51 protein-coding genes (2 of these 51 cut by a window edge) are annotated in these 55,798 nt (G+C 67.4%); 24 read left to right on the forward strand and 27 right to left on the reverse strand.

Annotation, left to right across the window (positions count from 1 at the left end):
- From mltB to lipA, 6 genes are all read left to right on the forward strand, one after another.
- On the forward strand, positions 1-271 hold the 3' end of the coding sequence (gene mltB / locus FEZ61_RS09565) for a lytic murein transglycosylase B (RefSeq protein WP_242455131.1). It extends 695 nt beyond the left edge of the window; the window shows 271 of its 966 coding nt (coding positions 696-966); its start codon lies off the left edge, out of view; it ends in the stop codon at positions 269-271.
- Entirely contained in the window at positions 271-1,260 is a 990-nt protein-coding gene (locus tag FEZ61_RS09570; protein WP_037007194.1) for a septal ring lytic transglycosylase RlpA family protein, read from the forward strand. Before mltB ends, FEZ61_RS09570 begins: the two co-directional genes overlap by 1 nt.
- Positions 1,261-1,386: 126 nt before the next feature.
- The gene (locus tag FEZ61_RS09575; RefSeq protein WP_026084012.1) at positions 1,387-2,547 is read left to right on the forward strand and encodes a D-alanyl-D-alanine carboxypeptidase family protein; all 1,161 of its coding nucleotides are present in this window, start codon (positions 1,387-1,389) and stop codon (positions 2,545-2,547) included.
- A gap of 73 nt (positions 2,548-2,620) precedes the next feature.
- Positions 2,621-2,896, forward strand: coding sequence for a DUF493 domain-containing protein (locus FEZ61_RS09580; RefSeq protein ID WP_017642511.1), 276 nt, complete (start codon positions 2,621-2,623; stop codon positions 2,894-2,896).
- On the forward strand, positions 2,896-3,552 hold the full coding sequence (gene lipB, locus FEZ61_RS09585; protein WP_173148409.1) for a lipoyl(octanoyl) transferase LipB: 657 nt from the start codon (positions 2,896-2,898) through the stop codon (positions 3,550-3,552). The genes FEZ61_RS09580 and lipB overlap by 1 nt, the downstream gene beginning before the upstream one ends.
- Before the next feature lies 1 nt (position 3,553).
- The gene (lipA, locus tag FEZ61_RS09590; RefSeq protein ID WP_017642509.1) at positions 3,554-4,552 is read left to right on the forward strand and encodes a lipoyl synthase; all 999 of its coding nucleotides are present in this window, start codon (positions 3,554-3,556) and stop codon (positions 4,550-4,552) included.
- Between the two features lie 122 nt (positions 4,553-4,674).
- Here the strand turns inward: lipA and pgm are convergent, their stop codons facing one another.
- Together pgm and FEZ61_RS09600 are read right to left on the reverse strand one after the other, a co-directional pair.
- Positions 4,675-6,339 (reverse strand): phosphoglucomutase (alpha-D-glucose-1,6-bisphosphate-dependent), encoded by a 1,665-nt coding sequence (pgm, locus tag FEZ61_RS09595; RefSeq protein WP_173148411.1) that lies wholly within the window; start codon positions 6,337-6,339, stop codon positions 4,675-4,677.
- Positions 6,340-6,501: 162 nt separating this feature from the next.
- Complete coding sequence (locus FEZ61_RS09600) at positions 6,502-7,251, reverse strand: sulfite exporter TauE/SafE family protein (RefSeq protein WP_017642507.1); 750 nt, start codon at positions 7,249-7,251, stop codon at positions 6,502-6,504.
- Between the two features lie 103 nt (positions 7,252-7,354).
- Here FEZ61_RS09600 and FEZ61_RS09605 point away from each other — a divergent pair, with 103 nt between their 5' ends.
- Positions 7,355-8,254 (forward strand): LysR family transcriptional regulator, encoded by a 900-nt coding sequence (locus FEZ61_RS09605; protein WP_173148413.1) that lies wholly within the window; start codon positions 7,355-7,357, stop codon positions 8,252-8,254.
- A 45-nt stretch (positions 8,255-8,299) separates the two neighbouring features.
- On the opposite strand, the gene FEZ61_RS09610 is transcribed toward FEZ61_RS09605, so the two are convergent.
- From FEZ61_RS09610 to leuS, 5 genes are all read right to left on the reverse strand, one after another.
- On the reverse strand, positions 8,300-9,622 hold the full coding sequence (locus FEZ61_RS09610) for a lytic murein transglycosylase (protein ID WP_173148415.1): 1,323 nt from the start codon (positions 9,620-9,622) through the stop codon (positions 8,300-8,302).
- Between the two features lie 84 nt (positions 9,623-9,706).
- A complete protein-coding gene (gene arfA / locus FEZ61_RS09615) occupies positions 9,707-9,868 on the reverse strand; it encodes an alternative ribosome rescue factor ArfA (RefSeq protein ID WP_007159657.1) in 162 nt (53 codons plus the stop codon).
- A gap of 89 nt (positions 9,869-9,957) precedes the next feature.
- Positions 9,958-10,995 (reverse strand): DNA polymerase III subunit delta, encoded by a 1,038-nt coding sequence (gene holA, locus FEZ61_RS09620; RefSeq protein ID WP_173148417.1) that lies wholly within the window; start codon positions 10,993-10,995, stop codon positions 9,958-9,960.
- Positions 10,996-11,043: 48 nt separating this feature from the next.
- Positions 11,044-11,658, reverse strand: coding sequence for an LPS assembly lipoprotein LptE (gene lptE, locus FEZ61_RS09625; RefSeq protein ID WP_017642503.1), 615 nt, complete (start codon positions 11,656-11,658; stop codon positions 11,044-11,046).
- A gap of 25 nt (positions 11,659-11,683) precedes the next feature.
- Positions 11,684-14,347, reverse strand: coding sequence for a leucine--tRNA ligase (gene leuS / locus FEZ61_RS09630; RefSeq protein WP_017642502.1), 2,664 nt, complete (start codon positions 14,345-14,347; stop codon positions 11,684-11,686).
- Positions 14,348-14,524: 177 nt separating this feature from the next.
- Between leuS and FEZ61_RS09635 the strand changes: the two genes are divergently transcribed.
- Both FEZ61_RS09635 and FEZ61_RS09640 read left to right on the forward strand, forming a co-directional pair.
- A complete protein-coding gene (locus tag FEZ61_RS09635; RefSeq protein WP_231356686.1) occupies positions 14,525-14,848 on the forward strand; it encodes a hypothetical protein in 324 nt (107 codons plus the stop codon).
- A 40-nt stretch (positions 14,849-14,888) separates the two neighbouring features.
- On the forward strand, positions 14,889-15,650 hold the full coding sequence (locus FEZ61_RS09640; protein WP_173148419.1) for a YdcF family protein: 762 nt from the start codon (positions 14,889-14,891) through the stop codon (positions 15,648-15,650).
- Here FEZ61_RS09640 and lnt read toward each other — a convergent pair.
- The 6 genes from lnt to FEZ61_RS09670 all read right to left on the reverse strand — a co-directional run bounded on the left by lnt (position 15,641) and on the right by FEZ61_RS09670 (position 21,732).
- A complete protein-coding gene (gene lnt, locus FEZ61_RS09645; RefSeq protein ID WP_173148421.1) occupies positions 15,641-17,188 on the reverse strand; it encodes an apolipoprotein N-acyltransferase in 1,548 nt (515 codons plus the stop codon). The genes FEZ61_RS09640 and lnt overlap by 10 nt on opposite strands.
- A gap of 273 nt (positions 17,189-17,461) precedes the next feature.
- A complete protein-coding gene (locus tag FEZ61_RS09650; RefSeq protein WP_017642498.1) occupies positions 17,462-18,298 on the reverse strand; it encodes a transporter associated domain-containing protein in 837 nt (278 codons plus the stop codon).
- A 7-nt stretch (positions 18,299-18,305) separates the two neighbouring features.
- The gene (gene ybeY, locus FEZ61_RS09655; RefSeq protein ID WP_017642497.1) at positions 18,306-18,761 is read right to left on the reverse strand and encodes an rRNA maturation RNase YbeY; all 456 of its coding nucleotides are present in this window, start codon (positions 18,759-18,761) and stop codon (positions 18,306-18,308) included.
- Positions 18,751-19,767, reverse strand: coding sequence for a PhoH family protein (locus FEZ61_RS09660; RefSeq protein WP_064308511.1), 1,017 nt, complete (start codon positions 19,765-19,767; stop codon positions 18,751-18,753). The genes ybeY and FEZ61_RS09660 overlap by 11 nt, the downstream gene beginning before the upstream one ends.
- A 100-nt stretch (positions 19,768-19,867) precedes the next feature.
- Positions 19,868-21,241 carry a tRNA (N6-isopentenyl adenosine(37)-C2)-methylthiotransferase MiaB gene (gene miaB, locus FEZ61_RS09665; protein WP_085984318.1) on the reverse strand — a complete coding sequence of 458 codons (1,374 nt, stop codon included), beginning with the start codon at positions 21,239-21,241 and terminating at the stop codon, positions 19,868-19,870.
- 86 nt (positions 21,242-21,327) lie between these two features.
- Positions 21,328-21,732, reverse strand: a complete 405-nt coding sequence (locus tag FEZ61_RS09670) for a RidA family protein (protein WP_173148423.1) — start codon at positions 21,730-21,732, stop codon at positions 21,328-21,330.
- A 119-nt stretch (positions 21,733-21,851) separates the two neighbouring features.
- On the opposite strand from FEZ61_RS09670, the gene FEZ61_RS09675 reads away from it, so the two are divergent.
- Together FEZ61_RS09675 and FEZ61_RS09680 are read left to right on the forward strand one after the other, a co-directional pair.
- Positions 21,852-22,775 carry a LysR family transcriptional regulator gene (locus FEZ61_RS09675; protein ID WP_173148425.1) on the forward strand — a complete coding sequence of 308 codons (924 nt, stop codon included), beginning with the start codon at positions 21,852-21,854 and terminating at the stop codon, positions 22,773-22,775.
- 65 nt (positions 22,776-22,840) lie between these two features.
- On the forward strand, positions 22,841-23,176 hold the full coding sequence (locus FEZ61_RS09680) for a DUF1820 family protein (protein ID WP_007159644.1): 336 nt from the start codon (positions 22,841-22,843) through the stop codon (positions 23,174-23,176).
- A 154-nt stretch (positions 23,177-23,330) separates the two neighbouring features.
- Here the strand turns inward: FEZ61_RS09680 and FEZ61_RS09685 are convergent, their stop codons facing one another.
- The 4 genes from FEZ61_RS09685 to FEZ61_RS09700 form a co-directional block, all read right to left on the reverse strand.
- A complete protein-coding gene (locus FEZ61_RS09685; protein ID WP_093250526.1) occupies positions 23,331-23,876 on the reverse strand; it encodes a tetratricopeptide repeat protein in 546 nt (181 codons plus the stop codon).
- A 212-nt stretch (positions 23,877-24,088) separates the two neighbouring features.
- Positions 24,089-25,375 carry a glutamate-1-semialdehyde 2,1-aminomutase gene (gene hemL / locus FEZ61_RS09690; RefSeq protein WP_064308514.1) on the reverse strand — a complete coding sequence of 429 codons (1,287 nt, stop codon included), beginning with the start codon at positions 25,373-25,375 and terminating at the stop codon, positions 24,089-24,091.
- A 20-nt stretch (positions 25,376-25,395) separates the two neighbouring features.
- Positions 25,396-26,025 (reverse strand): thiamine phosphate synthase, encoded by a 630-nt coding sequence (gene thiE / locus FEZ61_RS09695; protein ID WP_173148427.1) that lies wholly within the window; start codon positions 26,023-26,025, stop codon positions 25,396-25,398.
- On the reverse strand, positions 26,022-26,819 hold the full coding sequence (locus FEZ61_RS09700) for a hydroxymethylpyrimidine/phosphomethylpyrimidine kinase (protein WP_173148429.1): 798 nt from the start codon (positions 26,817-26,819) through the stop codon (positions 26,022-26,024). Before FEZ61_RS09700 ends, thiE begins: the two co-directional genes overlap by 4 nt.
- Positions 26,820-26,998: 179 nt before the next feature.
- Here FEZ61_RS09700 and FEZ61_RS09705 point away from each other — a divergent pair, with 179 nt between their 5' ends.
- From FEZ61_RS09705 to FEZ61_RS09735, 7 genes are all read left to right on the forward strand, one after another.
- Entirely contained in the window at positions 26,999-28,732 is a 1,734-nt protein-coding gene (locus tag FEZ61_RS09705; protein WP_173148431.1) for an ABC transporter transmembrane domain-containing protein, read from the forward strand.
- Entirely contained in the window at positions 28,729-30,474 is a 1,746-nt protein-coding gene (locus FEZ61_RS09710; RefSeq protein ID WP_173148433.1) for an ABC transporter transmembrane domain-containing protein, read from the forward strand. The genes FEZ61_RS09705 and FEZ61_RS09710 overlap by 4 nt, the downstream gene beginning before the upstream one ends.
- Positions 30,475-30,546: 72 nt before the next feature.
- Positions 30,547-32,019 (forward strand): AMP nucleosidase, encoded by a 1,473-nt coding sequence (amn, locus tag FEZ61_RS09715; protein WP_093250511.1) that lies wholly within the window; start codon positions 30,547-30,549, stop codon positions 32,017-32,019.
- A 477-nt stretch (positions 32,020-32,496) separates the two neighbouring features.
- Positions 32,497-33,660: a type III PLP-dependent enzyme gene (locus tag FEZ61_RS09720; RefSeq protein WP_007159636.1), complete on the forward strand. Its 1,164-nt coding sequence runs from the start codon at positions 32,497-32,499 to the stop codon at positions 33,658-33,660.
- 181 nt (positions 33,661-33,841) lie between these two features.
- A complete protein-coding gene (locus FEZ61_RS09725; RefSeq protein ID WP_173148435.1) occupies positions 33,842-36,058 on the forward strand; it encodes a TonB-dependent siderophore receptor in 2,217 nt (738 codons plus the stop codon).
- Between the two features lie 64 nt (positions 36,059-36,122).
- The gene (locus FEZ61_RS09730; RefSeq protein ID WP_173148438.1) at positions 36,123-36,806 is read left to right on the forward strand and encodes a Fe2+-dependent dioxygenase; all 684 of its coding nucleotides are present in this window, start codon (positions 36,123-36,125) and stop codon (positions 36,804-36,806) included.
- Positions 36,791-39,295 carry a sulfite reductase flavoprotein subunit alpha gene (locus tag FEZ61_RS09735; protein ID WP_173148440.1) on the forward strand — a complete coding sequence of 835 codons (2,505 nt, stop codon included), beginning with the start codon at positions 36,791-36,793 and terminating at the stop codon, positions 39,293-39,295. Before FEZ61_RS09730 ends, FEZ61_RS09735 begins: the two co-directional genes overlap by 16 nt.
- A gap of 2 nt (positions 39,296-39,297) precedes the next feature.
- On the opposite strand, the gene FEZ61_RS09740 is transcribed toward FEZ61_RS09735, so the two are convergent.
- Positions 39,298-39,747: a DMT family transporter gene (locus tag FEZ61_RS09740; protein ID WP_242455133.1), complete on the reverse strand. Its 450-nt coding sequence runs from the start codon at positions 39,745-39,747 to the stop codon at positions 39,298-39,300.
- A 109-nt stretch (positions 39,748-39,856) separates the two neighbouring features.
- Here FEZ61_RS09740 and FEZ61_RS09745 point away from each other — a divergent pair, with 109 nt between their 5' ends.
- Positions 39,857-40,348 carry a hypothetical protein gene (locus FEZ61_RS09745; protein ID WP_017642481.1) on the forward strand — a complete coding sequence of 164 codons (492 nt, stop codon included), beginning with the start codon at positions 39,857-39,859 and terminating at the stop codon, positions 40,346-40,348.
- Between the two features lie 8 nt (positions 40,349-40,356).
- Positions 40,357-40,809, forward strand: a complete 453-nt coding sequence (locus tag FEZ61_RS09750; protein ID WP_017642480.1) for a YetF domain-containing protein — start codon at positions 40,357-40,359, stop codon at positions 40,807-40,809.
- A gap of 74 nt (positions 40,810-40,883) precedes the next feature.
- On the opposite strand, the gene FEZ61_RS09755 is transcribed toward FEZ61_RS09750, so the two are convergent.
- From FEZ61_RS09755 to zapE, 3 genes are all read right to left on the reverse strand, one after another.
- Positions 40,884-41,060, reverse strand: coding sequence for a general stress protein (locus FEZ61_RS09755; RefSeq protein ID WP_017642479.1), 177 nt, complete (start codon positions 41,058-41,060; stop codon positions 40,884-40,886).
- Positions 41,061-41,335: 275 nt separating this feature from the next.
- Positions 41,336-42,199, reverse strand: coding sequence for an MBL fold metallo-hydrolase (locus FEZ61_RS09760; protein WP_173148444.1), 864 nt, complete (start codon positions 42,197-42,199; stop codon positions 41,336-41,338).
- Positions 42,200-42,297: 98 nt separating this feature from the next.
- Complete coding sequence (zapE, locus tag FEZ61_RS09765) at positions 42,298-43,398, reverse strand: cell division protein ZapE (protein WP_173148446.1); 1,101 nt, start codon at positions 43,396-43,398, stop codon at positions 42,298-42,300.
- 160 nt (positions 43,399-43,558) lie between these two features.
- Here zapE and FEZ61_RS09770 point away from each other — a divergent pair, with 160 nt between their 5' ends.
- Positions 43,559-44,779 carry a pyridoxal phosphate-dependent aminotransferase gene (locus FEZ61_RS09770; protein WP_064308524.1) on the forward strand — a complete coding sequence of 407 codons (1,221 nt, stop codon included), beginning with the start codon at positions 43,559-43,561 and terminating at the stop codon, positions 44,777-44,779.
- Here the strand turns inward: FEZ61_RS09770 and FEZ61_RS09775 are convergent, their stop codons facing one another.
- The 6 genes from FEZ61_RS09775 to FEZ61_RS09800 all read right to left on the reverse strand — a co-directional run bounded on the left by FEZ61_RS09775 (position 44,780) and on the right by FEZ61_RS09800 (position 52,206).
- On the reverse strand, positions 44,780-45,559 hold the full coding sequence (locus tag FEZ61_RS09775) for a hypothetical protein (RefSeq protein WP_173148448.1): 780 nt from the start codon (positions 45,557-45,559) through the stop codon (positions 44,780-44,782).
- A 153-nt stretch (positions 45,560-45,712) separates the two neighbouring features.
- Entirely contained in the window at positions 45,713-47,050 is a 1,338-nt protein-coding gene (locus FEZ61_RS09780; RefSeq protein ID WP_173148450.1) for a sigma-54 dependent transcriptional regulator, read from the reverse strand.
- On the reverse strand, positions 47,035-48,480 hold the full coding sequence (locus tag FEZ61_RS09785; RefSeq protein ID WP_173148452.1) for an ATP-binding protein: 1,446 nt from the start codon (positions 48,478-48,480) through the stop codon (positions 47,035-47,037). The genes FEZ61_RS09780 and FEZ61_RS09785 overlap by 16 nt, the downstream gene beginning before the upstream one ends.
- Positions 48,481-48,553: 73 nt before the next feature.
- Positions 48,554-49,705 carry a mandelate racemase/muconate lactonizing enzyme family protein gene (locus FEZ61_RS09790; protein ID WP_064307326.1) on the reverse strand — a complete coding sequence of 384 codons (1,152 nt, stop codon included), beginning with the start codon at positions 49,703-49,705 and terminating at the stop codon, positions 48,554-48,556.
- A gap of 23 nt (positions 49,706-49,728) precedes the next feature.
- On the reverse strand, positions 49,729-51,084 hold the full coding sequence (locus tag FEZ61_RS09795; RefSeq protein WP_173148454.1) for an MFS transporter: 1,356 nt from the start codon (positions 51,082-51,084) through the stop codon (positions 49,729-49,731).
- An 87-nt stretch (positions 51,085-51,171) separates the two neighbouring features.
- A complete protein-coding gene (locus FEZ61_RS09800) occupies positions 51,172-52,206 on the reverse strand; it encodes a LacI family DNA-binding transcriptional regulator (protein WP_173148456.1) in 1,035 nt (344 codons plus the stop codon).
- Positions 52,207-52,351: 145 nt separating this feature from the next.
- Between FEZ61_RS09800 and FEZ61_RS09805 the strand changes: the two genes are divergently transcribed.
- From FEZ61_RS09805 to betT, 3 genes are all read left to right on the forward strand, one after another.
- Positions 52,352-52,957 (forward strand): LysE family transporter, encoded by a 606-nt coding sequence (locus tag FEZ61_RS09805; protein ID WP_017642468.1) that lies wholly within the window; start codon positions 52,352-52,354, stop codon positions 52,955-52,957.
- A gap of 21 nt (positions 52,958-52,978) precedes the next feature.
- Positions 52,979-53,836, forward strand: coding sequence for an AraC family transcriptional regulator (locus tag FEZ61_RS09810; protein ID WP_173148458.1), 858 nt, complete (start codon positions 52,979-52,981; stop codon positions 53,834-53,836).
- A gap of 119 nt (positions 53,837-53,955) precedes the next feature.
- Positions 53,956-55,798, forward strand: partial view of a choline BCCT transporter BetT gene (gene betT, locus FEZ61_RS09815; RefSeq protein ID WP_064307322.1) — the 5' portion only. It continues 131 nt past the right edge of the window; 1,843 of the gene's 1,974 nt are visible here — the first part of the coding sequence; it begins with the start codon at positions 53,956-53,958; the stop codon falls past the right edge of the window.

Consider the following 55,798-nt stretch of genomic DNA (forward strand, 5'->3'; position numbering starts at 1 on the left):
GGAGGAGGGCGTGGTGGCCGGGATCGAGCCGGTCAAGAGCGTCGCCGAGCTGCGTGCCCTGGGCTGGAACGCTCAAGACCCTGCCCTGCGTGACGATTTGCGTGTAACCTCGTTCCGCCTCGACGGAGACAAGGGACCGGAGTACTGGATGGGCCTGCCCAATTTCTACGCCATTACCCGATACAACCGCAGCGTCATGTACGCCATGGCGGTGACCGATCTGGCGAACGCCATCGCCGAGCGCCATGCCGCCGAGGGTGCCAAGCCGTGATGCGTCTGACTGCCCTGGCGCGCCTGGCCGGCTGCCTGGGTCTCGGCCTGTTGCTGGTGAGTTGTTCCAGCCAGGCGCCCAAGCCGACCAGCAAGGGTGTGGCCGGGCCGGGTGGCTACCTGCGTCCGCACCGTGACGGTGCGCCCTGGTGGGACGTGGACGTCAGCCGCATTCCCGACGCCGTGCCCATGCCCTACAACGGGCCGCTGAAGAACAATCCCTACACCGTTCTGGGCAAGACCTATTTCCCGCTGACCGACTCGCGCAACTACCGCGTGACCGGCACCGCGTCCTGGTACGGCACCAAGTTCCATGGTCAGGCCACCGCCAACGGCGAGACCTACGACCTCTATGGCATGACCGCGGCGCACAAGACCCTGCCGCTGCCCAGCTACGTGCGGGTCACCAACCTGGACAACGGCCGCAGCGTGATCCTGCGCGTCAACGACCGCGGGCCCTTCTATTCCGACCGGGTCATCGACCTGTCCTTTGCCGCGGCCAAGAAGCTCGGCTACGCCGAGATCGGCACCGCCCGGGTCAGTGTCGAAGGCATAGATCCGCAGCAGTACTGGGCCCAACGCGGCCAGGCGGTGCCCATGGTGCTGGCCCAGCCGCGCCAGGCGCCGGTGGCCCAGAAGACCACCGAGACCCAGACCTTCGGCGCCATCGAGACCTATACGCCACCGGTCAACCAGCACGCCGAGCCGGTGACGCCCGCGGCCGTCGACGCAAAAAAAAACGTTTCTGTCCCAGCCGCTGGGCTCTATCTGCAGGTGGCGGCCTTCGCCAATCCGGACGCTGCGGAATTGCTCAAGGACAAGCTCAGCGACCTGACCGGTGCCCCGGTGTTCATCAGTTCGACGGTGCGCAACCAGCAGACCTTGCATCGGGTCCGCCTCGGACCGGTCCAGCCGGCTGAGGTCTCCCAGCTCCAGAACAGCGTACGCGTGGCCCGCCTGGGTCAGGCGTCTCTCGTGCAACCGGATTGAAGCAGGGATGCTTCATGACGCCCAGTCGCCGGCCCCAGCCGTCGTGATCCGCCTCGCGCGGATCGCCGTGGACCGTGCGGTCTGGGTCCGCTGCTCCTGCCATACCCCAACCTTTCAGAGATTCGGATGACAATCGCAAAACTCGCTCGACGCCTGCTCCTCCTAGTAACGATCGCCTGTGTCCCGGCCGTCTGGGCGGCCGAGACAATGGTTCCGGCGGCGCCCCAGCTGGCCGCCAAGGCCTGGATTCTCATGGATGCCAACAGCGGCGCCGTGCTCACCGAATCCAACTCCGACCAGCGCCTGCCGCCGGCCAGCCTGACCAAGCTGATGACCGCCTACATCGCCACCCTGGAAATCAACCGGGGTCGCATCAAGGAATCGGACATGGTCACCGTCAGCGAGCACGCCTGGCGTACCGGCGGTTCGCGGATGTTCATCAAGGTCGGCACCCAGGTGTCGGTCGGTGACCTGCTGCACGGCATCATCATCCAGTCCGGCAACGACGCCAGCGTCGCCCTGGCCGAGCACATCGCCGGCAGCGAAGACGCCTTCGCCGACATGATGAACACCACCGCGCAGAAGCTGGGCATGCAGAACACCCACTTCATGGACGCCACCGGCCTGCCGGATCCGAACCACTATTCCTCGGCCCATGACATGGCCATCCTGGCGCGCGCCATCATCAACGCCGATGCCCAGCACTACGCCATCTACTCCCAGAAGGAATTCTTCTGGAACAACATCAAGCAGCCCAACCGCAACCTGCTGCTGTGGCGCGACAAGACCGTCGACGGCCTGAAGACCGGCCACACCGATGAAGCCGGCTACTGCCTGGTGGCCTCGGCCGTTCGCGATGGCATGCGCCTGGTCGCCGTGGTGTTCGGCACCAACAGCGAACAGGCCCGTGCCGCCGAGACCCAGAAGCTGCTGACCTACGGCTTCCGCTTCTTCGAGACCCAGTCCTTCTACAAGAAGGGCACCGAACTGGCCAAGGCGCCGGTGTGGAAGGGCGACGCCCGTGAGGTCCAGGCCGGTCTGGCCAACGACCTGACCATGACCCTGCCGCGTGGCCAGGCCAAGAAGCTGCATGCCGAGATGGTGCTCAATCCGCAGCTGACCGCTCCCATCGCCCAGGGCCAGGTGATCGGCAAGGTCGAGGTGAAGCTGGATGACAAGGTGGTGCACACCGCCGACCTGGTCGCCTTGCAGCCGGTCGAGGAGGGTGGCCTCTTCCGTCGCCTGTGGGATAGCATTCGCCTGTTCTTCTACGGATTGTTCAACTGATCCGTTGTCCTGGAAAGGCCCGCGCTCGCGGGCCTTTCACCCCCTGCCGACCGCGATCGGCCTGGAAGTCCGCATGACCGAAGACGTACAACCCCCCAAGATCGAATTTCCCTGCCCGCGCTATCCCATCAAGGTGATCGGCGATGCCGGTGCCGATTTCGCCGAGCTGGTGCTCGACATCGTCCAGCGCCACGCGCCGGACCTGGATCGCGGCACCCTGGTGAGCCGTGACAGCCGCAACGGCCGCTTCCTCTCGGTGCAGGTGCTCATCACCGCCACCGGCGTGGACCAGCTGCAGGCCATCCACCAGGACCTGCGCGCCACCGGCCGCGTGCACATGGTGATCTGATGAACGCTCCCGCCCCGGCCAGCCTGGGCGTGCGCCGCTGGGGCCTGCGGCCCTACGCGGCGACCCTGGACGCCATGCGTCGCTTCACCGACGAGCGCGGCCCGGCCACCCCCGACGAACTCTGGCTGCTGCAGCACCCTGCGGTCTTCACCCAGGGGCAGGCCGGCAAGCCCGAGCACCTGCTCGCCGTGGGCGACATTCCGGTGGTGCAGGTCGATCGCGGCGGCCAGGTCACGTACCATGGACCCGGTCAGCTCATCGCCTATGTGCTGCTGGATGTTCGCCGCAAGGGCCTGGGCGTGCGAGAATTGGTCAGCGCCATGGAAGACAGCCTGATCGCGCTGCTCGCCGATTGGGGTGTGCAGGCCGCGGCCCGGGCCGATGCGCCGGGTGTCTATGTGGATGGCGCCAAGATCGCCTCCCTGGGGCTGCGCATCCGCAATGGGCGTTCCTTCCATGGACTGGCGCTCAACGTTGACATGGATCTGGCGCCCTTCCGCCGGATCAACCCCTGCGGTTATGCCGGCCTGGCCATGACCCAGCTCCGCGATCTGGTGACCGGGCCACTAGCTTTCGACGAGGTCCGCGAGTCTCTGGTGCGTCACCTGAGTCTGCGCCTGGGCTACCCCGAACCGATCACCCTGGAATCGGATTGACATGACCACTACAGTACAAGACAGCGTCCAGACCCTTACCCCGCCCGCCCGCCCCAACAAGGTGGAAGCCGGCGTCAAGCTGCGCGGTGCCGAAAAGGTCGCACGCATCCCGGTAAAGATCATTCCCACCGAGGAGCTGCCGCGCAAGCCGGACTGGATCCGCGTACGCATCCCGGTCACCCCCGAGGTCGAGCGCATCAAGCAGCTGCTGCGCAAGCACAAGCTGCACAGCGTCTGCGAAGAGGCCTCCTGCCCCAACCTGGGCGAGTGCTTCTCCGGCGGCACCGCCACCTTCATGATCATGGGTGACATCTGCACCCGGCGCTGCCCCTTCTGCGACGTCGGCCACGGCCGGCCGAAGCCGCTGGACGTGGACGAGCCGAAGAACCTGGCGGTGGCCATCGCTGACCTGGGCCTCAAGTACGTGGTGATCACCTCGGTGGACCGCGACGACCTGCGCGACGGCGGTGCCCAGCACTTCGTCGACTGCCTGCGCGAGATCCGCAAGCTGACCCCCGGCATTCAGCTGGAGACCCTGGTGCCCGACTACCGCGGCCGCATGGACGTTGCCCTGGCGATCACCGAGCAGGAGCCGCCGGATGTCTTCAACCACAACCTGGAGACCGTCCCGCGCCTGTACAAGGCCGCGCGTCCGGGTTCGGACTTCGAGTGGTCGCTGGACCTGCTGCAGAACTTCAAGAAGCGCGTGCCCCACGTGCCGACCAAGTCCGGCCTGATGCTGGGTCTGGGCGAGACCGACGAGGAAGTCATCGAGGTCATGCAGCGCATGCGCGAGCACGAGATCGACATGCTGACCCTCGGCCAGTACCTGCAGCCCTCGCGCAACCACCTGCCGGTGCAGCGCTTCGTCCACCCGGATACCTTCGCCTGGTATGCCGAGGAGGGCGCCAAGATGGGCTTCAAGAATGTCGCGTCCGGTCCGCTGGTGCGCTCGTCCTACCACGCCGACCAGCAGGCCCACGGCACCAAGATCAACTGATCCTGGCGTCGTCATGGAAAAGGGCAGCCCAGTGGCTGCCCTTTTCCATTGCGGAGATGAACACCTCACCGCTTCTAGCCCCCTCTCCCTTTGGGAGAGGGTCGGGGTGAGGGCGCGCGTTATCAGCCGCGCAGCACACCATCCACCAGTGCCTTGGCTTCTTCCTGGATACGGCCCAGGTGGGCTTCGCCCTCGAAGCTCTCGGCGTAGATCTTGTAGACGTCCTCGGTACCCGAAGGACGGGCGGCGAACCAGCCGTTCTCGGTGACTACCTTGAGGCCACCGATGGCGGCGCCGTTGCCGGGCGCCTCGGTAAGGATGGCGGTGATCGGCTGGCCGGCCAGCTCCTTGGCGGTGACCTGGGCAGCGGACAGCTTGCCAAGGCGAGCCTTCTGCTCCCGGTCGGCGGCGGCGTCGATGCGCTGGTAGACCGGCGCGCCGAAGCGCTCGGTCAGGGCCTGGTAGCGCTCGCCCGGGTCCTTGCCAGTCACGGCGGTGATTTCCGCCGCCAGCAGACCGAGGATGAGGCCGTCCTTGTCGGTGGACCAGGCGCCGCCAGCCTTGCGCAGGAAGGACGCACCGGCAGATTCCTCGCCACCGAAGCCCAGGCTGCCGTCCAGCAGGCCGTCGACGAACCACTTGAAGCCTACCGGCACTTCCACCACTTGGCGGCCGATGCCCTGGGCCACCCGGTCGATCATCGAGGAAGACACCAGGGTCTTGCCGATGCCGGCCTGCTGGCTCCACTGGGGTCTATGGGTGAACAGGTACTCGATGGCCACCGCCAGGTAATGGTTGGGGTTGAGCAGGCCCACCGAGCGGGCGACGATGCCGTGGCGGTCATGGTCGGTGTCGCAGGCGAAGGAGACGTCGAATCTGTCCTTGTTCTCGATCAGGCCGGCCATGGCATGGGGCGAGCTGCAGTCCATGCGGATCTTGCCGTCCCAGTCCAGGCGCATGAAGCGGAAGGTCTGATCGACACGGGTCGACAGCACTTCCAGCGGCAGGCCATAGCGCTCGGCGATGCGCGGCCAGTAGTGCACCCCGGCGCCGCCGAGGGGGTCGACGCCAAAGGTCAGGCCGGAGCCACGGATGGCGTCCAGGTCGATGACCTGGCCCAGCCCGCTGACATAGCGGTCGAGGAAGTCGAATCTCTGGGTAGTGGCAGCCTTGAGCGCCTGGCGGTAATCCATGCGCTGGACACCTTCCAGACCGTTCGCCAGCAGGGCATTGGCACGGTCCTGAATCCATTTGGTGACGTTGGTATCGGCCGGGCCGCCATTGGTGGGGTTGTACTTGAAACCGCCATCGGCCGGCGGGTTGTGCGACGGGGTGATGACGATGCCATCGGCCAGGCCCGAGCTGCGGCCGGCGTTGTATTCGAGGATGGCGTTGGATAGCGCCGGGGTGGGGGTGTAACCCGGTTCGCCGTTGGTCTCGGCGCAGCCGGCGTCGATACGGACGTCCACGCCGTTGGCGGCCAGGACTTCCAGGGCGGAGATAAAGGCCGGCTCGGACAGCGCATGGGTATCCATGCCCATGAACAGCGGACCGTCGACGCCCTGAGCCTTGCGGTATTCGCAAATGGCTTGGGTGATGGCGAGGATGTGCCACTCGTTGAAGCTGCCCTTGAGCGAGGAACCACGGTGCCCGGAGGTGCCGAAGGCCACCTGCTGACCCGGATCGCTGGGGTCGGGGCGATCGCTGTAGTAGCGTGCCACCAGGCGCGGCAGATGGGTCAGGGTGTTCTCGTCGGGGAGGCGTCCTGCATTGGGAGCGAGCGTCATGAAAGCGTCCTGTATACGTCGGAAAAGGGCAACGGTCGGGCACGGGGCCGGGTCTGAAGGCTAACCGCTGTGCGGCGACCGTTCAGCTACGCCCATAGACCGTGACGCCCGCCGAAGGTGCAGCCTACACCGGCTGGGCCAGGCTGCACTGTGATGACGGGCTCAGCCAAGATAGCCCAGGCGCAGCAGATAATGCAGGACGGCGTAGGCACCCAACAGCAGCAACCCCCCAAAGAACAGCCGGCGGAACAACTGCTCGTCGAGTCCCTGACGCACGCGCTGGCCCACCCACATGCCCAGGAGGGCCGGCAGCAGCAGCAGGCTGGAGGCGCCCAGGCGTTCTATGGCCAGCGCGTCCTGCCACCAGAGGCCGATCAGCAGCGCCAGGGAGGCCACGGTGAAGGTCAGGCCCAAGGCCTCGATCAGCCGTTCCTTGTCCAGAGCCAGGCTTTGCAGGTAGGGCACCGCCGGCAGCACGAAGACCCCGGTCATGCCGGTGATCAGACCGGTGACGAAGCCCACCAGGGGCGCGACCTTGCCCTCATGGCGGCCCGGTACGGGCGGCCGCCAGCCGGTCCAGCCGATCAGGCCATAGGCGACCAGCACCGCACCGAGCGCGGCGGCGAGTCCGGCGCTATCGCTCCCGGTCAGCAGCGGGATGCTGAGCAGGGTACCCGGCACCAGTGCCAGTTGCAGCGGCAACAGGCGTTTGACGCTCTGCCAGGGCGCGGGGCCGGCGCAGAATTGCCAGACATTGGTGAGCAGGGACGGGATCAACAGCAGGGCAGCGGCTTCGGCCGGGGTCATCAGCAGCGCCAGTAGACTCATGGCGACGGTGGGTAGGCCCAGGCCGAGCACACCCTTGGTCAGTCCCGCCAGCACGAAGATCAGGATACAGAGCAGCAGGGTCATGGTCGTCTCCTCGGGTGGAGGCGTTACCATGGGCTCCAGGACCCTGGGTGAGAAGCCGGGATTGGCGAAGGCTGCCTAAGGTCCATACAGAGGCTTTGAGGCGATGCGCTACGACCTGCTCGACCTGCGGCTGTTCCTCCATGTCGTGGAAGCGCGCAGCATCACCCTGGGCGCCGAGCGGAGCCACCTGGCGTTGCCCTCGGCCAGTACCCGCATCAAGGCCCTGGAAGACAGCCTGGGTACGCCGCTCCTGGTTCGTCATGCGCGTGGCGTGCGTCCCACACCGGCCGGCCTGACCCTGGAGCGCCATGCCCGGGCGATCCTGCTGCGGTTGGACGAGATGGCCCAGGATCTTGCCGGCGCGGTGGCCAACAGCCGCACGCGGGTGCGTTTGTTGGCGAATGGCGCCGCGCTGATGGAGCACCTCGATGAGCCCCTGGCGGTTTTCCTCCAGGCGCAGCCCAGGGTGGATGTGGAAGTCGAGGAATTGCCGAGTTCGCGCATCGTACCGGCGCTCCGCGAAGGCCGTGCCGACCTGGGCATCTTCGTCGCGGCGCCGGAGGTGGAAGGGCTGCACGTCCGGCCCTTCCGGGTGGACCCCCTGGTGCTGGTCGCAGCACCGGGACGCATACCGCTGGCCGCGGGTGAGGCGATCGAGTTCGCGCGGTTGCTCGAACAGCCCTTCGTCGGTCTGTCGCGTGGCAATGCCTTGCAGCTGCATGTGGAAGCCCAGGCGGCGCAGTGGGCGCGGGAGCTGGCGATCCGTATCCGGGTGCCGAGTCCGGCCCAGGCCTGTGCCCTGGTCGCCCGGGGCCTGGGCGTGGCCATCCTGCCCGCGGCGAGTCTGGTCCAGGCGGAAAAGCGATGGGTATTGGCCAGCCATCCGCTGAGCGATGCCTGGGCGCGTCGGGAGCTGGTGGTGGGCTGTCGGGATTTCGCCGAACTGTCGCCAGCGGCAACAGCCCTGCTGGCGGTGCTGGTGGGAGAGGCGCGCTACGCCTGACGCTCGACGACCCGCCCCTGGTTGAGGTACGGGTCGTCGAAGGCCTCAGCCGCGCAGTTTTTCCAGCAGCTGGTGATTGGGATAGCCGTCGGCGGGCCAGCCCTGGGATTGCTGGTAGGCGCGGATGGCCTTGCGGGTGTTGGCGCCGATGATGCCGTCGGCACTGCCCGGGTCCAGCCCCAGGGCAGCCAGGCGCTGCTGCAGTTCGACCCGCTCGCTACGGCTCAACGGCAGGTCATCGGTGGGCCAACTGCCGGCGATCTGGCCGGCGTCGCGATAGCGCTCCGAGAGCAGCGCCACGCCCAGGGCATAGGAGCTGGAGTTGTTGTACCTGAGGATGGTGCGGAAGTTGTTGAACACCAGGAAGGCCGGACCGCGATGGCCGGCGGGCAGCAGCAGCGAGGCGCTGTCGCTGGGCTGGGCGGCCGGTTGCGGCAGGCCGAGGCCCTGGATGCCCAGGGCGTTCCACTCGGCCAGGCTCTTGCGCACGCCCATGTCGGCCAGGCTGTAGTCGAAGTTGGCCGGGACCCGGACCTCGTAGCCCCAGGGCTTGCCGTCCTGCCAGCCGGAGGCCTTGAGGTAGTTGGCGGTGGAGGCCAGGGCGTCGGCGGTTGAGCCCCAGATGTCGCGGCGACCGTCGCCGTCGAAGTCCACCGCGTACTGGTCGTAGGTGGTGGGAATGAACTGGGTCTGGCCCATGGCGCCGGCCCAGGAGCCGATCATGCGGTCGGCGGTGACGTCGCCGTGCTGCAGGATGCCGAGGGCGGCGATGAGCTGGTCCTGGGCGAAGTCCGGGCGGCGACCTTCATAGGCGAGGGTGGCCAGGGAACGGATGACGCCCTTGTTGCCCATGTTGTTGCCGTAGTTGCTTTCCATGCCCCAGAAGGCCACCAGGCGCGCGGGCTCGATGCCGTAGCGGGCTTCCAGGGAGGCCAGCAGCCCGGCCTGCTGGATCAGCAGGCTCTTGCCGTTGCGCACCCGCAGGGGCGAGACGGCGGATTCCAGGTACTCCCAGACCGGTTTGGTGAATTCCGGCTGGCTGCGATCGGCGGCGATGACCGCCGGATCGGGTTGCACGCCGGCAAAGGCCTGGTCGAAGGTAGCGGCCGAGATGCCCCGGCCCAGGGCCAGGGTGCGAAAGCGACTGCGCCATTGCTCGAAGCTCTCATCCGGCTGCGGCAGGGCCTCGGCCGCCGAGGCGGGGGCATTGGCCGCGGGTGCGGGTTTGGACGAGGCGGGTGAAGAGGACGCCGCGGTGGGCGTCGTCTGGGTCTGGGCGCAGGCGGCCAGGGCCGCGGTCAGCAGGGTGACCAGGGTTCCGGCGAGGAGGCCGCCGGTCTTGAATCCGCGGGTTTTCCCGAATTGCATCTGTCTCCACCGGACGTCTAGGCAGGAAGGCTCACCTTAGCACGGCCCGGGTCCTGACGTCTGTCAGGCGTCTGAGCGCGGCTTTCAGGCGGCCAGAAAGACCGAAGCCTTCTCGTCTTGCAACGAGAAGGCTTCGCGGCGGTAGCTGCCTTTGCCCTTGGCGGGTTTTTCCTGGCGGGCGCGATAACGGGGATCGCTGACGAGGACCTTGGCCTTGTTGGGGCCGCGGCTGTATTTCTTGGCCATGAGTGCGTGCTCCGAGGGGTGGGGACTCCCCCTTGATGGGGGCACGCCAGTCTATTGCAAGGGCCGGCCATTACAAGCGCCGGCCAGCGCTAGGACCTGGGCAGGGCCAGTCGCTTGCCGGCGAGCGTCAGGGCGAGGCTGGCCAGCGTCAGCCAGACCTCGCCGGGCGCCTGGCCCTTGATCTGTTCGTCGGCGACCTGGGCCTCGCGCAGCAGGGCTTCCAGGCGGCGGGCGCCCTGGCGCTGCAGGGCCCGACTGACCAGGGGGCGTCGCTTGTCCCACACCGGCGGCTTGACCTGGGTGAAGGCGCGATCCAGGGGCGTACCGCTTTCTTGAAGATGGGCCAGGTTGGCCAGCAGTCGCAATTCCCGGGCCAGGGCCCAGAGCACCACGGCCGCCTCCACGCCTTCGCCACGCAGGCCTTCGAGGATGCGCAGGGCGTGCTCCGCATCGCCGGCCAGGGCGGCATCCAGCAGGCCGAAGACGTCGTAGCGGGCACTGTCAGCCACCGAGGCACGTACGGTCTCGGCGTCCACCTGTGAGCCTTCGATGAGCAGGCGGAGCTTTTCGATCTCCTGGGCGGCGGCCAGCAGGTTGCCTTCCACCCGTTCGGCGATCAGTTCGACCGCTTCGGGCGTGGCGGCCAACCCCAGGCGCGACAGGCGCTGGTTGATCCACTGCGGCAACTGCGCCAGTTCCACCGGCCAGATCTGCACGAATTGCGCCTGCGGGTGCTCCAGCAGGGCCTTGGCCCACTTGGTCTTCTGGGCGGCAGCGTCGAGGCGCGGCAGGCTGATCAGCAACAGGGTGTCCTCGGCCGGGCGGGCGAGGTAGTCGAGCAAGGCAGCGGAGCCCTTGTCGCCAGGCTTGCCGGTGGGCAGGCGCAATTCGAGGATGCGCTTCTGGGCGAACAGCGAGAGGCTGGCGCCGGCCTCGTAGAGACGACCCCAGTCGAAGCCGGCATCGACGTCGAAGACCTCGCGCTCGTCGAAGCCCTGAGCACGGGCCGCGCCGCGGATGGCATCGCTGGCTTCCTGGCAGAGCAGGGGCTCATCGCCACTGACGGCATAGACGGCGGCCAGCGAGCCCTGGAGCTGCTTGCCCAGCTGATTGGCGTTGAGTTTCATGCTGAACCGGAAGGGCAAACCGGAGCCTTGCGGCTCCGGCTGCGGCGCTTAGCGCGCGGGGGTGGGGATGTCGATCGGCGACTGCTGCGGCGGGGCGGACTCGCGGGCGCGGCGGTCGGCTTCGGCCTTGGCGGCGGCGCGGGCATCGGCGTCGCGCTGCAGCTTGTCCAGGCGCTCCGGCGTCAGGGCCTGCAGGCGGGCGGCCAGCTGCTGCACCAGTTCGCGACGCATTTCGCGACGCAGCTGGTCCTTCTGCTGTTCGGAACCGACGATGTTGTTCTGGTCGGTCACGTAGTAGCGCTGGGTTTCCAGATAGTCGCTGACCAGCACCGCCTGGTTCTTGCCGATGATGGTGTAGGGCTGACGGGTGGTCAGCTCGACCTCGGCACTGCGGGCGCCGCTGGTGTAGCTGGCGGTGCGCTCGCTCTGGGCTTCGCCACCCAGATCCAGGGTGTAGGGCGCGCCCGAGGTGATCCGCACATGGGCGTCCTCGAGCATGTCGCGTACGTCCTTGACGGTCTGGCCATAGGCGTCGCGCGCCGTCAGGTTCAGCTCGTTCACGGTCAGGCGGGTTTCGCCTGTGCCACGCAGCTGGAAGCCGCAGGCGGTCAGCAGGGTCGCCAGGCCGACTACCGCAAGGCCGGGGAGAATCCGTTTCTTCATCTGTTGTCTGCTCCGTTCGCGTGTCTTAGTTGGCGACGATGTTGACCAGTTTACCCGGGACCACGACGACCTTGCGGATGGTCAGGCCCTCGGTGAAGCGTGCCACGTTCTCGTTGGCGCGGGCGGCGGCCTCGATGGCCTCGCGGCTGGCATCGGCCGGTACTTCGATCTGGCCGCGCAGCTTGCCGTTCACCTGGATGACGATCTGCAGACTGTCCTGCACCAGGGCGCTTTCGTCCACCTGCGGCCAGCGGGCGTCGATGACCGCATCGCTGTGGCCCAGCTGCTGCCAGAGACCGTGGGCGATGTGCGGGGTGATGGGGGCCAGCAGCAGGGTGACGGCCTCCAGGCCTTCCTGCAGCAGACGGCGATCGGTGTCGCTGTCCTGGGCAGCCTTTTCCAGCACATTCATCAGGGTCATGACCGCGGCGATGGCGGTGTTGAACTTGTGATGCTGACCGATATCCTGGCTGGCCTGGCGGATGGCCAGGTGGATGGCGCGGCGCACCTCCTTCTGGGCCGGCGACAGCTCGCCAAGGGCGTCGGCGCTCGGCAGGCCCTGGGTAACGTGGGCCTGGGCCAGACGCCAGACGCGGCGCAGGAAGCGGCTGGCGCCCTCGACGCCGGAATCGGACCATTCCAGACTCATGTCCGGCGGCGAGGCGAACATCATGAACAGCCGGCAGGTATCGGCACCGTACTGGTCGATCATCGCCTGGGGATCGACGCCGTTGTTCTTCGACTTGGACATCTTCTCGACGCCGCCGATTTCCACCGGCTGGCCGTCGCTCTTCAGGCGCGCGCCGATCACCTTGGCCTTGGCATCGCGCTCCACCTCGACATCGGCCGGGTTGAACCAGTCCTTGCTGCCGTTGGGCAGGGTGCGGTAGTAGGTCTCGGCCACCACCATGCCCTGGGTCAGCAGATTCTCGAAGGGCTCGTCGGAATCGATCAGGCCCTGGTCGCGCATCAGCTTGTGGAAGAAGCGCGAATAAAGCAGGTGCAGGATGGCGTGCTCGATGCCGCCGATGTACTGGTCGACGGGCAGCCAGTAGTTGGCTTCTTCCTTGTCCAGCATGCCGCCGGTGAAGTTCGGCGAGGCATAGCGGGCGAAATACCAGGAGCTTTCGACGAAGGTATCCATGGTGTCGGTTTCACGCCGGGCCGGCTGGCCGTTGCGCGGATCGGCGGTCTCATAGAACTCGGGCATGCGCGCCAGGGGCGAGCCGGCGCCGTCCGGCACCACGTCTTCGGGCAGCACCACCGGCAGCAGGTCGGCCGGCACCGGGATGTCGATGCCATCTTCGCCGTGGATGATCGGGATCGGGCAGCCCCAGTAGCGCTGGCGGCTGATGCCCCAGTCGCGCAGGCGGAACTGGGTGCGCGGCTGACCCAGGCCCTTGGCCTGCAGATCGGCGCCGATGGCGTCGAAGGCGGCGTCGTAGCTCAGGTTGTCGTAGGCGCCGGAATTGATCAGGAAGCCTTCCTTGCTGCCGTACCAGTCCTTCCACTGCACCGGGTCGAACTGGTAGCGCTCGTATTCCGCGGGGCTGTAGTCGTCCGGATTGGCCAGCACGCGGGTGGCCTCGGCGGTATCCACCACCTGGACGATGGGCAACTGGTACTTGTTGGCGAATTCGAAGTCACGCTCGTCGTGACCGGGCACGGCCATGACCGCGCCGTCGCCATAGTGCATCAGCACATAGTTGGCGACCCACACCGGCAGGCGGGCGTTGGTCAGCGGATGGCGGACGAACAGGCCGGTGTCCAGGCCCTTCTTCTCCTGGGTGGCGATGTCGGCTTCGGCGACGCCGCCGCGCTTGCACTCGTCAATGAAGGCTTGCAGCTCGGCATTGCCCTGGGCGGCCTGGGTGGCCAGCGGGTGTTCCGCGGCCACGGCGACATAGGTGGCGCCGAGCAGGGTGTCGGGGCGGGTGGTGAAGACCTTCAGGGTGCCTTCGGCGCCGATGCTGTCCTGGTCATAGGGGAATTGCACCTCCATGCCGCGGGACTTGCCGATCCAGTTGCGCTGCATGGTCTTGACCTGCTCGGGCCAGCCGGGCAGGCCGTCGAGGGAGGTCAGCAACTCTTCCGCATAGTCGGTGATGCGGAAGTAGTACATGGGGATCTCGCGCTTCTCGATCAGCGCACCGCTGCGCCAGCCGCGGCCGTCGATGACCTGCTCGTTGGCCAGTACGGTCTGGTCCACCGGGTCCCAGTTCACCGTGCCGTTCTTGCGGTAGATGATGCCCTTCTCGAACAGCTGGGTGAACAGCCACTGCTCCCAGCGATAGTAGTCGGGCTTGCAGGTGGTGACCTCGCGGGACCAGTCGATCGCCAGGCCCAGGCTCTGCAGCTGGGACTTCATGTAGGCGATGTTCTCGTAGGTCCACTTGGCCGGGGCCACGCCGTTCTTCATGGCAGCGTTTTCGGCGGGCATGCCGAAGGCGTCCCAGCCCATGGGCTGCAGGACGTTCTTGCCCAGCATCCGCTGGTAGCGGGCGATGACGTCGCCGATGGTGTAGTTGCGCACGTGCCCCATGTGCAGCTTGCCGCTGGGGTAGGGGAACATCGACAGGCAGTAGAACTTCTCCTGGCCCGGACGCATGGTGGCCTTGAAGGACAGATTCTGGTCCCAGAAGGACTGGGCGGCGGCTTCTATTTCGCGGGGCTGATAGTGTTCGTGCATGGGCGTGTCGAGGGCTGCAGAGGCGTTTGATCGAGCCGCCAAGCATACATGACCCCCCGAGCGCGGGGAAATGTCCCGGGCTGTCGCTTGTTTCGCACTCCGGGGGAGGCAGGGTTGGAAGGGCCGTACTAGGCTGATCAAACGTCCGTTCAATTACCCGGGAGGATGATCGCCATCATGGGAAAGTTTCGACGCGAGTCCGACAAGCTGCCCGTCGACGTGCGCCTGCAACGGCGCCTGGCGCTGGCACTGGATGAGGCGGCTACCCAGGAGCGTCTCTATGACAGCGCCGATGGGGAGGTCGAGGTGCAGGGCCTGAGTCCGGCCGAGTACGCCCTGATCAGGCGCTGGCTGGAACGTCACCAGGCGACGGAGGCGGCCATGGCCTGCTGCCTGGGCTGCGGGCGGGTACAGCCGGCGGGATCCTTTTGCAGTCATTGCCAGGGGCGGCAGGTCCTGGTCGAGAGTCCTTCTGCCCGGGTCCGCGCTCCCCTACACTGAGCGCCGCCGCGGCCCGGAGGTCGCCTCGACCGGAGAGACCATGGGTCTGCGCTATTTCTTCAAGCAACTGCTGCTGCCACCGGGCGGCCTGCTGCTGCTCCTGTTGCTAGGGTGGTGGTTGCGTCGTCGCTATCCCCGTTTGGGTCTAGCCTGCTTCCTGGGCGGTCTGCTGGGGCTCTGGGCCAGTACCCTGCCGGTGGTGGTGGAAACCGGCGGTCGCCTGCTGGAGCGCGACGCCGCCCTGCCCGAAGCGCGCTGGGCGACGCTTGCGCAGCAGGTCGATGCCATCGTGGTGCTGGGCGCCGGGCGCGAGGTGGACGATCCGGGCTGGGCCGGCGATGCCGCCAGTCACCTGGCGGTGGAGCGATTGCGCTATGCGGCGCGGCTGGCCAAGGCCAGCGGCCTGCCGGTGCTGATCACCGGAGGCTCGCCCCATGACCGACCGCTGAGCGAGGCGGCACTGATGACCGAGGTGATGGAGCGTGACCTGGGGGTGCCGGTGCGCTGGCAGGAAGGTGCCAGCCGCACCACCTGGGAGAACGCCACCCTCAGTGCGCCGCTGCTGCGTGAGGCCGGGGTGAAGCGGGTGGTGCTGGTGACCCAGGCCTATCACATGGCCCGTTCGCGCTGGTGCTTCGAGCGCCAGGGCTTCCAGGTGGTGGCCGCGCCCATGGGCTTCATCGGTATTCCCAACGCACGGCCCTTCGGTGGCTGGCTGCCGGAAGCCAAGGCGGTCGAGCAAACCGCCCAGTTGCTCAACGAGGCCGCTGGGCTGCTGCTCTATCCGCTCGCCTATCGCTGAGTCACCACCAGCGGTGCCTCTTCGGGACGATCCTGCCGCCGCAGCAGCAGACCCCAGAGCAGCACGAGGGCGGAAAAGATCCCCAGCGGCCAGAGGCGGTAGTGCAGATAGGGCGTCAGGCCATCCATGGGCACCACGCTGCCCTGCAGCACGCCGACCTCGAACGCCGGGATCTGCCGGCTGATGCGACCGAAGGGATCGACCAGGGCGGTGATGCCGTCGTTGGTAACCCGTACCAGCCAGCGACCGCTTTCCAAAGCGCGCATCTGCGCCATCTGCAGGTGCTGCTGCGGACCGATGGACTTGCCGAACCAGGTGTCGTTGCTGATGGTGAGCAGCAACTGACTCTGGGCCGCCATGCTGGCGACGAATTCCGGATAGACCACCTCGTAGCAGATGTAGGGCGCCACGCGATAGCCCTTCACCAGTAGTGGCTCCTGCTGCTCGGGACCGCGGACGAAGTCGGACATGGGCAGGTCGAAGAAGCCGATCAAGCCACGCAGGTATTCCTGCAGCGGCACGTATTCGCCGAAGGGCACCAGCTTCTGCTTGTAGTAGGTACCCGAGCCGTTGCCGACCGCGGTGATGCTGTTGAAGTAGCGCGAATCGCCGTCGGCGTCGCGTTCCCGGGCGGGCAGGCCGGTCACCAGGGCGCCGCCATGGGCCGCCACCTGGGCGCCTTCGGCGGCGAGGAAGTCACTGACGTATTCGCGCAGCACGGGAATGGCGTTTTCCGGCCAGACCACCAGGTCGGCGTCGGTCTGCTCGGCGGTACGGTCGCGATAGAGCGCCAGCGTGGCGCGGGCGTGGTCGGGATTCCACTTGAGTTCCTGGGCGATGTTGCCCTGGACCCCGGCGACTTTAAGCGGCGCGCCGGCCGGTTGCGTCCATACCTGGCCCTGGAAGACATCGCCGGCCACCCAGGGCAGGGCCACCAGCACCAGGGCCGCGATCAAGGCCACCGGTCGCAGGATCAGCCGCGGGGCGTTGACCAGCAGCGCCGCGGTAAAGGCCAGCACGGCCGAGATCAGCCAGACGCCGCCCAGGGGCGCCAGACCCTGCAGGGGACCGCTGAGCTGGCTGTAGCCCAGCAGCAGCCAGGGAAAGCCGGTCAGCGCCCAGCTGCGAAACAGCTCCAGGGCGAACCACAGGCCGGCGAAGGTGAGGGCGTCGCCCAGGGGTGCCTGGTTGCGTCTCAGGCACAGCGCCCACAGGCCGGCGGGCAGGGCGAAGAACAGCGCGATGCCGGCACAGAAACCCACGGTGAGAAAGAGCGCCAGGGGCACCGGCGCGGCCCCGTAGGTGTGGATGCTGACGTAGATCCAGCTGGTGCCGGCGAGAAAGGCGCCGAAGCCGTAGCACCAGCCGCGCAGCAGTGCGCGCCAGGCACCGAGCCCCTTGAGGCCCAGGTAGAAGAGACCGGCGGACAGCAGCGCCAGCGGCCAGATATTGAAGGGGGCCAGCGCCAGGGGCGTGAGGGCACCGGCGAAGAGCGCCAGAAGGTTGCCCTTCCAGCCGGGTTGAGAGATCCAGCGCATCGAAAATCCTTGGTCCGATCGAGGCTGCGCAAGCTTACTCGCCAGCGCGAGTCAGTGCCAAAGGCGCTTGAGGGAGAGCGAGCCAGGTCGCAGTTGGGGAGGGGATAGTAAAGGCTATCGCGGCCATGGCGATCCGTCGGTTGGGCTAGGACGACTCTATCGTCGAAGCCCAACAGTCGTGCAGTCGAGGCAAGGCCTGTTGGGCTTCGCTGCGCTCAACCCAACCTACGGCGGTCCGTAGGAGGGCGTGCGATGGGCATTGCCTGGGCCGTGCTAGCGGTTGACCGGGGTCACGCGCAGCAGGTGGATGCGGCGGCCGTCGGCGTTGAGCACGCGGAAGCGGAAATCGTCGATCACCGTTTCCTCATTGCGCTTGGGCAGGTGGCCCAGGCGATTCATCACCAGGCCGCCGGCCGTGTCGGCCTCGGTGTCGGCGAAGCGGGTTTCCAGAATTTCGTTGAGCGTCTCGATGGGGGTGAGCGCCTTGACCACGAAGTCGCCATTGGGCAGCGACTTGATGAAGCTCTCTTCCTCCACGTCGTGCTCGTCCTCGATCTCGCCGACGATCTGCTCCAGCACGTCCTCGATGGTCACCAGGCCGGCGACGCCGCCGTATTCGTCCACCACGATGGCCATGTGGCTGTGGGTGGAACGGAATTCGCGCAGGAGTACGTTGAGCCGCTTGGACTCGGGTACGAAGGTGGCCGGGCGCAGCGCCGTCTTGAAGTCGAAGACCCGTGCAGGGTCCAGCAGCAGCGGCAGCAGGTCCTTGGCCAGCAGCAGGCCGAGCACGTCGTCGGGGCCATCGCCGATCACCGGATAGCGCGAGTGGGCCGCCTCGATCACCGCCGGCAGGAATTCGGCGGGGGTCTGCTGGGCGCGAATGCTGATGATCTGCGAGCGCGGCACCATGATGTCGCGCACCTGCAGATCGGCCACCGAGATGGCGCCTTCGACGATGGACAGCACCTCGCTGTCGAGCACCTTGTTCTCGTGGGCTTCGCGCAGCAGTTCCAGCAGTTCCTGGCGGCTCTTGGGTTCATGGGCAAAGGCCTGGACGATGCGTTCCAGCCAGGAACGATGCCCAGTGCCTGATCGATCTTCGTTCATGTGTGTGTCATTCACCGTAGGGATCGGGGTAGCCCAGTTCAGCGAGCAATTGGCGTTCCAGGTCTTCCATCTCCTCGGCTTCGTCATCTTCCAGATGATCGTAGCCGAGCAGGTGCAGGCAGCCGTGGATGACCAGGTGCGCCCAGTGCGCCTTGGCGGGCTTGCCTTGCTCGGCGGCCTCGCGGGCCACCACGGGGGCGCAGATCACCAGGTCGCCGAGCAGGGGGATATCGAGGAATTCGTCCGGCACGTCGGCCGGAAAGGACAGCACGTTGGTGGCGTAGTCCTTGTGTCGCCAGGTGCGATTCAGCTCGCGGCCTTCGTCTTCGTCCACCAGGCGGATGGTGAGTTCCGAGTCGCCCTGGCGGGCGCGCAGGGCCAGTTCACACCAGCGGCGTAAGTCCGGCTCCTCGGGGAGGTCGGCCGCCTCGCTGGCGACCTGGACGTCCAGTTCAATCGCCATGGCGATCCTCTCCAGACGCGCGCGGCTGGTCCTGCAGCGCCTCGAAGCGGTCGTAGGCCTCGACGATGCGCTGCACCAGCGGATGGCGCACCACGTCCTTGGACTCGAAGTGGGTGAAACCAATGCCGGGCACGTCGCGCAGGACCTCGATGACGTGCTTGAGGCCCGACTTGGTGCCGCGCGGCAGGTCGACCTGGGTGACGTCACCGGTGATCACCGCGGTGGAGCCGAAACCGATGCGGGTCAGGAACATCTTCATCTGCTCGAGGGTGGTGTTCTGACTCTCGTCGAGAATGATGAAGCTATTGTTGAGGGTGCGGCCACGCATGTAGGCCAGCGGCGCGACCTCGATGACCTGGCGCTCGATGAGCTTGGCCACCTGCTCGAAGCCGAGCATCTCGTAGAGGGCGTCGTACAGCGGTCGCAGATAGGGGTCGATCTTCTGTGCCAGGTCGCCGGGCAGGAAGCCCAGCTTCTCGCCGGCTTCCACCGCCGGACGCACCAGTAGGATGCGGCGGATCTGCTCGCGCTCCAGGGCGTCCACGGCGCAGGCCACGGCCAGGTAGGTCTTGCCGGTACCGGCCGGACCTATGCCGAAGTTGATGTCGTGATCGAGGATCGACTTGACGTAGCGCTGCTGATTGGCGCCGCGCGGGCGGATCATGCCCTTCTTGGTGCGCAGGGCGACGCTGGTGTCGCCACCGCTGCGGTGCTCTTCCTGCAGGGCTTCCAGACCGGATTCCTGCAGATAGAGGTGCACCAGTTCCGGTGCTACCGCCGTGCCGCTGGCGGTCTCGCGATAGAGGCGCTGCAGGAGATTCTGCGCTGCGCGGGTGCGCTCGGGCTCGCCGACCAGTTCGAACTGGTTGCCGCGATTGCGGATCTCGATGCCGAGACGGCGTTCGATCTGGCGCAGATTTTCATCGAGCTGGCCGCACAGGTTGGCGAAACGGTCGGCATCGAAGGGTTCGAGGGTGAAGTGCTGGAGCGTCTGGGGGGTATTCAAGGTGTGCTGGGAAACCCTTTGGATTGGCTTTACGAAAACTTGACGTAGCGTGAGAGTAACCTGGGTCGCGCCCTTGGCAAAGGGCGCGTGTGACCATCCATCAGGCCAGCGCGACGGCGACGGGCGGGCGCGCACCGCTGGCGACGGGGGCCAGCAGGGTGCCGCGCAGGGAGTGCGGCAGGGCTTCGTCGATGTGCACCTGGACGAACTGGCCGATCAGGCTGGCATCGCTGCAGCGGAAGTTGACGATGCGGTTGTTCTCGGTGCGGCCCTGCAGCATGCCGGGATCGCGCTTGGAGAAATCGCTGACCAGGATGGTCTGGACGCTGCCGGCCATGCGCCGGCTGATCTCGAAGCCCTGCTGGTGGATGCGCGTCTGCAGGATCTGCAGGCGCTGCTTCTTGACCTCGTCGGGGGTGTCGTCGACCAGGTCCGCCGCCGGGGTGCCGGGGCGGGCGCTGTAGATGAAGGAGAAGGAGAAGTCGAAACCGACGTCCTCGATCAGCTTCATGGTCTGTTCGAAGTCCTTCTCGGTCTCGCCGGGGAAACCGACGATGAAGTCCGAGCTGATGCAGATGTCCGGCACCGCCGCCTTGAGCCGGCGGATGCGCGACTTGTATTCCAGCGCCGTGTGGTTGCGCTTCATGGCCGCCAGGATGCGATCCGACCCGGCCTGCACCGGCAGGTGGACGAATTTCACCAGTTCCGGGATCTCGGCATGGGCCTGGATCAGGGCGTCGGAGAATTCCAGCGGGTGCGAGGTGGTGTAGCGGATGCGATCGATGCCGTCCACCGCCGCCACCACATAGAGCAGCTCGGCGAAGTCGGCGATGCGGCCGTCGCCGGTGGCGCCCCGATAGCCGTTGACGTTCTGGCCCAGCAGGGTTACCTCGCGCACGCCGTGCTCGGCGAGGTGGATGATCTCGGCGAGGACGTCGTCCAGCGGCCGGCTGACCTCTTCGCCGCGGGTATAGGGCACCACGCAGAAGGTGCAGTACTTGCTGCAGCCTTCCATGATGGAGACGAAGGCGCTGGGGCCGTCGATGCGCGGCTCGGGCAGGCGGTCGAACTTCTCGATCTCGGGGAAGGAGATGTCCACCTGGGGCGCCCGGGTGGTGCGCGCGGCGTCGATCATCTCCGGCAGGCGGTGCAGGGTCTGGGGCCCGAAGACCACGTCGACATAGGGCGCGCGGTCGCGAATGGCAGCGCCTTCCTGACTGGCCACGCAGCCACCGACACCGATCACCAGATCGGGATTCTCCAGCTTGAGTTCGCGCCAGCGACCGAGCTGGGAGAACACCTTCTCCTGCGCCTTCTCGCGGATCGAGCAGGTGTTGAGCAGGATGACATCGGCCTCGGCCGGATTCTGGGTGACTTCCAGCGGCTCCCGTTCGCCGAGCAGGTCGACCATGCGCGACGAATCGTATTCGTTCATCTGGCAGCCATGGGTTTCGATATAGAGCTTCTTGGACATGCGCGGCAGGGAGTCGGTGGCGAGTGGACCGCGCATTATAATGATGGCCTTCCGGGCGGGGAAGAGCCGCCCGGAAGGCGGTCGGTCTAGGCCTGGGCAGCGTCCTCCGGCAGCCGGGCGATGACCTTGATTTCGAAGCGAAAGCCGGCCAGCCAGGTGGCGCCGACCGCGGTCACCGTGGGGTAGGGCGCCGTGCCCCAGTGCTCCAGCAGCACCGGCCAGATCCGCTCGAAGCTGGCTTCGGCATCGACCATGAACAGGGTGACGTCCACCACGTCGGCAAAGGTGGCGCCGGCCGCGGCGAGGACGGCGTCGAGATTGGCGAAGGCCAGGCGGACCTGATCCTCCAGCTCCGGCTCGGGTGAGCCATCGGCGCGGCTGCCGACCTGGCCCGAGACGAAGAGAAAGCCGTTGGAACGGATGGCTGGCGAATAGCGGTGCTGTTCGTAGAGGGCGTGGCGCTGGGCGGGAAAGACGACGTCGCGGATCATGCTGGGGCTCCGGTAGGGATCGCTGGAGCCACCTTAGGCGCCGCTCGCCAGGGGATAAACCCGGCCAGGCGGTCAGCATTGTTTGTACAATCCAAACAATCCCCTGTTCAGGAATCGGCATGGATCTGTTCGCCGCGATGCAGACCTTCGTGCGGGTGGTGGAAGCCGGCAGCTTCACCCGCGCGGCCGAGACCCTCGGCAGCAGCCGCACCCGCGTCACCCAGCAGGTGCAGCAGCTGGAGGCGCACCTGCAGGTGCGCCTGCTCAATCGCACCACCCGGCAGGTGCAGGTCACCGCCGACGGCGCGGCCTATTACGACCGCTGCCTGGGCGTGCTGGCAGCGGTGGACGATGCCGAGACGGGGCTTTCGGTCGCCACCCGCACGCCCCGTGGCCGCCTGCGGGTGGACGTGCCCAGCCCGCTGGCGCGGTTGATCCTGATCCCGGCTCTGCCGGACTTCTTCGAGCGCTATCCGGATATCCAGCTCGAGCTGGGCGTCAGCGATCGCCAGGTGGATCTGATCGGTGACAACGTCGATTGCGTGATCCGCGGCGGGCGCATCCGCGAGCAGTACCTGGTGGCCCGGCCGCTAGGGGCGCTGCAACTGGGCTGCTATGCCGCACCGGCCTATCTCGCCGCCCAGGGTGTGCCGGTTCATCCCGCCGAGCTGGCCGAGACGCCGCACCGGGTGGTGCGGTTTCTCTGGGGTAGGGGCAAGGGCTTTCCCTATGCCCTGCAGCGCGGCGCCGAGCGCCTGGAGCTGCAGGGCCGCCACAGTCTGAAGGTGGACGACGGCAATGCCTGCCTAGCGGCGGGGCAGGCCGGACTAGGGGTGGTCTGCCTGCCGCACTACCTGGCAGCGGAGGCGGTCGCTCGTGGCGAACTGGTCAGGCTGTTCGCGGACTGGCAGGTGGCACCCCTGCCGCTGTATCTGGCCTTCGCCCCCAATCGTCATGTCAGCGCCAAGTTGCGGGTGTTCATCGACTGGGTGACAGCCGTGGTGGCCGAGCGGGCCTGGCTGGAAACCCCTGGCGAACGCTGACGGCTGCCGGGGCCGGCGTGCTATGCTCGCTGCCCCCTTTTTCCTCGGCGAAACCCGCGTCCACCATGAGCTCATCCCCCAGCAAGCCGGCCATCTACAAGGTCATCTTCGTCAACCAGGGTCAGGTCTTCGAGATCTACGCCAAGCAGATCTTCCAGAGCGATCTCTGGGGCTTCCTGGAAATCGAGGAGCTGGTGTTCGGCGAGCGCACCCAGGTGGTGGTGGATCCGAGCGAGGAAAAGCTCAAGGCGCAATTCGAAGGCGTGGTGCGCAGCTTCGTGCCCATGCACTCGATCATCCGCATCGACGAGGTGGAGCGCCTGGGGCAGCCCAAGATCAGCGAAGCCAAGGGGGGCACCAATGTCATGCCGTTTCCGATGCCAATGCCCGACAAGCCCTGAGAACCTGGCCAAAGTCTGCTGCGCGTCGGCCAAACGGCGTTGAAAATGGCTTCGGAATGCTCATTCACGACTTGTAAACTCCGCTTCCTAAGCCATTTTCGCCTTGTTTGTCTCTAGCTCGCGAGATTTTGAACAGGCTCTGCCGGGCTCGCCGTCAGTTCTGCGGCGGCTGGAAGGGATTGAGATTGCCTGCGGTCTGCATGTCCTGCAGATAGTCGCGGAAGATCTGCCCCAGCACCTGGGTAGCCATCTCCAGTTCGTCACGGCGCATCTGGGCGCTGACCAGGTCGGCGGTGTCCATGGCTTCGTCGTTGCCGTTGATGGCGGCCATCTTCAGCACTATGTAGGCCTGGATGTTGTTGGGCGGTACGCCCTCGCCACGAAAGAACATGTTGCCGAGGCGATTCTGCGCATCGGCATTTCCCTTGAGCGAGGCCTGCTCGAACCACTGACGCGCCTGGTTGAGATCCTTGGGCGTCTGCTTGCCTTCGTAGTAGAAGTCACCGAGTTCGTACTGCGCCTGAGAATCGCCTTCGTGGGCGATCTGCTGGCAGCGGGCGATCGCCTGCGCCAGGGCTTCGTTGGCCAGATTCAGGTTGCAACGGCTGGTGCTGGGGACGAGCAGCGAATTGCCTCCGGCCAGGGCGGCCAGGGGCATCAGGATCAGGGCTGCGCACAGGGTACGACCAGCGCGGTGCATGAAGCGCCTCCACGAGCGAGGCAGGTTCGGAGAACCCGGTCGGCGAAACGCGCCGACATCTCATTATGGGTCAAGCCGACGCACGCTTTCAAAACCTTTACGCGCAACGGCGGAACTTTTTTACCCGTGACGCCGGCCACTCAACTAGTGTGTGAGGCCGGCGGGGCAGAGAGGTTCCACAGGCGAGACGAACGACACCTGTCAGACGGGTCCTAGTCCTTGAAGGTGGCGAAGGCGCGCTCGGCGGCGTCCAGGGTGATGCGCAATTCCTCGTCGCCATGGGCGATGGAGGTGAAGCCGGCCTCGAAGGCACTAGGCGCCAGGTAGACGCCACCGTCCAGCATCAGGTGGAAGAAGCGCTTGAATCTCTCGCTGTCGCTGGCCATGACGTCGCTGAAGGTGACGATGTCTTCGGCGCCGCTGAAGTAGAGACCGAACATGCCGCCTGCCTGGGTGGTGACGAAGGGCACACCGGCGGCATCGGCGCGGTCCTGCAAGCCTTGCAGCATTCGCGTGGTGTAGTCGGTCAGCTCGGCGTGGAAGCCGGGACGGCGGATCAGCTGCAGGGTGGTAAGGCCGGCGGCCATGGCCAGCGGATTGCCCGACAGGGTGCCGGCCTGGTAGACCGGGCCGAGCGGGGCGATCTTTTCCATGATCTCGCGCTTGCCGCCAAAGCAGCCGACCGGCATGCCGCCGCCGACGATCTTGCCGAAGGTGGTGAGGTCCGGGCGGATGCCGTAGTGCGCCTGGGCACCGCCCAGGGCGACGCGGAAGCCGGTCATGACCTCGTCGAAGATCAGCACCACGCCATAGCGATCGCAGAGGCTGCGCAGCCCTTCCAGAAAGCCCGGCGCCGGCGGTACGCAATTCATGTTGCCGGCCACCGGCTCGACGATGATGCAGGCGATCTGGTCGCCGACTTTGGCCAGGGTTTCTTCCACCTCGCCCAGGTCGTTGTAGGCCAGGGTCAGGGTGTGCTGGGCGAAGGCCGCCGGCACGCCGGGAGAGCTGGGCACGCCCAGGGTCAGGGCGCCGGAACCGGCCTTGACCAGCAGGCTGTCGGAGTGGCCGTGGTAGCAGCCCTCGAATTTGATGATGGTGTCGCGCCCGGTGTAGCCGCGCGCCAGGCGGATGGCGCTCATGGTGGCCTCGGTGCCCGAGCTGACCATGCGCACCATTTCCATGGACGGCACGATCTCGCAGATGAGATCAGCCATGGTGGTTTCCAGGGCGGTCGGGGCGCCGTAGGAGAGGCCGTGTTCCAGCTGACGACGCACGGCGTCGAGCACGTCGGGATGGCTGTGGCCGAGGATCATCGGTCCCCAGGAACCGACGTAGTCGACATAGCGCTTGTCATCCTCGTCGACGATATAGGCGCCCTGGGCGTGCTTGAAGAACAGCGGCGTGCCGCCGACGCTCTTGAAGGCACGAACCGGTGAGTTGACGCCACCGGGGATGTGGCGCTGGGCCTGGTCGAAGAGTTGCGCGGAGCGGGACATAGGGGTCTCCTTGAAGGGGATCAGGCCGTGAATAGCCGGGCGAAGGCGCGCGCGCGGCGCTCCACCTCGCCCGCGCTGGCGGCGGAAAACAAGGTGTGGACGACGGCGAGCAGGTCGACGCCGTGGGCGAGCAGATGTGGGGCATTGTCCAGGGTGACACCGCCGATGGCGCAGACGGGCAGAGCGAAACGACTGCGGGCTTGGTCGAGCAATTCCAGGGGCGCTGGCGGGGCATCCGGCTTGGTGCTGGAGGCGAAGAAGCGACCGAAGGCTAGGTAGCTGACGCCGGCCTGGACCGCGGCCTCGGCCAATTCCAGACTGGCGTGGCAGGTGCCGCCGAGGATGGCCTCCGTACCCAGTTCGGCGCGGGCCGCGGCCAGGGAACCGTCTTCCTGGCCCAGGTGCAGGCCCACGCCCAGCCGGCGGGCCAGGGCGAGGTCGTCATTGATGATCAACAGGGCGCCATGCTGGCGGCAGAGGTCGGCAAGAGCCGCGGCTTCGTCATGACGACGGTTGGCATCCCCTGACTTGTCGCGGTACTGCACCAGGCGGGCACCGCCCTGCAGGGCAGCTTCGACATAGGCCAGCAGGCGACCCTCGGCGAGCAGAGCGCTGTCGGTGATGGCATAGAGGCCGCGCAGGGTGCTCATGAGCAGAAGTCCAGTGGCAGGCGCCGCGGCACGTACTGGCCGCGACCGGGGCGCTCGGCGTCCCTCAGGGTGCGCCAGGTGTAGTCCAGGGCGCTGCGCACCGCACTGGGCAGGGCTTCGCCGAGGGCCAGGCGGCCGGCCAGGGTACTGGCCAGGGTGCAGCCGGAGCCGTGGTAGCTGCCGGGCAGGCGCTGGCAGACGTGGGTCTCGCAGCCACCGGCACGGTCATAGAGCCGGTTGTGCACCTCGTGTTCCTCGCCATGGCCGCCGGTGATCAGCAGGTGGGCGCAGAAGGGCAGCAGGCGCTCGGCGCACTGCTCCGGGGTGCCCTCGGGCAATTCGGCGAGGATGCGCGCCTCGGGCAGGTTGGGGGTGGCGATGGTGGCACGGGGCAGCAGGCGCTCGCGAATGGCGTAGCCGACTTCGTCCTTGCCCAGTGCGCCGCCACCACCGGCGCGCAGCACCGGATCGCAGACCAGGGGCACGCCAGGGAGCGCTTCCATGATCTCCAGCACCGTCTCGACCATCTCCACCGAGCCGAGCATGCCCAGCTTGACCGCCGCCACCGGCAGGTCGGCGATGATCGCCCGGGCCTGGGCCAGCACCCACTCGCGATCCAGCACCCGGAAGTCCCGCACGTCGACGGTGTCCTGCACGGTCAGCGCGGTGACCGCCGGGGCGGCATGGCAGCCCTGGGCGAGCAGGGCTTCGATGTCGGCCTGCAGCCCGGCGCCGCCACTCGGATCGTGGCCGGACAGGCAGAGGACGACGGGACGTTGGGGTTCGAAGGTCATGGACGTCAGCCTAGCAAAGGGAAAAGGGGCGCAGCGGCCGGGCGCCGCAGGGAGTGGCACCCTACAACGACCTCGCGCCCTGCGCCACCCGTTGACATGGGACCCGGATCGGGACGAAGGAACTCCGCTGCCGGTTGGGTAGCCGATATACTGCACCTTTGCTCGGGTAAGGCGGTTCTATGGCGTTGTGGCGGTTGTTGCGTGATTTCTTCCTGCGCCAACGGCGTGCCTACGGGACAGCCATCCTCTGCCTGCTGGGCGTCGGTCTGCTCAACCTGACCCTGCCCTGGTGGATCGGCAAGGCCATCGACGCCCTGCGTGCCGGCGAGCTGGATCAGACCGGCCTGCTCTGGCGCGTCGCCCTGATCGTGGCGGTCGGCTGTGGCCTCTATGTGCTCCGCTATCAGTGGCGGGTGCGCCTGTTCGGCACCTCCTACCAGGTCGGCGTGGAGCTGCGCGATGCCTTCTTCGCCAAGCTGGCGCGCCTGGATCCCGGCTTTTTCCAGTCCAGTCGTACCGGAGATCTGCTGGCCCGCGCCACCCAGGACATCGACGCCGTGGAGACCGCCGCCGGCGAAGGGGTGCTGGCCAGTTTCGATGGCATGCTGACCCTGCTGCTGGTGCTGCTGGCCATGTTCATCGGCATCGACGCACCCCTGGCCGCCCTGGCATTGTTGCCCTTTCCCTTCATGGCCTGGGGTTTCAACCGCGTGGCGCGGCGGGTGCAGCAGCGCTTCGGCTTGGCGCTGGCCGGCTTTTCCGCCCTCAACGACCGTACCCAGGAGGCCTTGAGCGGCCTGCGCATGCTGCGCCAGCATGCCCTGATCGAAGCCGAACTGGATGACTTCGACGCCCGCGCCCGCAGCGTGGCCAAGGCCGACTACCAGGTGCAGCGCACCGAGGCGCGCTACGAGCCGATCATCTTCGTCGCCCTGAGTCTCGCCACCCTGCTGACCCTGGTCATGGGCAGCTGGCGCTATCTCGACGGCCACATCACCCTGGGCCAGCTGACCAGCTTCAGCCTCTATCTCGTGCAGCTGATCTGGCCGATGTTCGCCATCGGCTGGTGCTTCAACCTGCTGCAGCGCGGCGAAGCGGGTGCCCGTCGGCTGGAGGAGGTGTTCGCCGTCACCGAGCGCATCCGTGACGAAGGCACCCAGACGCCGCCGGACCAGGCGGATCTGTCGGTCTATATCCCGGCCTTCACCTATCCCCAGGCACGCCAGCCGGCCTTGCAGGACGTGGTCATCGACCTGCCCGCGGGCGATACGCTGGGCATCGTCGGTGCCACCGGCAGCGGCAAGAGCACCCTGCTGCGCCTGCTGCTGCGCCAGTTTCCGCTGGAGCAGGGCTGCATTCGCCTGGGTGGGGTCCCGCTGGAGGACTACCGATTGGGCGACCTGCGCGCCCAGTTCGCCTATGTGCCCCAGGATCCCTTCCTGTTCGCCCGTACCCTGGGCGAAAACGTCGCTCTCAGTCGCCCCGACGCCACCGCCGGAGAGATCCGCGAAGCCCTCGACGCCGCCGCCTTCGGCACCGACCTGGCGGCCCTGCCGCACGGGCTGGATACGCCAGTGGGCGAGCGCGGCCTGACCCTCTCCGGCGGCCAGCGCCAGCGGGTGGCCCTGGCGCGGGCGCTGCTCTCTCCGGCGCCCATCCTGCTGCTGGACGACACCCTCTCGGCGGTGGATACCGCCACCGAAGCCCGCCTGCTCAAGACGCTGGCCAGGCTGCAGGGGCGTACCACCCTGATCGTCAGCCACCGGCTCTCGGCCGTGCAGCACGCCGACGAGATCATCGTGCTCGACCAGGGCAGCCTGGTGGAGCGGGGCCGCCATGGCGAGCTGCTCGCCGCCGGTGGTCTCTATGCCCGACTCTGGAATCTGCAGCAGGCGGAGGAGGCCGGCCAATGACCAAGACCCGCGTGCTTTCCCTGCTGCTCAAGCCGGTGCTGGCCAATCCGCGCAAATTGGCCGGGACCCTGGCGATCCTGGTCGTGGCGACCCTGTTCGACGTATTGGGGCCCTGGCTGACCAAGCACTATCTGGACAACTACCTGGTGCCCCACGACCTGCGCCTCTGGCCGCTGGTGGGCCTGGTCGCCGCCTATGTGGTCTCCCAGGGTCTGGCCGCCTATGGCCGTTACCTGCAATCGCTACGCTTCGCCGAGATCGCCATGGACGTGGTGCTCCTGCAGCGCCGGCGATTGTTCCGTCATGTGCTGAGCCTGCCGCAGAGCTTCCATGATCGCACCGCCACCGGCGAACTGGTGGCGCGGGTCACCAACGACACCGATGCCCTGCGTGAACTCTATGTGGCCTTCCTCGGCAACATGGTCGGCAACATCGTGCTGCTGATCGGCATCCTGGTGGCCATGGCGCTGCTCGACGTACGGCTGATGGCCATCGCCGTGCTGCTGATCCCGGCCGCGGTGCTGATCGTCTGGGCCTATCAGCGATACAGCGGGGCGGCGGCCATGGAGGTGCGGATGCTGCGCGCCGAGCAGAGCGCCCGGCTGGGCGAGGCCATCGGCGGCATGGGTCTGTTGCAGGCCTTCAACCAGACCGAGCGCTTCCGCCAGGATTTCCAGCGCCTCAACCAGGCCCAGTACGGTGCCCGCATGCGCACCATCCGCGTCTCCGGCCTGCTGCTGCGCTCGGCGCTGGACCTGGTCAGCGTGGCGGTGCTGGCGGTGCTGCTGCTGGTCTACGGTATGGGGCATCTGCAGGGCGGCGCCGAGATCGGCGTGCTCTATGCCTTCGTCACCTACCTAGGGCGGGTGACCGAGCCGCTGATGGACATCACCCAGAGATTCAACCTGTTCCAGCAGGCCACGGTGGCCGGCACCCGGCTGCTGCACCTGCTGGAAGAGAAGCCGGCATTGAGTGGCGAAGATGACCGCCCCATCGCGACCGCGCACTTCCACCTCGACGCGGTGCGCTTCCGCCATGCCGGCGCGGGTCACGACACCTTGCACGGCATCGACCTGGACATCGCTCCGGGCACCTTTCTCGGTATCGTCGGCCCCACCGGCAGCGGCAAGTCGACGCTGCTCGACCTGCTCGCCGGACTGCAACCGGTCACCGGCGGCCACCTCTGCCTGGACGGTCGCGAACTGGGCACGCTGACTCCGGAAGTGCTGGGCGCCGCTTTGGCCAGCGTGCCCCAGGAGCCCTTCATCCGTTCCAGCAGCCTCAGGGACAACCTGCTGCTGGGCAGCCAGGTATCGGATGCGCGGCTGCGCGAGGCCCTGGCTGCCGCCCATATGGACGACTTGGTGGCGCGGTTGCCGGAAGGCCTGGATACCCTGCTGGGTGAGCGCGGCTTCACCCTGTCCACCGGCGAGCGGCAACTGCTGGCGCTGGCCCGGGCGCTGTTGCGCGAACCCAAGGTGCTCTTGCTCGACGAGGCCACCGCCAGCATCGACAGCGCCACCGAGGCGCGGCTGCAGGGGGCGCTGGACGAGTTGCGCGGCCAGGTCACCCTGATCGTGGTGGCGCACCGGCTGTCCACCATCCGCCATGCCGATCGCATCCTGGTGCTGCGCGACGGCCGCAAGGTGGAGGAGGGGAGTCACGAGGCCTTGCTGCAGCGGCCCGACGGCCACTATCGCCGGCTGTGGGAGCAGCATGCCCAGGGTGACAAACCCCTATGAGCCGTCACAGCCGTTGTCACCCAGGGGTGTTAGGGTGTCAGCTATAGCCAGCGCCCCAACAAGGAAACCTGCATGACCTCCGTATCCGAGGATTTCACCGTCGTCGCCACCGCCAGCGAGGCGGTCGACCGGCTCGCGGCGTTGCACCAGGAGGCCACCCAGGCCCTGGATGCGGCGCTCAAGCGCTATCTCAAGGATCGCGTCGAGCCCAGCGCCGCCGAGCGCCAGCTGTTCCGCTATCCCGAGATCCGCATCCGCTATCGCGCGCCCGGCGTGCCGCCGGCCACCACCCGCGCCTACGCCAAGATCCAGCTGCCCGGCACCTATGTGGCCACCGTGACCCATCCGGCGGCCTTTCGCGGCTATCTGCTGGAGCAGCTCGAGCCGCTGATGCGCGACTACGACGTCCAGGTCGAGGTCGGTCGCAGTCGCCAGGACATCCCCTACCCCTATGTGGTGGAGCAGGGCGACGAACTGGCCGGCAGCGGCGTGACCGCCGCCGAACTGGCGCGGGTCTTTCCCAGCACCGATCTCTCCGCCGCCCACGACGACATTGCCGACGGCCACTACGACTGGGAGCGCATCGATCCGCTGCCGCTGGCCTTGTTCGATGCCGCCCGTACCGACTTCTCGCTGAGACGCATCGTTCACTACACCGGCAGCGACTGGCGTCACGTGCAGCCCTGGATCCTGCTGACCAACTACCATCGCTACGTCGACCAGTTCATCCAGCATGGCCTGGAGCAACTGCGCAGCGATCCGCGCTTCGAGCGCCTGGTGCTGCCGGGCAACGTCATCATCGAGCGCGACATGGACCCCACCGAGGCCCAGGCGGTCATCGCCGCCATCGCCTGGCACCGCTTCCAGATGCCGGCCTACCACCTGATCGCCGGCGACGGCCATGGCGTCACCCTGGTCAACATCGGCGTCGGCCCGTCCAACGCCAAGAACATCACCGACCACCTGGCGGTGCTGCGTCCGCACTGCTGGCTGATGATCGGCCACTGTGGCGGCCTGCGGCAGTCGCAGACCATCGGCGACTACGTGCTGGCCCACGCCTACATGAGACGCGACGGCATCCTCGACCGCGTGGTGCCGCCGCACATTCCCATCCCGGCGCTGGCCGAGGTGCAGGTGGCCCTGCAGGAAGCCGCCGCCAGCGTCACCGGCGAACGCGGCGAGGCGCTCAAGCGGCGCCTGCGTACCGGTACCGTGCTGACCTACGACGACCGCAACTGGGAATTACGCTGGGCTCAGGAACGCCCGCTGATCAACCTGGCGCGCGCCGTGGCGGTGGACATGGAGAGCGGCACCATCGCCGCCCAGGGCTATCGCCTGCGGGTGCCCTACGGCACCCTGCTGTGCGTGTCCGACAAGCCCCTGCACAGCGAGATCAAGCTGCCCGGCTCGGCCAACGCCTTCTATGCCCGCGCGGTGAGCCAGCACCTGGCCATCGGCATCGCCGCCCTCGACCAGCTGCGTACCCAGCTCGACTCCCTGCACTCGCGCAAGCTGCGCAGCTTCGACGAGCCGCCGTTCCGGTAAGGCGCTGGGGTTGGGCGTGTTGGGCTTCGCTGCGCTCAACCCAACCTACGGGCCCAGGCTCTGGTAGGTTGGGTTGAGACAGCTCCATCGTCGAAGCCCAACGCTGCAACCTTCCCCACCTTCTCTGCCCGCTCGGCAACCCCCTGTCATCGCCCCTCCGGAACATCTCGTCGCCCGCTCCGGTCGGTTGCAGGAGTGGGGGTGAGTCCGCGCGCGTCACCGTTCGGTAAAGATCACGGATTTAACATTGATCTCTGGGACGTCTGGCCCTAAAGTTCGCGCCCGAACGTCCATGCTGGAAACGATCCATCCGGCTCAAGTACCGACGACGAGACAGCGAGGTCAACGCCAGTACGCGTTGACCTTTTTGCTTTCGGCGATGTGCCTTGGGAAGTAGGCGAACCAAAGTGGGGAAACGGATTAGGCGTTCAGAACACCCCCTCCTTCAATTTGTTCTGCCCATCGGGAGTCCGACGCATGTCCATCAAGGTCGAAGATTACTATTCTCGCGAAACCTTCCAGAAGATGAAGGCCTTCGCCGACCAGCAGGAAACCCCCTTCGTCGTCATCGACACCGCCACCATCGGCCGGGCCTATGACGATCTCGTTGGCAACTTCCCGTTCGCCAAGATCTACTACGCGGTCAAGGCCAACCCGGCCATCGAGATCACCGAGTTGCTGCGCGACAAGGGCTCGAACTTCGACATCGCCTCCATCTACGAGCTGGACAAGGTGTTGTCCACCGGTGTCGAGCCGGAGCGCATCAGCTACGGCAACACCATCAAGAAATCCAAGGACATCCGCTACTTCTACGAGAAGGGCGTGCGCATGTTCGCCACCGACTCCGAGGCCGACCTGCGCAATATCGCCAAGGCCGCCCCGGGCTCGCGCATCTATGTGCGGATCCTCACCGAAGGCTCCAACTCCGCCGACTGGCCGCTGTCGCGCAAGTTCGGCTGCCAGCCCGACATGGCCCTGGACCTGCTGATCCTGGCCCGCCAGCTGGGCCTGGAGCCCTATGGCATCTCCTTCCACGTTGGCAGCCAGCAGCGCGACATCGACGTCTGGGACGCCGCCATCGCCAAGGTCAAGGTGATCTTCGAGCGCCTCAAGGAAGAAGACGGCATCACCCTGAAGATGATCAATATGGGCGGTGGCTTCCCGGCCAACTACATCCAGCGCACCAACAGCCTGGAGACCTATGCCGAGGAGATCATCCGCTTCCTCAAGGAAGACTTCGGCGATGAACTGCCGGAAATCATCCTCGAGCCGGGCCGTTCGCTGATCTCCAACGCCGGCATCCTGGTCAGCGAAGTGGTGCTGGTGGCGCGCAAGTCGCGTACCGCCGTGGAGCGCTGGGTCTACACCGACGTGGGCAAGTTCTCCGGCCTGATCGAAACCATGGACGAATCCATCAAGTTCCCGATCTGGACCGAGAAGAAGGGCGAGATGGAAGAAGTCGTCATCGCCGGGCCGACCTGCGACAGCGCCGACATCATGTACGAACACTACAAGTACGGCCTGCCGCTGAACCTGGCCAGCGGTGACCGCCTGTACTGGCTGTCCACCGGTGCCTACACCACCAGCTACAGCGCGGTGGAATTCAACGGCTTCCCGCCGCTGAAGGCCTTCTACCTCTAAGGTCTTCCCGCGGTAGTCGAGCCCGCGTCCCATCAGGGACGCGGGCTTTTTCATGCCTGTGGAAAAGCCCTGTGTCAGGCGGTTTTCCGGATTGTTAAGAATAATTTACATTCGCTATGGATTTGATAATCGTTTGCAAATAGAATCGCGCCGCATTCACATAAGGAGGCGGCCCGCCATCATGTCCAAGGAAATGTCCTCGCTGTCCCAGCGCCGTTTGCTGGTTTCTACCTTCAGTGTCGCCGTCGCTTCGCTGTCCCTCGGGACTCAGGCCCAGGACGCCAGGGAGCCGGTGACCCGATTGGAAAGTCTGACCATCGAAGGTCAGGCGCAGCAGGAAGGCTTCAAGGCCGAGCAGTCCGCCTCGCACAAGTACACCGCGCCCCTGCTGGACACCCCCCAGACCGTCACCGTGGTGCCGGCGCAGGTCATCCAGGACCAGCAGGCCCTGAGTCTGAGATCGGTGCTGTCCAACGTGTCCGGCATCACCTTCAACGCCGGCGAAGGCGGTGGTGGCTCCGGCGACAGCATCAATATCCGCGGCTTCAGCGCCAACTCGAACATCCAGATCGATGGCCTGCGCGACAGCACCCAGACCAACCGCACCGACACCTTCAACCTGGAGTCGGTCGAGGTCATCAAGGGCCCCAACTCGGTGTTCGGCGGCGCCGGCACCACCGGTGGCTCCATCAACCTGATCAGCAAGAAGCCCCAGGAGCGCCAGTTCACCCGCATCGGCGCGGGCCTGGGCACCGACAGCTATCGCCGCCTGACCCTGGACACCAACCAGCCGTTGCAGGGCGTGGGTACCGACAGCGCCTTCCGCCTGAATCTGATGGCGCACGAGAACGACGTGCCCGGCCGCGACCAGATCGATCGCGAGCGCTGGGGCATCGCGCCGTCGCTGGCCCTGGGCCTGTCGGACGACACCCGCCTGACCCTGAGCTACTTCCATCAGACCGACAACAACCAGCCCGACTACGGGGTGCCGGCGCTCAACGGCAAGCGCCTGGGCGGGGTGGATCGCGATGCCTATTTCGGCTTCAAGAACATCGACAAGGAAGACATCAATAACAATGTCTTCACCGTGGAGCTGGAGCATCGCTTCAATGACAACCTGAGTCTGCAGAACCTGACCCGCTACAGCCGCATCGAACGCGACGCGGTAATCTCCGCCTCTCACGTCAACCTGAGTGGCGTGGCCGCGGGCCGCTATCGTCCGGCCGGTCCCCAGGGCTATGGCCGCGACGTGACCTCGGAAATGTGGATCAACCAGACCAACCTGACCGGCACCGTCGATACCTTCGGCCTGGGCCATTCCTTCGTCCTGGGCGCCGAGTTCTCCCGCGAGGACTACGACCGCGACACCTACAGCTATGGCCTGACCTTCCCGGCCGCCGGCTATGCCCTGGCTGCACCGCCGGAGCGCTACGACGGCGCGACCGACAAGCAGACCTCGGCCATCGCCAACAACGTGCTGACCGACAAGGCCATCTATGCCTTCGATACCATCGCCCTCAATCAGTATTGGGATCTGAACCTGGGGCTGCGCTATGACTGGTTCGACGGTGACAGCGACACCACCCCGGTCGCCAACGGCGTGCGCGGCAGCAAGACCCGCCTGAGTTCCGATGACGCCAAGTTGAGCGGGCGCGCCGGCCTGGTATTCAAGCCGGCGCCGAACGGACGGGTCTATGTGGCCTATGGCACCTCCTTCAACCCCTCGGCGGAAAGCCTGACCTCCACCGGCGCCGGCCTGAGCGCGGCCAACCAGGATCTGGGTCCGGAAAAGAACAAGACCTGGGAACTGGGCACCAAGTGGGAATTCCTCGACAGGCGCCTGGAGCTGGACGGCGCCCTGTTCCGCGTCGAGAAGAGCAATGCCCGGGAAACCCTGGCCGACGGCAGCACCGCCCTGGCCGGCGAGCAGCGCGTGCAGGGCATCGAGCTGGGCGCCACCGGGCGGATCACCCCGCAGTGGAACGTCTACGCCAACTTCACCTTCCTCGACAGCGAGACGCTCAAGGCCGCCGATACCCTGGATGGACGCAATCGCGAAGGCCAGGCGCTGGCCAACACCCCGCCGCGTTCGCTCAATCTCTGGACCACCTATGAGCTGCCGGCCGGTTGGCGGGTGGGCTATGGCGCCCGCTACGTCAGCGAGCGCAACGTCACCTCCAGCAACGACGGCGCCAAGCTCGACGACTACTGGCTGCACAACGCCATGGTCGGCTATCGCGTCAATCGCAACGTCGACCTGCAACTCAACGTCAACAATGTCTTCGACAAGGACTATGTGGAGCGGGTCCGCTCGCAGCTGGGCGTGAGCACCCGGTCGTCGGCCATCGAATATGGCGATGCCCGTTCCGCCATCCTGACCGCGACCTACAGCTTCTAAGGTCGTCCGCCAGACGCCGAGCCCTGCACCCGCGGGGCTTTCGGCTTTGAGGAGAACAGCGCCAATGATGATCAGCGTTCCGGGCGTGCTGACGCCCGAGCAGGTAAGGGAGTGCCGCCAGCGGCTGGAGGCGGCGGCCTGGGCCGATGGCAAGCACACCGCCGGTTTCCAGTCGGCCATGGCCAAGGACAATCTGCAGCTGCCGGCGGATGAGCCGGCGGCGCGGGTGGTGGGTGAACTGATCCAGCAGGCGTTGGCGCGGCATCCGCTGTTCGTCGCCGCGGCGCTGCCGGCGCGGGTGTTTCCGCCGCTGTTCAATCTTTATCAGGGCGGCCAGTCCTTCGGGCTGCACGTGGACAATGCGCTACGGGCCCTGCCGGATGGCAGCGGCTATCTGCGTACCGACCTGTCGGCCACGCTGTTCCTGTGCGAGCCGGACACGTACGACGGCGGCGAGCTGGTGGTGGAAGATACCTATGGCGCCCACAGCGTCAAACTGGCGGCCGGCGACCTGATCCTCTATCCGGCCAGCAGCCTGCACCGGGTGCTGCCGGTCACCCGAGGCGCGCGGCTGTGTTCCTTCTTCTGGATCCAGAGCCTGGTGCGCGATGCCGGTCAGCGCAGTCAGCTGTTCGAACTCGACCAGGGCATCCAGCGGGCGGCCGCCGAGCTGGGGCAGGGCCATGAGGCCTGCCTGCAACTGACCGGCGTCTATCACAACCTCTTGCGACAATGGGCTCAGCCCTGATCCGCAGGGGCCTCTTCCAGCTGCACAGCCTGCTCGGGCTGGCAGCGGGCCTGGTGCTGGTGGTGCTGGGGGTGACGGGGGCGCTCTACAGCTTCCAGCTGGAGCTCTTGCAACTGCTCAATCCGCCATCGACCACCGCCGCTCCGGACCAGCGTCCGCTGACGCTGCCGGAGGTGCGGCAGCGTCTCGTGCCTGCAGATCGGGAGTTGAGCTTCGTTTCCAGCATGGTGGGGGAGGGCTACGGCCTGCTCGGTCTGGCACCGGCGAAGGGTCAGGGCCGTGGCGAGGTGCAGCTGTTCGATCGCTACACCGGCGAGGTGCTGACGTCGCCCCGTGGCCAGGCGTTCTTTCGCCTGATCCTTGACCTGCACCGCTCCCTGGCCCTGGGACCGGTGGGCAAGGCCCTGACCGGCGCCGCCACCCTGATCCTGCTGGTGCTCTGCCTGTCCGGCCTCTACCTGCGCTGGCCGCGCCAGGCAAGGCGCTGGCGCACCTGGCTGACCCTCGATTGGGCGCGCCGGGGGCGCAGTTTTCACTGGGACCTGCACGCCGTGGCCGGCACCTGGTGCCTGCTGGTCTATCTACTGGCGGCCCTGACCGGTCTCTATTGGTCCTATGACTGGTACCGCCAGGCCAGCGAGCGATTGCTGGGCGCGGCGCCGGAGCCCCGGATCGCCGGCGTGGTGGCGCGCCAGGACGTGGACCTGGATGCACTCTGGCAGAGCTTTCGGCAGGAGACCGGCGGGCAGGTCGAGGGCTATGGCCTGCTGCTGCCCAATCCGGCGCGCAAGGTCAGCCAGCCGACCCTCTGGTACCTGCCCGACGAGGCCGAGCATGTCCGCGCCCTCAATCGCATCGTCTTCGACGGCGCGGGGCGGGTGCTCGATCACCGCCGCTATGGCGAGCAGCCGCTGGGCGCTCGCCTGCTGCTCAGCGTCTATGCCCTGCATTCGGGCGAATACTTCGGCCTGGCCGGACGGGTGGCCCTGCTGCTCGCCAGCCTGGCCATGCCGCTGTTCATGGTGACCGGCCTCTGGCTCTATCTGGATCGCCGCCGCAAGCGCCGCCAGGCACGCCAGGCCCGCCGCGGCCTGACACCAGCCGTAGCGGGCGCCGCCGACTGGCTGATCGGCTATGCCAGCCAGAGCGGCCAGGGCGAGGCGCTGGCCTGGCAGGCCGCCGGCCAGTTGCAGGCGGCGGGACTCAGCGCCGAGGTGGTCGCGCTCGGGCGGCTCTCGGTCGAGCGCCTGCAGCAGGCCTCCCAGGCGCTGTTCGTCGTCGCCACCCACGGCGACGGCGAGGCACCGGATACCGCGCGCGGCTTCGAGCGCCGCCTGCTGACCCAGGTGGCGGCGTTGCCGAACCTGACCTTCGGGATGCTGGCCCTGGGCGATCGCCGCTACCCGGCCTATTGCGCCTTCGCCCGGCGGCTGGATGCCTGGCTCGCCGGACAGGGCGCGCGGCCGCTGTTCGCCCCGGTGGAGGTGGACAATGGCGACGCTCAGGCGCTCGCGCTCTGGCAGGGTCGGCTCCAGGCCCTGGGCGCCGTGGCCGGCGAACCAGCGGTCGAGCAGCCGCTGCAGCCCTGGCCGCTGCTAGCGGTGCAGCCGCTCAATACCGGCAGCCCCGGCGGAGCGGTCTTCGAGTTGCGGCTGTCGCCACCGCCCGGGAGTAGCTGGGCACCCGGCGATATCCTCGAGATCGCCCCCTGCCAGGGCGCCGAGCGCGTGGCGGCCTGGTTGTCGCCCCTGGGACTGGCCGCGGACAGCGTGGTGGATCTCGACGGCATCAGCCAGACCCTCGCCGCGGTCCTGGACACCCGCCTGCTGCCGGAAGACCAGGCCGCGCTGGCGGGCCTAGACCCCCAGGCGCTGCTCGACGCTCTGATACCGCTCGCCGTGCGCCAGTACTCCATTGCCGCGCTGCCCGACGAAGGTGCGCTGCGATTGCTGGTGCGCCAGCAGCGCAAGGCGGATGGTCGCCTGGGCATCGCCTCCGGCTGGCTGACCACGGCGCTGCGGCCGGGCGCTCAGGTGCAGGCGCGACTCCGCGTCCATCCCGGCTTCAGACCACCGCTGGACCCGCGTCCGCTGATCCTGATCGCCGCCGGTACCGGACTGGCCGGGGTGCGCCCGCTGCTGGCTGCGCGTATCGCCGCCGGCTACCGGCGCAACTGGCTGCTGTTCGGCGAACGCACGGCGGCCCACGACGATTTCTATGGGGCGGAACTGGATCGCTGGCAGGCGCGAGGCGAACTGGAACGGCTGGACCGGGTGTTCTCGCGGGACGGCGATGGCCACGTGCAGGACCGCCTACGGGCGCAGCGCACGCGGCTGCTGGACTGGCTGGCGGCCGATGCCGTGATCATGGTCTGCGGCAGCCTGCCGGGGCTGGGGCGCAGCGTCCAGGCCACCCTGGACGTGCTGCTTGGCGAGGCCGAGGTCCAGCGGCTGATCGACGAAGAACGCTACCGTCGCGACCTCTACTAGACCTAGGCCCGGGCGATGCACCAGACGCCGGCGCCGATCAGCACCACGCCGGCCAGCTTGCCGAGGGTGACCGGATCCTGGCGAAAGCCGGCCCAGCCGAAGTGATCCAGGCTCAGCGACATGGCCAGCTGTCCGGCGATCACCAGCGCCATGAACAGGGTGGCGCCGATGCGCGGACCGGCGAAGGCGGCCATGGCGATAAAGAACATGCCCAGCAGGCCGCCGCACCAATGCCACCAGTGCAGTTCGCGCAGCGCACCCAGGGTGGGCACGCCACGCTGCCAGAGCGTCAGGCCCAGCAGGGCGACAAGACCGACCATGAAGGAAATGGACGCCGCGGCGAAGACACTGCCGAGGTGCCGGGCCAGCTGACCGTTGATGCCGGCCTGCAGCGGCAGGCAGGCACCGGCGATGAAGGGCAGGACGAGCAGCCACCAGACGGGCATCGACAGGACTCCAGGGAAAAAGGGGCACGCAGTATGCCCCAGGGGGCGGGCGAAGCGGTCGAACCGGCGACCTCCGGTCAGGCTCCAAGGGCTATCGCATTCCGGAGCAACCGTCATGGCGTCACCCTTGGAGAAGCGCTTGCCGATCCGCGAGGAGCCGGGCCTGCAACGCTGGATCTGGCGCTGCGAGCGGCTGGGCTGGGTACTGCTGGCCATGTTCGTGGCGCTGGCCCTGGCCGGGTTGTTCGCCAGTGGCGGGCCCTGGGCCAAGGCGACCCGGATCAGCGACGATGGCCAGCTCAGGGTCGACTACGAGCGTTTCCAGCGCCGCGGGGCAGCGGCGACCCTGACCCTGGAACTCGCGCCCGGCGTCAACCGCGTCGGCCTCGACGAACGCCTGGTGGCCGACTGGACGGTGGAAGCTCTCTATCCGCAGCCCCTGCGCATGACCAGCAGCGACGGGGTGCTCTGGTTGGAACTGGCCGGCGGTACGGGGTCGAATCGCGTGCACCTGGCGCTGCGTCCGGATGCTTTGGGCACGGTCGACTGGCGCATCCTGCGACCCGGCCAGCCACCCCTGGAACTCTCTGCCTTCGTCTATCCCTAGGAACTGTCATGGAATCCGTCCTGCGCGCCGCCGCGATCTACGTCTTCTTGCTGGTGCTCTTTCGCATCACCGGGCGCCGGGCGCTGTCGGAGATCACCACTTTCGATTTCGTCCTGCTGCTGGTGATCGGCGAGGCGACCCAGCAGGCGCTGTTGGGGGATGATTTTTCGGTGATCAACGCCTTCGTGGTGATCGCCACCCTGGTGCTGATCGACATCCTGCTTTCGTTGTTCAAGGAGCGCTCACCCAAGGTGGGGCGCTTTCTCGATGGCGTGCCGCTGATCGTGGTGGAGTACGGCAAGCCGTTGACCGCGCGGCTGCGCAAGGCCCGCCTGACCGAAGAGGACATCCTCGAAGCGGCGCGGCAGAGTCAGGGGCTGGAGCGGCTGGAGCAGATCCGCTTCGCGGTGCTGGAGAAGAATGGGCAGATCTCGGTGATACCCGAGCCCGGAGCGAAGTAACGAGAGGTGAAAGGTAGGAAGGGCAGAAAGGGCAGGATGATCCTGCCCTTGGTCATGGTCTGAATGACGCCGGGTTACCGCTGGCCGCCACCACTGTTCTGACCGCCCTTGCGACCGGCCTCGGACGCTTTCTCGCGGTCATTGGCGAAACTGCCGCCGCTGTTCTGACCGCCCTTGCTGCCGGCTTCGGCGGCTTTCTCGCGATCATTGGCGAAGTTGCCTGGATTGGAATTCGATTGCTTGGTGGTCATGGTCGCTCTACCTCTCGTGGGAATGTAGTGCAGAACGCATTGCCTGCCTTGGTATGGAGGGGCGAACGCGGCAAGGTTTCCCGGTCGGAGGATGGGCGGTCGCTGGCCAGGCGCCACTGTCTGGACCGTATCTAGCTTTGGCCGAAGGCCTGTCCAACCTGGCCGCTGGGTTGCAAGGTGCGCCAGGTGTGCCCCGCCCGGAAAAGCCTGGACGCAGCGGTGTCGCTGCGTCCAACTCCTGTGGCTATTGGCTTGTACGACGGATGGCGCCTGCGCTAGAAACCGTCGATGGGAATCTTCAGGTAGCGCCGGCCATTGGCCTCGGCCGGCGGCAGGGTACCGGCACGGATGTTCACCTGGATCGCCGGCAGGATCAGCGTCGGCATGGACAGGGTGGCGTCGCGGCGGGTGCGCAGGGCGACGAAGGCGTCTTCGTCCACCCCATCGCGGACGTGGACGTTGAGGGCACGCTCTTCACCCACGGTGGTCTCGTGGCGTGCCTCGCGGCCCGCCGGCGGATAGTCGTGGCACAGGTAGAGACGGGTGGCCTCCGGCAGGGTCAGCAGGCGGCGGATCGAGCGATAGAGGTCGCGGGCGCTGCCACCGGGAAAGTCGCAACGGGCCGAGCCGACATCGGGCATGAACAGGGTATCGCCGACGAAGACATGGTCTTCTTCCACCTGATAGGCCATGTCGGCCGGGGTGTGGCCGGGCACGTGCAAGGCGCGGGCGGTCAGGGCACCGATATGGAAGACCTCGTCGGGCTGGAACAGGTGGTCGAACTGGGAGCCGTCGAGGCGGAATTCCGCTTCCAGGTTGAAGACGTCCTTGAAGGCGCCCTGGACCCGGCGGATGCCCTCGCCGATGGCGATGCGGCCGCCCAGTTGCCGGCGCAGATAGGGCGCGGCGGAGAGGTGGTCAGCATGGGCATGGGTCTCCAGCAGCCACTCCACGGTCAGCCCCTGGTCGCGCACGAAGCGGGCGACGCGATCCGCCGAGAGGGTGGCAGTCCGGCCCGAATGCGGATCGTAGTCCAGCACCGAGTCGACGATGGCGCAGCGACTGCCGGGCGCCTCATAGATCACATAGGTGAAGGTGGACGTGGTGGCGTCGAAGAAGGGTTCGATGCGCGGAGTCATGACCGGGCCTCGTGAAGAGAAAGGACGTCCCACCTTAACACGGGGCCCTGCCGCTCCGTGGCGTGCCTCGTCGCCGCAGGGCGATCGTTCAGGTCCGCCTAGTACCGCGCCTGCTGCATCTCCCTGAGCCGACTCAGGGTGCGGCGGAAGGGGAATTTCAGAAAGCCGCGGGTGTACAGCTGCGCCAGGGGCACGGCGGCGTTCAGGTAGAGCGGGCGGCGGCGGTCGTAGGCTTCGTCGACCAGGGCGATGAAGCGGCGCACGGCGTCGTCCTGGGGCGCCAGGCGCGGCAGTTCGCGGTCGCCGGCCAGGACGCGTTGCGCGCCGTCTTCGGTGCCGCGGGCGATCCGGCCTGCGCGGGGATCACCAGACAGGCAGGGCACGCCGCCCAGCAGCAGGGCGGGGAAGCGAGTACAGAGATCGATGTAGTCGGTGGTCGCCCAGGCGCCCTGGCAGAGGGTGGCGAAGTCCAGCCAGATCGCGCCGGGTGCACGCTGGATAACCGGCAACAGGCGCTCGCCGAGGGCGAGGGGCTCATCGGTCGCGGCTTGGCCGGCGGTGAGCTGGGCGAAGGTCGCGGCCAGCGCGGCGGTATCGTCCACCCAATAGCGCGGTTCGGCCTGGCCTTCATGCAGGCGGTGATCCTGGCCGCCGTCCACCTCCAGCACATCCAGTTGCGCCTGCAGCGCGGCGATGGCGGGCAGCAGGCGCTCGCGATTGAAGCCGTCGGCATAGAGCTGCTCCGGCGGCTGGTTGGAGGTGACCACCAGCACCAGGCCCTGGTCCAGCAGGGCGCGCAGCAGGCCGCCCACCAGGATGGCGTCGCCGATGTCGCTGACGAAGAGTTCGTCGAAGCACAGCACCCGCACCTCGGCGGCCAGCTCCCGGGCCAGCACCTGCAGGGGATCGCGGGTGCCGCTGAGCTGGAACTGGCGCTGGTGCACCCAGCGCATGAAGTGATGGAAGTGCTGGCGGCGGGCGGGCACCGGCAGGTTGGCGTGGAACAGGTCCAGCAGCCAGGTCTTGCCGCGGCCGACCGGACCCCAGAGATAGAGACCGCGTGCCGGGCGGCCCGCCAGCAGCGCCGCATGGCAGGCTTCCAGCTGCTGGGCGGCGGTCTCCTGGGCGGTATCGGGCAGGCGGTCGCCCTGGGCCAGGGCCCGGCGGTAGGCGGCGAGGGGAGAGCGGGTATTGGACATGGCCGCCACTCTAGCGCCCGGGCCGGTAGCAGACCATGCCCCGGCGGAATGAAGTGAGTCCTTTATAGCGTTTGAAGGCCGGCCGCGGCGGTTCGATAGTGCGAGACGACCCTGCCGGACGCCGCCGGCACCCGCTTTCATCTCTGCCTGGAGCCCTGTCATGGCCGCCGATTCGACCCTGCACCTCGCCCACTGCCTCGCCTCCGTGGGCGTCTCCGAGATCCTCAAGATCACCGAGCGGGCCAACGCCCTGCGCCGCCAGGGCGCCGATCTGCTGGTGCTGGGTGCGGGCGAGCCGGATTTCGATACCCCGGAGCACATCAAGGAAGCGGCGATCCAGGCCATCCGCGCCGGCCAGACCAAGTACACGGTGCTCGACGGCAGCCCGGCGCTCAAGGAGGCCATCCGCCGCAAGTTCGCGCGTGAGAACGACCTGGTATTCGCCCAGGACGAGGTGACCGCCTCGGCCGGCGCCAAGCAGGTGATCTTCAATGCCATGATGGCGACCCTGGACGCGGGCGACGAGGTGATCATCCCCGCGCCCTTCTGGGTGACCTATGCGGACATCGTCACCATCCTCGGCGGCACGCCGGTGGTGCTGCCGTGCCGTGAGGAGGATGGCTTCCGCCTGACCGCCGCGGCCCTGGAGGCGGCCATCACCCCGCGTACCCGCTGGGTGATGCTCAACTCGCCGTCCAACCCTTCGGGGGCGGCCTATGGCGAGGAACACTATCGGCCGCTGCTGGAGGTGCTGCTGCGCCACCCGCAGGTCTGGCTGATGGTGGACGACATGTACGAACACATCCTCTACGACGGCTTTCGCTTCGTCACCCCGGCGGCGCTGGAGCCGCGGCTGCGAGAGCGTACCCTGACCATCAACGGCGTCTCCAAGGCCTATGCCATGACCGGTTGGCGCCTGGGCTACGCCGGTGGACCGAAGGCGCTGATCCAGGCCATGGCCAGTGTGCAGAGCCAGGTGACCTCCTGCCCCTGCTCGGTCAGCCAGGCCGCGGCCATCGCCGCCCTGGATGGGCCGCAGGACATCGTGCGCGAGCGCTGCGAGCTGTTTCGCGAGCGGCGGGATCTGGTGGTGGATGCCTTGAATGCGGTGCCGGGTCTGTCGGCGCGGCGGCCCGAGGGGGCCTTCTATGTCTACGCCAGTTGCGCGGGGGTCTTGGGTCGGCGGACGCCGAACGGGGAGGTGATCGACAGCGATACGGCCTTTGCCCGCTACCTCATGGACGAGGGCGGGGTGGCGGTGGTGCCAGGCTCGGCCTTTGGCCTGGCGCCTTACTTCCGGGTTTCCTACGCCACCTCGCGGGAGGTGCTGGAGGAAGCCTGCCGCCGGATCGCCGAGGCGACCCGGCGGCTGCTGGCCTGATCAGCCGGCCGGCGGAGCGGGCGGCGCCGGCGGTTGGGCACCCGGGGCGACCGGCTGGACGCCAGGGGGCGGGGGTGGCGGCAGACGACCGGGGCCACGGGGCGCCGGCGGGGTGTCCAGGGGCTGCAGCGAGTTGGCATCGGCGCCGAGGGCGCTGACCCGGAAGGCACGGCCCTGGGCATTGGCCACCAGCTCACCGCGAGCGGCGATGCTCTGACCGGGCTTGAGCAGGGCTTGCAGGCGCAGCGCTTCGTGGGGCGGTAGACGCAGGGCGGTGCCGTCCTGCAGCAGGGCGCCGTTCACGTCGCCACGGGGACCGTGCAGCAGCTGGACGATCTGGCCCTGGAGGCTGTCGTTATCGCGTTCGGCGCCCGGACGGGGCGGCGGCGGACGCGGTTTGCCGCTGCGCTCGGGGCCTTCGTCGGTGACTGTCTTGCCGGTCTGGACATTGGTCAGCGAGACCGCCTGGACCAGCGGCAGGCTGGCGGCGCGCAGGCCGGCGACGTTGATGCTGTCACCTGGCTTGAAGGTGGCGGCCAGTTGCTCGGACAGGTGCGGCGGGGTGTTGACCTCGGTGCCGTCGGTCAGGATCAGGCCGTCGATATCGCCCCGGGGATTGAGCAGGAACTGCTTGAGCTGGCCCTGCTGGGTGGGAATCTGGGCACTGGCAGCGGTGGTGGTGGCCGCGCTGCCGGCGGGTGCGGTCTGTGCCAGGACGAGGCCACTGACGGACAGCAGGGCGAAGGTCCCGATCACGAGGGTTTGGGTCTTGGTAGGCATGGATGACTCCTGCGGTGGTTGACGATTAGGCTATTGCAGGGCCTGTGCCAACATTTATTTTATATTTAAATCAATAGCTTGCGATTTCTAGTGGCCATCCGGACCAGGCAGTGCGTCCGGTTGGCGGACAGACCTGTCGGCAAAGCGGACAGCCTAGATCCCGCTGTCTTCTTCGCCGACACCCAGGCCCAGTCGACTCAGTTTGGTGTAGAGCAGCTGGCGATGAATGCCCAGCCGGCGGGCCGCCTCGGCGCGATTGCCGCCGCTGCGTTGCAGGGCCCGCTCGATCAGCAGCCGCTCCAGGCGCGCGGTGGCTTCCGCCAGGGTCTCCTCCGGCCAACTGGCGTCGATGGTGACCGCATCCGGGGTCTCGCCCTGCAGGAAGGCCAGGTCGGCGGCGACGATGCGCTCGCCTTGCGCGAGGGTCGCGGCGCGCTGGATGGCGTTGCGCAATTCCCGCACGTTGCCCGGCCAGGGGTGCCGCAGCAGCAGGGCGGCGGCATCGTCCGCCAGGACGCGACCGCTGGGCGCGAGGAAGTGCTCGGCCAGCGGCAGGATGTCGGCACGCCGCTCGCGCAGGGCCGGCAGGTGGATGGGCACCACATGCAGGCGATAGAAGAGGTCCTCGCGGAAGTCGCCGCTGGCGACGCGCTGGGCCAGGTCGCGGTGGGTGGCCGCCACCAAGCGCACGTCCAGGCGTACCGGTGCGCCGCCCACCGGGGTCACCTCGCGTTCCTGCAGGGCGCGGAGGATCTTGGCCTGCATCGCCAGCGGCATGTCGCCGATCTCGTCGAGAAAGAGGGTGCCGCCCTGGGCTTCGCGAAAGGCGCCTAGGCGATTGGCGGTGGCCCCGCTGAAGGCGCCGCGCACATGACCGAAGAGTTCGCTTTCCAGCAGGTCCGGCGGGATGGCGGCGCAGTTGACTGCGACGAAGGGCGCCCCGCGTCGCTTGCCGTGCTCGTGGATGGCGCGGGCCACCAGTTCCTTGCCGGTGCCAGTCTCGCCGGTGACCAGCACCGTGGCCTCGCTGTCCACCAGGCGGCCGATGGTCTTCTGCACCTGGCGCAGGGCGTCGCTGCCGCCCACCAGGGTGTGGCCTTCGACCGTGGCCGGCGGCGCCGCAGCGGGACCGCGCTGGGCGGTCATGCCGGCCAGCACCCGGATCAGGTCATCGCGACCGATGGGCTTGGTGAGGTGGTCGAAGGCGCCGAGACGCATGGCCTCGATGGTATTGCCGGCGCTGGCGAAGGCGGTCAGCACCGTGACCGCCGGCGGCTCGGGGAGGGCGCGGATGCGCGCCAGTACCTCCAGGCCATCCAGCCCGGGCATGCGCAGGTCGAGCAGCACGGCGTCCACCGGTTCCTGCGCCAGGCGCTGCAGGCCCGCTTCGCCCCCGTCGGCCTGCAGCACCCGGTAGCCCTGGTCCGCGGCGGTTTCCGCCAGGGCGTCGCGCAGACCGGCGTCGTCGTCGATGATCAGCAGGGTTGGCATGGCAGGAGGATCTCGAAGCGAGTGGGGACGGAGGGTTCGATCAGGCGCGCTTCGCCGCCATGGGCGCGGGCGGTTTCGCGGACCAGGGCCAGGCCGAGGCCTGTGCCTTCGGGGCGACCGGTGACGAAGGGCTCGAAGAGCTGGGCACGCAACTCGGCAGGCGGTCCCTGGCCTGCGTCTTCCACCGCCAGCACCAGCCAGTCGCCGCGCCGGCTGGCGTCGAGGCGAATCTCGCTGGCGGCCGGGGCGGCCTGGAGGGCGTTGAGCAGCAGGTTGTCCAGGGCACGCGCCAGGGCGTCGCGATCGAAACAGCCCTGCTCGACGGCCACCCTGGCGGTCAGGTGGATACCACGTTGGACCGCCTGGTCTTCGTGACCGGCCAGCACTTCGCGGCAAAAGGCCGGGAGCTCGACGGTGGTCGGTTGCAGTTGCGGCGGCTGGGTGAGGTCCAGCAGGCGACGCAGCAGGCTGTCCAGCCGGGTGATCTGCAGCAGGATGGCGTCCAGCGCTCGTTGCTGACGGCCGCTGTCGCCGACCAGGGCGTTCTCGGCCTTGAGGCGCATGGCGGCCAGCGGGTTGCGGATCTCGTGGGCGACCCCGGCGGCCACCCGACCGAGGGCCGCCAGCCGCTCACTGGCATGCACCTGGGTGGTCAGCCGCTGGGCTTCGCTGCGGGCCTGGGCCAGGCGCTGGCCGGCCTGGTTGAGCGCCGTCAGCACCCGATCCAGCTCGCGCTCGCCGGTAAGGGCGAGGGTGGGCAGGTCATGGCTGGCACTGGCGCCGAGATCGCGCTCGACCCGGGCGACATGCCGCGACCACTGCCAAGTGAGTCGGCCGAGCAGCAGGGTGGCGGCGAGCATGGCCAGCAGCAGCAGACCCAGGCCCAGTTTCAGCTGGCGCTGGCCGCTGCCTTCGGCGAAGGTCAGGCGGGTCAGGGTCCAGGCGGCGAGATCGGGGATGGGGCCGGACAGCGGGCAGGCGGCGACCAGCACCGTGGCGCCGTCCGCGCTGAAGCTGTCGCTCAGGCTGCGCGCCTCGGCCAGGGTCGCGGCGGAGAGATCGGCCAGGTGCTGGCGTTCGGCGGCGGTCAGGGTGAAGGGACTGGCATCGGCCAGGAGCCCGGCCTGTTCCTGCCAGAGGCCACCGGCCATGCCGCGATAGCGCAGCAGGGCGACACTGGCCACGCCGGCGAGACTGCGCTGCAGCGCCGGATCGACGAGGCCAGCGGTAGGTCCGGACCAGCCATTGCTGTAGAACCGGTAGCTGCTGGCGATGGCCTGGCAGGCCTGCTCGACTTCCACGGTGGCCTGGCCGAGCTGGGCGCTTTCCGACTGGCGCAGGAGCAGGATCATCAGCCAGCCGACCCCGACGGCCATGCCGCCGAGCATCAGCAGCAGAGCAATCAGACGACTGCGCAGCGATCCGAACATGGGATTTCTCTATCCAGGCCTTGGCCTGGATAGAGTGCCACACCCCGGCGGAGTTCGAGTGCCAGAGCGGGTGTCAGGCGCGCCGGCCGAATTCCGCTTCCTGCGCCGTCCAGCCGGGTACCCGCTCGCTCAGGGACAGCCCGAGACCCGGACGGGTCGGTACCTGCATCCGCCCGTCACGGGTTTCCAGGCGTTCGTTGAACAGCGGCTCCAGCCATTCGAAGTGTTCCACCCAGGGCTCGGTGGGATAGGTGGCGGCAAGGTGCACGTGCAATTCCATGGCGAAGTGCGGTGCCAGCATCACGCCGGCCTGCTCGGCCAGGGCGGCCACCTTGAGGAAGGGCGTGATGCCACCGACCCGTGGCGCGTCGGGCATCAGGAAGTCGGCACCGCGCAGGCGGATGAATTCCTGGTGCTCGGCGATGCTGGTCAGCATCTCGCCGGTGGCGATGGGGGTGTCGAAGGCCGCGGCCAGGGCGGCGTGGCCCTCGGCGTCGTAGCAGTCCAGCGGCTCCTCGATCCAGATCAGGTTGAATTCCTCGAAGCGCCGGCACATACGCTGGGCGGTGGGTCGGTCCCATTGCTGGTTGGCGTCGACCATCAGCGGGAAGCTGTCGCCCAGGTGGCGGCGCACGCGGGCGACGCGCTCCAGGTCCAGGGCGCAATCGGGCTGGCCGACCTTGAGCTTGATGCCGCCAATGCCTTTTTCGCGGGAGCGATCGGTATTCACCAACAACTGCTCCAGCGGCGTATGCAGGAAGCCGCCGGAGGTGTTGTAGCAGCGCACCGAGTCGCGCTGGGCACCCAGCAGGCGTGCCAGGGAGAGGTTGGCGCGACGGGCCTTGAGGTCCCAGAGGGCCACGTCGAAGGCACCGATGGCCTGGGTGGCGAGACCGCTGCGACCCACCGAGGCGCCGGCCCAGCAGAGCTTGGTCCAGAGTTTCTGGATGTCGCTGGGGTTCTCGTCGAGCAGCACCGGGGCAATTTCATGGGCGTGGGCGAACTGGCCGGGGCCGCCGGCGCGCTTGGAATAGCTGAAGCCCAGGCCGCGCTGGCCGTCGCGGGTTTCGATCTCGACGAAGAGGATGGCGATCTCGGTCATCGGCTTCTGCCGGCCGGTGAGCACCTTGGCGTCGCTGATGGGGGTTGCCAGTGGCAGGAACACGGAAGCCAGGCGGACCCAGGCGATGCGGTCCTGGTCGGCGCTGTAGGCGATATCGGTCATGGGGAAGTCTCCGGGGTGAGGGATCAGGGACGGGTGGCAGGCAGGGCGTCGGCGGTGGCGGCTGGCTCGTCGTTGAGTTCGCCGAGGTCCAGGCGCTTGAGCGGGCCGACGATGACCAGGTAGGAGAAGGCGCCGAGCAGGCCCATGGCGGCGACGTAGGTGAGGGCCACGTCGAAGGAGCCGAGCTGGTTGATCATCAGGCCAATCGCCAGTGGGGTGACGATGCTGGCGATGTTGCCGCAGAAGTTGAAGAGCGCGCCGCTCACGCCCATGGCGCGCTTGGGCGAGACATCGCCGACGATGCACCAGCCGAGGTTGCCCACGCCCTTGGCGAAGAAGGCGATGGACATCACCAGGGTGACCAGGGCGATGGACTGGGTGTGGTTGGCCACCACGATGCTGCTGGAGAGCAACAGGCCGACGATGATCGGCGTCTTGCGCGCGGCGGTCAGGCTGTAGCCGCGGCGCAGCATGCCGTCCGACCAGAGTCCGCCGAGAACGCCGCCCAGGCAGCCGGCCACCGGCGGGATGGCGGCGATCAGACCGACCTTGAGCATGGTCAGCCCCTTGGCCTCGACCAGGTAGGTGGGAAACCAGGTGAGAAAGAACCAGGTGATGGTGGTCAGGCAGAATTGCCCCAGGTAGATGCCCAGCATCATGCGGTTGCCGCTGATGGCCTTGAAGGTGCGCCAGCTGAAGGGCGCCCGGGTGTCGCCCAGATCGGGCAGGCCGCCACCGGCTTCGATATGGTCCAGCTCGCTCTGGCTGACACGCCTGTCGTGCCGGGGCTCCTGCACGGTGGCGAACCACAGCAGGCCGATGAGGATGCCGGCGCCGCCGGTCCAGAAGAACACGTGCTCCCACCCGAACTGGTTGAGCAGGATCACCATCAGTGGCGTGAACACCGCCAGGGCGAAGTACTGCGCCGACTGGAAGATGGCGGTGGCCAGGCCACGCTCCTGGCGCGGGAACCACATCACCGTGAGACGGTTGTTGGCCGGAAAGGCCGGCGACTCGGCCACGCCCATGAGAAAGCGCAGCACGAACAGCGCCAGCAGGGCCGAGGAGAAGAGGCCGACGTAGCCCTGCAGGAAAGTCAGCGCCGACCAGAGGATCAGGCTGGCGCCCAGCACCAGCCGGGAGCCGAAGCGATCGAGCACGATGCCGCCGGGAATCTGCATGGCGGTGTAGGCCCAGCCGAAGGCCGAGAAGGCGAGCCCCATGGCCACGGCGTCGAAACCGAGGTCGTGACGCATGGCCGGTGCGGCGATGGAGAGGGTGGCGCGGTCGACGTAGTTGAATACCGTCACCAGAAAGATCATCGCCAGGACGAGATAGCGGACGCGAGTACGCCGCGACGGCTCAGGGGAAGTGCGCATTGTTATTGTCCTTTTCAGCGGGCAAAGCCGGCGGCGAGGCCGGCACCTGCAGGAGGACGCTAAGCTGATTACGCAATCATTCAAGCGTCAGCGAGTGCTCTCGCGCATGACCAGTTCGAAGCCGGTATCCCGCTTTCGCGGGGCCTCCGCACCCGCCAGGCGGGCGAGCAGGGCCGCGGCGGCATGGGTACCCATTTCGGCACCGCGGACATCGACGGTGCTCAGCGCTGGGAGCAGATGGGCGGCGCTGGCCAGGTTGCCAAAGCCCATCACGGCCAGCTCCGCCGGTACGCGCAAGCCGCGGGCATGGGCTTCGGCGAGTACCCCGTGGGCGAGGGTGTCGGAGCTGCAGACCACCACTTCGGGACGGGCGCCGATCTCGAGCAGGCGGGCCAAGCCCTGGCGACCCAGTGCCGGGGTGGCCGGCGGTGGTAGGCTGACATCGGCTGGCGCGGCCAGTCTCTGGCGGGCCAGTTCGGCACGAAAGGCATCGCGGCGCAGCCGCCCCCGGGGATCGTCCAGGGTCAGGCTGGCGAAGTGGCGATAGCCGCGCGTCAGTAGCTGTCGGGCGATGGCCTGGCCCACCGCCTCATGGGAAAAGCCCACCAGCATGTCCAGCGGTCGCTCGCCCTGGTCCCAGCACTCCACCAGCGGAATGCCGGCCTGGGACAGGCGCAGCCGGCTGGCAGCAGTGTGCAGGGTGCCGGTGAGCACCATGGCGTCGGGACGGCGGCGCAGCAGGGCGGCCACTAGCTGCTCTTCGCGTTCGGCGGAATAGTCGGTCAGGCCCAGCAGGGTCTGGTGGCCGGCCCTGGTCAGGGTCTGCATGAGCGCCTGCACGGTGTCGGCGAAGATGGAGTTGACGATGGTGGGTACCAGGATGGCGATCAGCCGGCTCTCCTGGGGCGCGCTGCCAGCGGTGAGCATGGCGGGCTGGTAGCCGCTCTCGCGTACCGCGCGAAAGACCTTTTCGCGCAGCGCCGGACGGACGATCTCCGGCTGGTTGAGGGTACGCGAAACGGTGATCGGCGAGACTCCGGCCAGGCGGGCCACGTCCTTGAGGGTCGGCGGCTTGCCATCGGGACGGCCCCGCCAGGGCAGGGTGCTGCGATCGCTGGACAAGGGAGATCTCCACGACAGGCGAGGGAAAGCGGGATTCTGCCAAGTCGTACGATGACCCTCAAGGCGGACGAGCCACAAACGTACAAGCCAGGGCAGGGCGCGCTGGCTAGCCTGGGCCTCTCCCTAGAACTCCGGCAGGTGCCCCTTGGAAATCGTCCTCTATGCCCTGAGTGTCATGTACAGCCCCGGCCCGGTCAACGCCCTGGGCCTGAACGCCGGTCTGCAGGGCCAGGCCCGGCGCGCCCTGGGTTTCCATCTCGGCGTTGGCTGCGCCATGCTGCTGCTGTTTCTCGGCCTGGGTTATGGCGGTGCTGCCTTGGTGTCTGCCCGGGTGCTGCCGTGGCTGGCGCTGGCCGGCGGCGCCTACAGCCTGTACCTGGGCTATCGTCTCGCCAGGGCGACGCCGACGGTCGCGACCGACGCCGAGGGGACACAGGATGCGCGGCTGAGCTTTCTGGGCGGACTGCTGATGCAGGGACTCAATCCCAAGGGTTGGCTGGCCGTGCTGCCCATCGCCACGGTGATGTTTCCGGCGGCCCAGGTGACCGGCGCCAAGATCGCCCTCTGCTCGCTGCCGCTGGCCATCGCCGCTGGCGGGGCGCCGGCCTGCTATGCGCTGCTGGGCAGCCTGCTGGGTCGCACCCTGCTGCGCGGACGGGGCCTGCGCTGGGTGAATCGGCTGCTGGGGTTGAGCCTGGTAGGCTGTGCCCTGCTGCTGTTCCACGATGCCTACCGCGACCTGCTCAGCTGATTGCCGCCCGGGAGGTTGGCCATGACTTCGACATCCGCCCTGCCTTCGCCCCGCGACTGGGTCCGGCATGCCCCGCTGGATGACCGCCTGGAATCCATCGAGGCCTTTTTCAGCGGTCATGCCTTCGATCCCCATCGCCATGCGACCTATGCCATCGGGCGTACCCTGGCCGGGGTGCAGAGCTTTTCCTATCGCGGTGCCAAGGCCAGCAGTCTGCCGGGCGAGACCATGGTCTTTCACTCGGACGAGGTCCACGATGGCCGCGCCGGTGCCGCCTGCGGCTTTCGCTATCGGATGCTCTATGTACCGCCGGCCCTGGTGCAGGACATCCTCGGCGGACGGCCCTTGCCCTTCCACCGCGAGGGCGTTTCCCTGGATCCACGGCTGGCGCGGGCCACCGATGCGGTGTTCGCCACCCTTGACGAGCATGCCGATGCCCTGGGGCGCGACGATGCCCTCTATGGCCTGGTCGCCACTCTCGCCGAGGTCTGCCAGACCTGGCCCAGTCGCGGGCGGGTGGATTTCGCCGCCGCGCTGCGGGCGCGTGAATACCTGGAGGACCATTTCGACCAGGCCGTCTCCCTGGATGATCTGGCCCGCTGCGCTGGCCGAGATCGCTGGAGTCTGACGCGGGATTTCCGCGCCTACTTCGGCACCAGTCCCCATCGCTACCTGACCCTGCGCCGCCTCGATCGGGTACGGCTGCAGGTACGTCTGGGTCGAGGGCTGGCCGAGGCCGCCGTGGCGGCGGGTTTCTACGACCAGAGTCACATGACGAAACATTTCCGTCAGGCCTTCGGAATGGCTCCAGCCCGCTGGTTTCGTGAACTGGCCAGACCGCCCGTCGCGTCTGCTACGGATAGTGCACCCGGCCATTAGCGCCGCAACGATCACGACGGTCTTGTTCAGCGGCATGCACTGTTCAATGGGCGCCGCCAGCGAAACGATCAGGGCCGAGGACAGTCAACCTGTGCGCACTTCATAAACAGGAGCCCTCTATGACCGGCCAGGGAGAATCTGCCGCTCGTCCCACCTTCAGTCCTCCGGTCTTCTGGACCTCGACGCTGCTGCTACTGGTGCTGGTGCTCTATGCCAGTCTGTTCCAGGCCAATGCCCAATGGCTGTTCGCCGCCATCCAGGGCTGGATCATCACCAACCTCAGCTGGTTCTACATCCTCGCCGTGGCCATCATCCTCGGCACCGTGGTGTTTCTCGGCATGAGTCGCTATGGCGACATCAAGCTCGGCCCGGACCACAGCGAACCGGACTACGCCAACACCACCTGGTTCGCCATGCTGTTTTCCGCCGGCATGGGTATCGGCCTGATGTTCTTCGGTGTCGCCGAGCCGGTGATGCACTTTCTCAATCCGCCCTATGCCGATGGCCAGACGGTGGACGCCGCCCGCCAGGCCATGCGCATCACCTTCTTCCATTGGGGGCTCCACGCCTGGTCGATCTACGCCATCGTCGCCCTGATCCTGGCCTACTTCAGCTACCGTCACGGCCTGCCGCTGACCCTGAGATCGGCGCTCTATCCCCTGATCGGCGAGCGCATCTACGGACCTATCGGCCACGCCGTGGACATCTTCGCCATCATCGGCACCGTGCTGGGCGTCGCCACCTCCCTGGGCTTTGGCGTGTCGCAGATCAACACCGGCCTGAACGTGCTGTTCGGCGTACCGGTGTCCACCCCGGTGCAGATCGGTCTGATCGTGATCACCACGGCGCTGGCCACCCTGTCGGTGGTCTCCGGCCTGGACAAGGGCGTACGGCGCCTGTCGGAACTCAACCTGGGCCTGGCGGTGCTGTTGATGCTCACCGTGATCATCCTCGGCCCCACGGTGCTGATCCTGCAGACCTTCGTCGAGAACACCGGTGGCTACCTCAGCGAGATCGTCAGCCGCACCCTCAATCTCAACGCCTATCGACCCACCGACTGGATCGGTGGCTGGACGCTGTTCTACTGGGGCTGGTGGCTGGCCTGGTCGCCCTTCGTCGGGCTGTTCATCGCCCGCATCTCGCGCGGGCGGACCATCCGCGAATTCGTCTCCGGCGTGCTGCTGGTGCCGGCCGGTTTCACCCTGCTGTGGATGACGGTGTTCGGCAACACGGCGATCCACATGATCCTCACCGAAGGCATCACCGATCTGGCCACCGCGGTATCCCAGGACAGCTCCCTGGCGCTGTTCGCCTTTCTCGAACACTTCCCCTTCGCCAGCGTGATTTCCATGGTGGCCATCGTCATGGTGGTGGTGTTCTTCGTCACCTCGGCCGATTCCGGCGCCATGGTGGTGGACATGCTGGCTTCCGGTGGCCAGGACCAGACGCCGGTCTGGCAGCGGGTGTTCTGGGGCGCCAGCATGGGCCTGGTGGCCATCGCGTTGCTGCTGGCCGATGGCCTGAAAGCCTTGCAGACCGCCACCATCGCCAGTGCGCTGCCGTTCACCATCGCCCTGCTGTTCAGCATGCACGGCCTGCTCAAGGCCCTCAAGCTGGACGCCACCAAGCGTGGCCTGCGCCATCAGTCGCTGAGTCTCACTCCGCCCACCACCCGCACGCCGGGCGGCTGGCAGCGGCGCCTGCGCGGCCTGGCGATGTTTCCCCGGCGCAGCCACGTGGTGCGCTTCATCGGCGAGGTCGCCAAGCCGGCCTGTCTGGCGGTGGCCGAGGAATGGCGCAAGCAGGGCTACGTCTGCGGTGTGGAAGACCGTGACGATGGTGGGGTGCGGCTGTACGTCGGTCCGGCCGAGCAGCCCGAGTTCGTCTACCAGGTAAGACCCCATGCCTATGCCATGCCCAGTTTCGTCATGGGCAGCGAGCCGGGGGAGGAGCGCAAGTACT

Source organism: Pseudomonas sp. MS15a(2019), from assembly GCF_013277805.1.
Taxonomy (GTDB): Bacteria; Pseudomonadota; Gammaproteobacteria; order Pseudomonadales; family Pseudomonadaceae; genus Chryseomonas; species Chryseomonas benzopyrenica.

What these genes read in the sequence shown, in the direction of transcription:
- FEZ61_RS09570 (WP_037007194.1), top strand. Translation starts at nt 271, where the DNA reads ATGCGTCTGACTGCCCTGGCGCGCCTGGCCGGCTGCCTGGGTCTCGGC.
- FEZ61_RS09575 (WP_026084012.1), top strand. Translation starts at nt 1,387, where the DNA reads ATGACAATCGCAAAACTCGCTCGACGCCTGCTCCTCCTAGTAACGATC.
- FEZ61_RS09580 (WP_017642511.1), top strand. Translation starts at nt 2,621, where the DNA reads ATGACCGAAGACGTACAACCCCCCAAGATCGAATTTCCCTGCCCGCGC.
- lipB (WP_173148409.1), top strand. Translation starts at nt 2,896, where the DNA reads ATGAACGCTCCCGCCCCGGCCAGCCTGGGCGTGCGCCGCTGGGGCCTG.
- lipA (WP_017642509.1), top strand. Translation starts at nt 3,554, where the DNA reads ATGACCACTACAGTACAAGACAGCGTCCAGACCCTTACCCCGCCCGCC.
- pgm (WP_173148411.1), bottom strand. Translation starts at nt 6,339, where the DNA reads ATGACGCTCGCTCCCAATGCAGGACGCCTCCCCGACGAGAACACCCTG.
- FEZ61_RS09600 (WP_017642507.1), bottom strand. Translation starts at nt 7,251, where the DNA reads ATGACCCTGCTGCTCTGTATCCTGATCTTCGTGCTGGCGGGACTGACC.
- FEZ61_RS09605 (WP_173148413.1), top strand. Translation starts at nt 7,355, where the DNA reads ATGCGCTACGACCTGCTCGACCTGCGGCTGTTCCTCCATGTCGTGGAA.
- FEZ61_RS09610 (WP_173148415.1), bottom strand. Translation starts at nt 9,622, where the DNA reads ATGCAATTCGGGAAAACCCGCGGATTCAAGACCGGCGGCCTCCTCGCC.
- arfA (WP_007159657.1), bottom strand. Translation starts at nt 9,868, where the DNA reads ATGGCCAAGAAATACAGCCGCGGCCCCAACAAGGCCAAGGTCCTCGTC.
- holA (WP_173148417.1), bottom strand. Translation starts at nt 10,995, where the DNA reads ATGAAACTCAACGCCAATCAGCTGGGCAAGCAGCTCCAGGGCTCGCTG.
- lptE (WP_017642503.1), bottom strand. Translation starts at nt 11,658, where the DNA reads ATGAAGAAACGGATTCTCCCCGGCCTTGCGGTAGTCGGCCTGGCGACC.
- leuS (WP_017642502.1), bottom strand. Translation starts at nt 14,347, where the DNA reads ATGCACGAACACTATCAGCCCCGCGAAATAGAAGCCGCCGCCCAGTCC.
- FEZ61_RS09635 (WP_231356686.1), top strand. Translation starts at nt 14,525, where the DNA reads ATGGGAAAGTTTCGACGCGAGTCCGACAAGCTGCCCGTCGACGTGCGC.
- FEZ61_RS09640 (WP_173148419.1), top strand. Translation starts at nt 14,889, where the DNA reads ATGGGTCTGCGCTATTTCTTCAAGCAACTGCTGCTGCCACCGGGCGGC.
- lnt (WP_173148421.1), bottom strand. Translation starts at nt 17,188, where the DNA reads ATGCGCTGGATCTCTCAACCCGGCTGGAAGGGCAACCTTCTGGCGCTC.
- FEZ61_RS09650 (WP_017642498.1), bottom strand. Translation starts at nt 18,298, where the DNA reads ATGAACGAAGATCGATCAGGCACTGGGCATCGTTCCTGGCTGGAACGC.
- ybeY (WP_017642497.1), bottom strand. Translation starts at nt 18,761, where the DNA reads ATGGCGATTGAACTGGACGTCCAGGTCGCCAGCGAGGCGGCCGACCTC.
- miaB (WP_085984318.1), bottom strand. Translation starts at nt 21,241, where the DNA reads ATGTCCAAGAAGCTCTATATCGAAACCCATGGCTGCCAGATGAACGAA.
- FEZ61_RS09670 (WP_173148423.1), bottom strand. Translation starts at nt 21,732, where the DNA reads ATGATCCGCGACGTCGTCTTTCCCGCCCAGCGCCACGCCCTCTACGAA.
- FEZ61_RS09675 (WP_173148425.1), top strand. Translation starts at nt 21,852, where the DNA reads ATGGATCTGTTCGCCGCGATGCAGACCTTCGTGCGGGTGGTGGAAGCC.
- FEZ61_RS09680 (WP_007159644.1), top strand. Translation starts at nt 22,841, where the DNA reads ATGAGCTCATCCCCCAGCAAGCCGGCCATCTACAAGGTCATCTTCGTC.
- FEZ61_RS09685 (WP_093250526.1), bottom strand. Translation starts at nt 23,876, where the DNA reads ATGCACCGCGCTGGTCGTACCCTGTGCGCAGCCCTGATCCTGATGCCC.
- hemL (WP_064308514.1), bottom strand. Translation starts at nt 25,375, where the DNA reads ATGTCCCGCTCCGCGCAACTCTTCGACCAGGCCCAGCGCCACATCCCC.
- thiE (WP_173148427.1), bottom strand. Translation starts at nt 26,025, where the DNA reads ATGAGCACCCTGCGCGGCCTCTATGCCATCACCGACAGCGCTCTGCTC.
- FEZ61_RS09700 (WP_173148429.1), bottom strand. Translation starts at nt 26,819, where the DNA reads ATGACCTTCGAACCCCAACGTCCCGTCGTCCTCTGCCTGTCCGGCCAC.
- FEZ61_RS09705 (WP_173148431.1), top strand. Translation starts at nt 26,999, where the DNA reads ATGGCGTTGTGGCGGTTGTTGCGTGATTTCTTCCTGCGCCAACGGCGT.
- FEZ61_RS09710 (WP_173148433.1), top strand. Translation starts at nt 28,729, where the DNA reads ATGACCAAGACCCGCGTGCTTTCCCTGCTGCTCAAGCCGGTGCTGGCC.
- amn (WP_093250511.1), top strand. Translation starts at nt 30,547, where the DNA reads ATGACCTCCGTATCCGAGGATTTCACCGTCGTCGCCACCGCCAGCGAG.
- FEZ61_RS09720 (WP_007159636.1), top strand. Translation starts at nt 32,497, where the DNA reads ATGTCCATCAAGGTCGAAGATTACTATTCTCGCGAAACCTTCCAGAAG.
- FEZ61_RS09725 (WP_173148435.1), top strand. Translation starts at nt 33,842, where the DNA reads ATGTCCAAGGAAATGTCCTCGCTGTCCCAGCGCCGTTTGCTGGTTTCT.
- FEZ61_RS09730 (WP_173148438.1), top strand. Translation starts at nt 36,123, where the DNA reads ATGATGATCAGCGTTCCGGGCGTGCTGACGCCCGAGCAGGTAAGGGAG.
- FEZ61_RS09735 (WP_173148440.1), top strand. Translation starts at nt 36,791, where the DNA reads ATGGGCTCAGCCCTGATCCGCAGGGGCCTCTTCCAGCTGCACAGCCTG.
- FEZ61_RS09745 (WP_017642481.1), top strand. Translation starts at nt 39,857, where the DNA reads ATGGCGTCACCCTTGGAGAAGCGCTTGCCGATCCGCGAGGAGCCGGGC.
- FEZ61_RS09750 (WP_017642480.1), top strand. Translation starts at nt 40,357, where the DNA reads ATGGAATCCGTCCTGCGCGCCGCCGCGATCTACGTCTTCTTGCTGGTG.
- FEZ61_RS09755 (WP_017642479.1), bottom strand. Translation starts at nt 41,060, where the DNA reads ATGACCACCAAGCAATCGAATTCCAATCCAGGCAACTTCGCCAATGAT.
- FEZ61_RS09760 (WP_173148444.1), bottom strand. Translation starts at nt 42,199, where the DNA reads ATGACTCCGCGCATCGAACCCTTCTTCGACGCCACCACGTCCACCTTC.
- zapE (WP_173148446.1), bottom strand. Translation starts at nt 43,398, where the DNA reads ATGTCCAATACCCGCTCTCCCCTCGCCGCCTACCGCCGGGCCCTGGCC.
- FEZ61_RS09770 (WP_064308524.1), top strand. Translation starts at nt 43,559, where the DNA reads ATGGCCGCCGATTCGACCCTGCACCTCGCCCACTGCCTCGCCTCCGTG.
- FEZ61_RS09775 (WP_173148448.1), bottom strand. Translation starts at nt 45,559, where the DNA reads ATGCCTACCAAGACCCAAACCCTCGTGATCGGGACCTTCGCCCTGCTG.
- FEZ61_RS09780 (WP_173148450.1), bottom strand. Translation starts at nt 47,050, where the DNA reads ATGCCAACCCTGCTGATCATCGACGACGACGCCGGTCTGCGCGACGCC.
- FEZ61_RS09785 (WP_173148452.1), bottom strand. Translation starts at nt 48,480, where the DNA reads ATGTTCGGATCGCTGCGCAGTCGTCTGATTGCTCTGCTGCTGATGCTC.
- FEZ61_RS09790 (WP_064307326.1), bottom strand. Translation starts at nt 49,705, where the DNA reads ATGACCGATATCGCCTACAGCGCCGACCAGGACCGCATCGCCTGGGTC.
- FEZ61_RS09795 (WP_173148454.1), bottom strand. Translation starts at nt 51,084, where the DNA reads ATGCGCACTTCCCCTGAGCCGTCGCGGCGTACTCGCGTCCGCTATCTC.
- FEZ61_RS09810 (WP_173148458.1), top strand. Translation starts at nt 52,979, where the DNA reads ATGACTTCGACATCCGCCCTGCCTTCGCCCCGCGACTGGGTCCGGCAT.